At 69.0% G+C, this 56,791-nt stretch carries 49 protein-coding genes (2 of these 49 running past the window's edge); 16 read left to right on the top strand and 33 right to left on the bottom strand.

What is annotated here, in order from left to right:
- Nucleotides 1-501, bottom strand: partial view of a TetR/AcrR family transcriptional regulator gene (locus Q8S38_RS04885; RefSeq protein WP_305679380.1) — the 5' portion only. It extends 108 nt beyond the left edge of the window; only the first 501 of its 609 coding nucleotides appear in the window; its start codon is at nt 499-501; the stop codon falls past the left edge of the window.
- 117 nt (nt 502-618) lie between these two features.
- On the opposite strand from Q8S38_RS04885, the gene Q8S38_RS04880 reads away from it, so the two are divergent.
- The 3 genes from Q8S38_RS04880 (at nt 619) to Q8S38_RS04870 (ending at nt 5,438) form a co-directional block, all read left to right on the top strand.
- Nucleotides 619-1,704 (top strand): efflux RND transporter periplasmic adaptor subunit, encoded by a 1,086-nt coding sequence (locus Q8S38_RS04880; RefSeq protein ID WP_371125831.1) that lies wholly within the window; start codon nt 619-621, stop codon nt 1,702-1,704.
- Nucleotides 1,701-4,868 carry an efflux RND transporter permease subunit gene (locus Q8S38_RS04875; protein WP_305679292.1) on the top strand — a complete coding sequence of 1,056 codons (3,168 nt, stop codon included), beginning with the start codon at nt 1,701-1,703 and terminating at the stop codon, nt 4,866-4,868. Before Q8S38_RS04880 ends, Q8S38_RS04875 begins: the two co-directional genes overlap by 4 nt.
- Before the next feature lie 267 nt (nt 4,869-5,135).
- Complete coding sequence (locus Q8S38_RS04870) at nt 5,136-5,438, top strand: hypothetical protein (RefSeq protein WP_305679291.1); 303 nt, start codon at nt 5,136-5,138, stop codon at nt 5,436-5,438.
- A gap of 134 nt (nt 5,439-5,572) precedes the next feature.
- Here the strand turns inward: Q8S38_RS04870 and Q8S38_RS04865 are convergent, their stop codons facing one another.
- From Q8S38_RS04865 to Q8S38_RS04830, 8 genes are read right to left on the bottom strand one after another with little or no spacing between them, the layout of a single operon-like run.
- Nucleotides 5,573-7,387, bottom strand: coding sequence for an SLC13 family permease (locus Q8S38_RS04865; protein WP_305679290.1), 1,815 nt, complete (start codon nt 7,385-7,387; stop codon nt 5,573-5,575).
- 49 nt (nt 7,388-7,436) lie between these two features.
- Nucleotides 7,437-9,080, bottom strand: coding sequence for a complex I subunit 5 family protein (locus Q8S38_RS04860; RefSeq protein WP_305679289.1), 1,644 nt, complete (start codon nt 9,078-9,080; stop codon nt 7,437-7,439).
- Nucleotides 9,077-10,597 carry a complex I subunit 5 family protein gene (locus Q8S38_RS04855; RefSeq protein WP_305679288.1) on the bottom strand — a complete coding sequence of 507 codons (1,521 nt, stop codon included), beginning with the start codon at nt 10,595-10,597 and terminating at the stop codon, nt 9,077-9,079. The genes Q8S38_RS04860 and Q8S38_RS04855 overlap by 4 nt, the downstream gene beginning before the upstream one ends.
- Nucleotides 10,594-10,944, bottom strand: coding sequence for an NADH-quinone oxidoreductase subunit K (locus Q8S38_RS04850; RefSeq protein ID WP_305679287.1), 351 nt, complete (start codon nt 10,942-10,944; stop codon nt 10,594-10,596). Before Q8S38_RS04850 ends, Q8S38_RS04855 begins: the two co-directional genes overlap by 4 nt.
- Nucleotides 10,941-11,879: a hydrogenase subunit MbhD domain-containing protein gene (locus Q8S38_RS04845; RefSeq protein WP_305679286.1), complete on the bottom strand. Its 939-nt coding sequence runs from the start codon at nt 11,877-11,879 to the stop codon at nt 10,941-10,943. Before Q8S38_RS04845 ends, Q8S38_RS04850 begins: the two co-directional genes overlap by 4 nt.
- Nucleotides 11,876-12,166 carry a cation:proton antiporter gene (locus Q8S38_RS04840; RefSeq protein WP_305679285.1) on the bottom strand — a complete coding sequence of 97 codons (291 nt, stop codon included), beginning with the start codon at nt 12,164-12,166 and terminating at the stop codon, nt 11,876-11,878. The genes Q8S38_RS04845 and Q8S38_RS04840 overlap by 4 nt, the downstream gene beginning before the upstream one ends.
- Nucleotides 12,166-12,453: a monovalent cation/H+ antiporter complex subunit F gene (locus Q8S38_RS04835; protein WP_305679284.1), complete on the bottom strand. Its 288-nt coding sequence runs from the start codon at nt 12,451-12,453 to the stop codon at nt 12,166-12,168. Before Q8S38_RS04835 ends, Q8S38_RS04840 begins: the two co-directional genes overlap by 1 nt.
- Nucleotides 12,446-12,958: a Na+/H+ antiporter subunit E gene (locus Q8S38_RS04830; protein ID WP_305679283.1), complete on the bottom strand. Its 513-nt coding sequence runs from the start codon at nt 12,956-12,958 to the stop codon at nt 12,446-12,448. Before Q8S38_RS04830 ends, Q8S38_RS04835 begins: the two co-directional genes overlap by 8 nt.
- Before the next feature lie 373 nt (nt 12,959-13,331).
- On the opposite strand from Q8S38_RS04830, the gene Q8S38_RS04825 reads away from it, so the two are divergent.
- Nucleotides 13,332-15,065 carry a metallophosphoesterase family protein gene (locus tag Q8S38_RS04825; RefSeq protein ID WP_305679282.1) on the top strand — a complete coding sequence of 578 codons (1,734 nt, stop codon included), beginning with the start codon at nt 13,332-13,334 and terminating at the stop codon, nt 15,063-15,065.
- Between the two features lie 114 nt (nt 15,066-15,179).
- Here Q8S38_RS04825 and Q8S38_RS04820 read toward each other — a convergent pair whose 3' ends face one another.
- The 9 genes from Q8S38_RS04820 to Q8S38_RS04780 form a co-directional block, all read right to left on the bottom strand.
- Nucleotides 15,180-16,235, bottom strand: a complete 1,056-nt coding sequence (locus Q8S38_RS04820; RefSeq protein ID WP_305679281.1) for an AI-2E family transporter — start codon at nt 16,233-16,235, stop codon at nt 15,180-15,182.
- A 196-nt stretch (nt 16,236-16,431) separates the two neighbouring features.
- A complete protein-coding gene (locus Q8S38_RS04815; protein ID WP_305679378.1) occupies nt 16,432-17,418 on the bottom strand; it encodes a patatin-like phospholipase family protein in 987 nt (328 codons plus the stop codon).
- A gap of 124 nt (nt 17,419-17,542) precedes the next feature.
- On the bottom strand, nt 17,543-19,282 hold the full coding sequence (locus Q8S38_RS04810; protein WP_305679280.1) for a hypothetical protein: 1,740 nt from the start codon (nt 19,280-19,282) through the stop codon (nt 17,543-17,545).
- Nucleotides 19,279-19,797 carry a DUF1269 domain-containing protein gene (locus Q8S38_RS04805; protein ID WP_305679279.1) on the bottom strand — a complete coding sequence of 173 codons (519 nt, stop codon included), beginning with the start codon at nt 19,795-19,797 and terminating at the stop codon, nt 19,279-19,281. The genes Q8S38_RS04810 and Q8S38_RS04805 overlap by 4 nt, the downstream gene beginning before the upstream one ends.
- A gap of 63 nt (nt 19,798-19,860) precedes the next feature.
- Nucleotides 19,861-21,009, bottom strand: a complete 1,149-nt coding sequence (locus Q8S38_RS04800) for an efflux RND transporter periplasmic adaptor subunit (protein WP_305679278.1) — start codon at nt 21,007-21,009, stop codon at nt 19,861-19,863.
- Nucleotides 21,006-24,095, bottom strand: a complete 3,090-nt coding sequence (locus Q8S38_RS04795; protein ID WP_305679277.1) for an efflux RND transporter permease subunit — start codon at nt 24,093-24,095, stop codon at nt 21,006-21,008. Before Q8S38_RS04795 ends, Q8S38_RS04800 begins: the two co-directional genes overlap by 4 nt.
- Nucleotides 24,092-25,273, bottom strand: a complete 1,182-nt coding sequence (locus tag Q8S38_RS04790) for an efflux RND transporter periplasmic adaptor subunit (protein WP_305679276.1) — start codon at nt 25,271-25,273, stop codon at nt 24,092-24,094. The genes Q8S38_RS04795 and Q8S38_RS04790 overlap by 4 nt, the downstream gene beginning before the upstream one ends.
- Nucleotides 25,274-25,438: 165 nt before the next feature.
- Nucleotides 25,439-26,494 (bottom strand): AraC family transcriptional regulator, encoded by a 1,056-nt coding sequence (locus Q8S38_RS04785; protein WP_305679275.1) that lies wholly within the window; start codon nt 26,492-26,494, stop codon nt 25,439-25,441.
- Between the two features lie 260 nt (nt 26,495-26,754).
- Entirely contained in the window at nt 26,755-27,921 is a 1,167-nt protein-coding gene (locus Q8S38_RS04780) for an alpha/beta hydrolase (protein WP_305679274.1), read from the bottom strand.
- 430 nt (nt 27,922-28,351) lie between these two features.
- Here Q8S38_RS04780 and Q8S38_RS04775 point away from each other — a divergent pair, with 430 nt between their 5' ends.
- The 6 genes from Q8S38_RS04775 to Q8S38_RS04750 all read left to right on the top strand — a co-directional run bounded on the left by Q8S38_RS04775 (nt 28,352) and on the right by Q8S38_RS04750 (nt 35,072).
- Nucleotides 28,352-29,902, top strand: coding sequence for an AbgT family transporter (locus tag Q8S38_RS04775; protein ID WP_305679273.1), 1,551 nt, complete (start codon nt 28,352-28,354; stop codon nt 29,900-29,902).
- Nucleotides 29,903-29,964: 62 nt separating this feature from the next.
- Nucleotides 29,965-31,176 carry a M20/M25/M40 family metallo-hydrolase gene (locus tag Q8S38_RS04770; protein WP_305679272.1) on the top strand — a complete coding sequence of 404 codons (1,212 nt, stop codon included), beginning with the start codon at nt 29,965-29,967 and terminating at the stop codon, nt 31,174-31,176.
- 50 nt (nt 31,177-31,226) lie between these two features.
- Nucleotides 31,227-33,062, top strand: a complete 1,836-nt coding sequence (locus Q8S38_RS04765; RefSeq protein ID WP_305679271.1) for an SLC13 family permease — start codon at nt 31,227-31,229, stop codon at nt 33,060-33,062.
- 157 nt (nt 33,063-33,219) lie between these two features.
- On the top strand, nt 33,220-33,348 hold the full coding sequence (locus Q8S38_RS04760) for a hypothetical protein (RefSeq protein WP_305679270.1): 129 nt from the start codon (nt 33,220-33,222) through the stop codon (nt 33,346-33,348).
- 177 nt (nt 33,349-33,525) lie between these two features.
- Nucleotides 33,526-34,539 (top strand): helix-turn-helix domain-containing protein, encoded by a 1,014-nt coding sequence (locus tag Q8S38_RS04755; RefSeq protein ID WP_305679269.1) that lies wholly within the window; start codon nt 33,526-33,528, stop codon nt 34,537-34,539.
- Between the two features lie 197 nt (nt 34,540-34,736).
- Entirely contained in the window at nt 34,737-35,072 is a 336-nt protein-coding gene (locus Q8S38_RS04750; RefSeq protein WP_305679268.1) for a hypothetical protein, read from the top strand.
- A 188-nt stretch (nt 35,073-35,260) separates the two neighbouring features.
- Here Q8S38_RS04750 and Q8S38_RS04745 read toward each other — a convergent pair whose 3' ends face one another.
- The 4 genes from Q8S38_RS04745 to Q8S38_RS04730 all read right to left on the bottom strand — a co-directional run bounded on the left by Q8S38_RS04745 (nt 35,261) and on the right by Q8S38_RS04730 (nt 39,780).
- A complete protein-coding gene (locus tag Q8S38_RS04745) occupies nt 35,261-36,010 on the bottom strand; it encodes an amino acid ABC transporter ATP-binding protein (RefSeq protein ID WP_305679267.1) in 750 nt (249 codons plus the stop codon).
- A complete protein-coding gene (locus Q8S38_RS04740) occupies nt 36,007-37,380 on the bottom strand; it encodes an amino acid ABC transporter permease (RefSeq protein ID WP_305679266.1) in 1,374 nt (457 codons plus the stop codon). The genes Q8S38_RS04745 and Q8S38_RS04740 overlap by 4 nt, the downstream gene beginning before the upstream one ends.
- A 3-nt stretch (nt 37,381-37,383) precedes the next feature.
- A complete protein-coding gene (locus Q8S38_RS04735; RefSeq protein ID WP_305679265.1) occupies nt 37,384-38,583 on the bottom strand; it encodes an amino acid ABC transporter permease in 1,200 nt (399 codons plus the stop codon).
- A gap of 156 nt (nt 38,584-38,739) precedes the next feature.
- Nucleotides 38,740-39,780 (bottom strand): amino acid ABC transporter substrate-binding protein, encoded by a 1,041-nt coding sequence (locus Q8S38_RS04730; RefSeq protein WP_305679264.1) that lies wholly within the window; start codon nt 39,778-39,780, stop codon nt 38,740-38,742.
- A 208-nt stretch (nt 39,781-39,988) separates the two neighbouring features.
- Between Q8S38_RS04730 and Q8S38_RS04725 the strand changes: the two genes are divergently transcribed.
- Nucleotides 39,989-40,690 (top strand): SDR family oxidoreductase, encoded by a 702-nt coding sequence (locus Q8S38_RS04725; RefSeq protein ID WP_305679263.1) that lies wholly within the window; start codon nt 39,989-39,991, stop codon nt 40,688-40,690.
- An 18-nt stretch (nt 40,691-40,708) separates the two neighbouring features.
- Here the strand turns inward: Q8S38_RS04725 and Q8S38_RS04720 are convergent, their stop codons facing one another.
- The 5 genes from Q8S38_RS04720 to Q8S38_RS04700 all read right to left on the bottom strand — a co-directional run bounded on the left by Q8S38_RS04720 (nt 40,709) and on the right by Q8S38_RS04700 (nt 46,446).
- Nucleotides 40,709-41,224, bottom strand: coding sequence for a YHS domain-containing (seleno)protein (locus tag Q8S38_RS04720; protein ID WP_305679262.1), 516 nt, complete (start codon nt 41,222-41,224; stop codon nt 40,709-40,711).
- 18 nt (nt 41,225-41,242) lie between these two features.
- Entirely contained in the window at nt 41,243-42,628 is a 1,386-nt protein-coding gene (locus Q8S38_RS04715; RefSeq protein WP_305679261.1) for a tetratricopeptide repeat protein, read from the bottom strand.
- A gap of 76 nt (nt 42,629-42,704) precedes the next feature.
- Nucleotides 42,705-43,874, bottom strand: a complete 1,170-nt coding sequence (locus Q8S38_RS04710; RefSeq protein ID WP_305679260.1) for an OpgC family protein — start codon at nt 43,872-43,874, stop codon at nt 42,705-42,707.
- 20 nt (nt 43,875-43,894) lie between these two features.
- On the bottom strand, nt 43,895-45,529 hold the full coding sequence (locus Q8S38_RS04705; protein WP_305679259.1) for a thiamine pyrophosphate-binding protein: 1,635 nt from the start codon (nt 45,527-45,529) through the stop codon (nt 43,895-43,897).
- Nucleotides 45,530-45,594: 65 nt separating this feature from the next.
- Nucleotides 45,595-46,446, bottom strand: a complete 852-nt coding sequence (locus tag Q8S38_RS04700) for a CE1 family esterase (RefSeq protein WP_305679258.1) — start codon at nt 46,444-46,446, stop codon at nt 45,595-45,597.
- A 202-nt stretch (nt 46,447-46,648) separates the two neighbouring features.
- Here Q8S38_RS04700 and Q8S38_RS04695 point away from each other — a divergent pair, with 202 nt between their 5' ends.
- Nucleotides 46,649-47,221 carry a sigma-70 family RNA polymerase sigma factor gene (locus tag Q8S38_RS04695; protein WP_305679257.1) on the top strand — a complete coding sequence of 191 codons (573 nt, stop codon included), beginning with the start codon at nt 46,649-46,651 and terminating at the stop codon, nt 47,219-47,221.
- 85 nt (nt 47,222-47,306) lie between these two features.
- On the top strand, nt 47,307-47,948 hold the full coding sequence (locus tag Q8S38_RS04690; RefSeq protein WP_305679256.1) for a DUF1109 domain-containing protein: 642 nt from the start codon (nt 47,307-47,309) through the stop codon (nt 47,946-47,948).
- Between the two features lie 21 nt (nt 47,949-47,969).
- Here the strand turns inward: Q8S38_RS04690 and Q8S38_RS04685 are convergent, their stop codons facing one another.
- On the bottom strand, nt 47,970-48,752 hold the full coding sequence (locus Q8S38_RS04685) for a class I SAM-dependent methyltransferase (protein ID WP_305679255.1): 783 nt from the start codon (nt 48,750-48,752) through the stop codon (nt 47,970-47,972).
- Nucleotides 48,753-48,965: 213 nt separating this feature from the next.
- Here Q8S38_RS04685 and Q8S38_RS04680 point away from each other — a divergent pair, with 213 nt between their 5' ends.
- The 3 genes from Q8S38_RS04680 to Q8S38_RS04670 are packed head-to-tail and all read left to right on the top strand — an operon-like array spanning nt 48,966 to nt 51,977.
- Nucleotides 48,966-50,105 carry an ABC transporter substrate-binding protein gene (locus Q8S38_RS04680; protein WP_371125830.1) on the top strand — a complete coding sequence of 380 codons (1,140 nt, stop codon included), beginning with the start codon at nt 48,966-48,968 and terminating at the stop codon, nt 50,103-50,105.
- Between the two features lie 23 nt (nt 50,106-50,128).
- Nucleotides 50,129-51,193, top strand: a complete 1,065-nt coding sequence (locus tag Q8S38_RS04675) for a FecCD family ABC transporter permease (RefSeq protein WP_305679376.1) — start codon at nt 50,129-50,131, stop codon at nt 51,191-51,193.
- 7 nt (nt 51,194-51,200) lie between these two features.
- Complete coding sequence (locus Q8S38_RS04670) at nt 51,201-51,977, top strand: ABC transporter ATP-binding protein (RefSeq protein ID WP_305679254.1); 777 nt, start codon at nt 51,201-51,203, stop codon at nt 51,975-51,977.
- Between the two features lie 27 nt (nt 51,978-52,004).
- Here the strand turns inward: Q8S38_RS04670 and Q8S38_RS04665 are convergent, their stop codons facing one another.
- The 5 genes from Q8S38_RS04665 to Q8S38_RS04645 all read right to left on the bottom strand — a co-directional run.
- Complete coding sequence (locus Q8S38_RS04665; protein WP_305679253.1) at nt 52,005-52,406, bottom strand: DUF983 domain-containing protein; 402 nt, start codon at nt 52,404-52,406, stop codon at nt 52,005-52,007.
- 194 nt (nt 52,407-52,600) lie between these two features.
- Entirely contained in the window at nt 52,601-53,998 is a 1,398-nt protein-coding gene (lpdA, locus tag Q8S38_RS04660; RefSeq protein ID WP_305679252.1) for a dihydrolipoyl dehydrogenase, read from the bottom strand.
- A 174-nt stretch (nt 53,999-54,172) separates the two neighbouring features.
- On the bottom strand, nt 54,173-55,501 hold the full coding sequence (locus Q8S38_RS04655; RefSeq protein WP_305679251.1) for a dihydrolipoamide acetyltransferase family protein: 1,329 nt from the start codon (nt 55,499-55,501) through the stop codon (nt 54,173-54,175).
- Nucleotides 55,501-56,517: an alpha-ketoacid dehydrogenase subunit beta gene (locus Q8S38_RS04650; RefSeq protein WP_305679250.1), complete on the bottom strand. Its 1,017-nt coding sequence runs from the start codon at nt 56,515-56,517 to the stop codon at nt 55,501-55,503. Before Q8S38_RS04650 ends, Q8S38_RS04655 begins: the two co-directional genes overlap by 1 nt.
- Nucleotides 56,518-56,644: 127 nt before the next feature.
- Nucleotides 56,645-56,791, bottom strand: partial view of a 3-methyl-2-oxobutanoate dehydrogenase (2-methylpropanoyl-transferring) subunit alpha gene (locus tag Q8S38_RS04645; RefSeq protein WP_305679249.1) — the 3' end only. It continues 1,083 nt past the right edge of the window; only the last 147 of its 1,230 coding nucleotides appear in the window; the start codon falls outside the window, past its right edge — the gene reads right to left on this strand; it ends in the stop codon at nt 56,645-56,647.

Raw genomic sequence — 56,791 nt, 5'->3', positions numbered from 1 at the left:
GTCATTCACGATCCTCGACAGGAGCAACGCGCCGACCATGGTCGACAGCGTGACCATCGCCTCGTCTTCGCGCCCCTCGCCGAGCCATCCCGTGACCATGTCGAGATAGCCGAGCATCCCGGCCTCGAAGGCGGCCTTGACTTCGGGACCCTGCCGCGCCGCGTCGGAACCCAACGCCACAATCGGGCAGCCATCGGCGCGTTCGGCGGAGTGGCCCTGGCTGAGATAGAACTCGCACACCGCCCGCAAGCTGTCGTCCGGCCGCGCCGCCGCCGCCTTCGACCAGCGCTCGGAAACGCTCTCCAGCGCGCGACGCGTCGCAACAGTGACCAGCTCGTCCTTCGACGCAAACTGCTTGTAGAAGCCGCCCTGTGTCAGGCCGGCTCCGGCCATCAGGTCCTTCAGGCCGATCCCGTCGAAGCCATTCTCGCGAAACAGCCGGCTGGCCGTCTCGATCACCCGCTCCCTGTTCTCCGCCGCCTGTCGTCGAGACACCCGCATGCCGGACCTCACAATTAGATTGCGCTCGAACTCTATAAACGATATAGATGTCGAACGCAATCCATTTCGGTGTGGTTCATGTCTCGACAATCCAAGCTCGCTTTGGCGGCGGGCGCCATGACCCTCGCGGCCGCGGGTGTCGGCGGCGCGATCATGCTGGTCGGGCCGCGATCCGCAGCCTCCGTGAAGGTGGACCCGCGCCAGGATGCGCCGACCGTGCTCATCTCGGTCGCCAGTCCGGTGGTGCGCGCGGAGAGGCGCTTCACCGGCGTCATCGCGGCGCGGGTCCAGAGCAATCTCGGGTTCCGCGTTCCCGGCAAGATCGTCGAGCGGCTGGTCAATGTCGGGCAGGCGGTGAAAGCCGGGCAGCCGCTGCTGCGGATCGACGAAACGGATCTGCGATGGGCGCTGACCGCCAAGCGCAATGCCGCCGTGGCGGCACGCGCCGTCCTGACCCAGGCCACGGCGGACGAGGCGCGGTACGCGGTCCTGGTCAAGAACGGCTTCGCCGCCAGCCCCCAGCGCTACGAACAGGCCAAGGCGGCGCTGGACACCGCGACCGCCCAGGCCGCCGCAGCCGAGGCGGAGGCGAAGGTCGCCGAGAACGAACTCGGCTACGCCGTGCTCGTCGCGGATGCGGACGGCGTCGTCGTGGACACGTCGGGCGAGCCGGGCCAGGTCGTGGCCGCCGGGCAGGTCGTGATCCGGCTGGCCAAGGCCGGGCCGCGAGAGGCGGTGGTGGCGTTGCCCGAGACGATACGGCCGGTGATCGGCTCACCCGCGCAGGCAACGCTCTACGGTTCCTCCGGACGGAGCATCCCGGCCCGGCTGCGGCAGTTGTCGGACTCCGCCGATCCGCAAACACGGACCTATGAGGCCCGCTATGTCCTCGACGGCGATGCCAGCGCGGCACCGCTCGGCGCGACCGTCACGATCGGCATCGCGGCAAGCGGGCCGGCAGCCGACCTGGAGGTGCCTCTTGGGGCGGTCCTCGACGACGGCAGCAGAACCGGCGTCTGGCGCCTGGACGACACGGGGTCGCTCGTCACCTTCCAGCCGGTGCGTCTCGTTCGCGTGACCAGCGAGACGGCCATCGTCTCCGGGCTCGAGGCCGGCCGTCGGATCGTCTCGCTGGGAGCGCATCTGCTGCGCGAGGGCCAGCCGGTCAGGCCATTCTCCCCTGTCGAGGCGGCCCCGCGATGAGCTTCAATCTCTCAGCCATCGCCGTCCGCGAGCGGGCGGTGACCCTGTTCGCGATCATGCTGCTCATGGCCGCCGGGGCCTATGCTTTCGTCAAGCTCGGGCGTGCGGAGGACCCGAGCTTCACGATCAAGACCCTGACGGTCACAGCCGTCTGGCCGGGCGCGACGGCCCGCGAGATGCAGGATCTGGTCGCCGAGCCCCTGGAGAAGCGGCTCCAGGAACTGGCCTGGTATGACCGCGTCGAGACGACGACGCGGCCGGGCTTCGCGTATCTCACCGTCAACCTGAAGGATTCCACCCCGCCCGGGCGGGTGCAGGAGGAGTTCTACCAGGCCCGCAAGAAGCTCTCCGACGAGGCGCGGAACCTGCCGCCGGGCGTGCTCGGCCCCTTCGTCAACGACGAATACGCCGATGTCAGCTTCGCCCTCTACGCGCTCAAGGCGAAAGGCCTGCCGATGCGGGAGCTGGCCCGGCAGGCGGAGGTCATCCGGCAGGATCTCCTCCACGTCCCCGGCGTCAAGAAGGTCAACATCCTGGGCGAGCGTCCCGAGCAGATTTTCGTCGAGTTTTCCCATGAGCGACTGGCGACGCTCGGCATCTCGGCCCAGGACGTCGTCTCGGCCTTGCAGCGTCAGAACACCGTGACGCCGGCGGGCTCCGTCGAGACCAAAGGGCCGCGCGTCTTCATCCGCGTCGATGGCGCCTATGACAGCGTTCGCGCCATCGCCGACACGCCCCTCGTCGCCGGCGGGCGCACGCTGAAGCTTTCCGACATCGCCGATGTCCGGCGCGGCCATGAAGATCCGCCGGGCTTCATCATCCGGCACCATGGGGAGCCGAGCCTGATGCTCGCCGCCGTCATGCAGGACGGCTGGGACGGGCTCGCGCTCGGCAGGGCGCTCGAGGCCAGGACCGCCGCCATCGGGCAGGCGCTGCCGCTCGGCATCTCGCTGGAGAAGGTGACCGACCAGGCTGTCAACATCGCCTCGGCCGTGGACGAGTTCATGATGAAGTTCGCGATGGCGCTCGGCGTGGTGCTGCTCGTCAGCCTGCTCAGCCTCGGCTGGCGCGTCGGCATCGTCGTGGCGGCGGCGATCCCGCTGACGCTGGCCGTGGTGTTCTTCATCATGCTGGAGACCGGTCGCTTCTTCGACCGGATCACGCTGGGCGCGCTCATCCTCGCGCTCGGTCTCCTCGTCGACGACGCCATCATCGCCATCGAAGTCATGGTCGTGAAGATGGAAGAGGGCATGGATCGCATCAAGGCGGCGGCCTATGCCTGGAGCCATACGGCGGCCCCGATGCTGTCAGGCACGCTGGTGACCATCGCGGGCTTCCTGCCGGTCGGCTTTGCCTCCTCGACGGCGGGCGAATACGCCGGCAACATCTTCTGGGTCGTCGGCTTCGCCCTGATCGTCTCATGGATCGTCGCGGTGGTCTTCACGCCCTATCTCGGCGTCAAGATGCTGCCGGATATCAAACCCGTCGCCGGGGGACACGCGGCGATCTACGACACACCGAACTACCGTCGCCTGCGCAGGCTCATCACCTTCGCGGTCGACCGCAAGGTCCTGACCTGCACGGTCGTCGGCCTCGCCTTCGCCGTGTCCGTCGTCGGCATGGGCGGCCTGAAGCAGCAGTTCTTCCCGACGTCCGACCGACCGGAGGTGCTCGTCGAGGTCCGTCTCCCGGAAGGCACAAGCATCGAGACGACGACGGCCGCGGTCGCGAAGATCGAGCGCTGGCTCGACGAGCAGCCCGAAGCCAAGATCGTGACGAGCTATGTCGGCCAGGGCGCGCCGCGGTTTTTCCTGGCATTGTCGCCCGAGCTGCCGGACCCGGCCTTCGCGAAAATCGTCGTGCTGACGCCAGACGCCAGGACGCGCGAGACGCTGAAGCAGCGCCTTCGGCAGGCCATCTCGCAGGGGCTGGCGCCCGAGGCCTATGTCCGCGCGACGCAGTTCGTCTTCGGTCCTCCGTCGGTGTTCCCGGTCGAGTTTCGCGTGACGGGTCCCGATCCCGCGCAGCTCTATGCGATCTCGGAGAGGGCTCTGGAGATCATGCGCGGCGTGCCCGACGTCCGGGAGGCCAACCGCGACTGGGGCAACCGCACGCCCATTCTGCGTTTCGTGCCGGACCAGGACAGGCTCAATCTCATCGGGCTCTCCCCCGCCCAGGTGGGCCAGCAACTTCAGTTCCTGCTCACCGGCGTCACCGTCACGCAGGTTCGCGAGGGCATCCGGAATGTGCCCGTCGTCGCGCGCAGCGCCGGCCCCGAACGCCTCGATCCGACACGGCTCGCGGATTTCTCGCTGATCAGCCGCGAGGGGCGCCAGATACCGCTCGATCAAGTCGGGCATTCGGAGATCCGCTTCGAGGAGCCGATGCTGAAGCGCCGTGATCGCGTGCCCACGATCACGGTGCGCTCGGAGATCAACGAGGCGACCCAGCCGCCGGAAGTCTCCAAGCAGGTCCTCGCCGCGCTCCAGCCGCTGATCGCCTCGCTTCCGGCGGGCTACCGCATCGACATGGGCGGGTCGATCGAAGAGGCGGCCAAGGCCAATGACGCGCTGGCGAAGATCTTCCCGCTGATGATCGCCATCACCCTGATCGTGGTCATGCTCCAGGTCCGGTCGTTCTCGATGATGGCGATGGTGCTGTTCACGGCGCCGCTCGGCCTGATCGGCGTCGTTCCGACGCTGCTCGCCTTCAACCAGCCCTTCGGATTCAACGCGATCCTGGGCCTCATCGGCCTGGCCGGCATCCTGATGCGCAACACGCTGATCCTGACCGACCAGATCGAAGAGAACAGGGCCGCCGGGCTGGACGACTACCATGCGGTCATCGAGGCGACGGTGCAGCGGACGCGACCCGTCATCCTCACCGCGCTGGCCGCCGTCCTCGCCTTCATCCCTCTGACCAGCTCGGTGTTCTGGGGCTCGATGGCCTACACCCTGATCGGCGGGACCGCCGTCGGGACCGTGCTGATCCTGCTGTTCCTGCCGGCGCTCTACGCCGCCTGGTTCAGGATCTCGCCGACCCCGGCCGAGCGGAGGCATGCGGCGCAGCCGGGCCACGGCCCGTCGCCCGCAACGGTGCATGGCACGTCGCTCGAACGACCCGCCGACCATCAGGCGCGGCAGGAGCAACGAGCGATGGCATGATGCGGATGGGCGTTAAAGGATCGCTTCGTGACGGTATAGGTCACGGCCCACGCAGGTGATCCCGAGTTGGCGTCACTCGCTGGCTTCCCGATCCCGGTATGCTGCGCTTGGCGCAGCATCGCTGTAAGCCTGAGGCGCGACCAATACCGCAGTAGCGGCGGCCGTCTCCGGCGGGCGGCGCCGACCCACTGACCCGTTGCAGACTTTCGTTTCGCCGGTGACGGCAACATTCTCGTCGTCAGCAAGGACAAGTTCAGCTCGCAGGATATGGTCATCCGCTACGTCGTCACAGACAACGGCGACTCTTATGGCGTCGGCATTTCGACGATCGGGAGCGACGATCCCACCGAACTCTGGGAGAAGCTTCAGCCGGGCTGCCAGTATCATATCCGCTATGTCGATCAGAGCCGTTATCCCTATCCTCGCGCGAGGGGGATGAGCGGGCTTTCGATAGCCGGCGCCACAAAGCTGGATTGCCCGGGCCTGCGAACCGAACCGGCGAGACCGGCGCCGTCGGCCCAGGAGCTTCTCGACAAGATCATGGGCGGACAGAAAGCGCCTCCGCCCTAGAGCGCCCTGCTTTCACATGGACGCATGTCCTGCGCTTGGAAGGTGATTTGCGCATTCTTCCGGCCAGGCGAGGTGGAGCAGGTCGTCGAGCTTGAACTGAGGTTCGAGCCACGCCGTGATTCCGGGGCGGGCCCTCAAAACCGCCAGATCAGCGGCACGTAGAACACCGCCATGACGAAGAACCAGATCATCAGCGGCAGGCCAAGCTTCCAGTAATCGCCGAAGGCGTAGCCGCCCGGGCCCATCACCATCAGGTTGGTCGAGGTCGCGATCGGGGTCATGAAGGAGGCCGAGCCGGCGATGCACAGGCTCATCAGGATCGGCCGGGGCGAGACGCCCATGCTGGCTGCGGCGGCCATCGCGATCGGGATCACCAGCATGGTGGTGGCGGTGTTGCTCATGATCTGGCCGAGGCAGGCGGTGAGCAGGAACAGGCCGGCGAGGAAGACCGTCGGCCCGCCGCCACCGGTCAGCGCCACGAGCTGGCGCGCGACGAGATCGGCCGCACCCGACTGCACCATCGCGATCGAGAGCGGCATCATCGCGCCGATCAGGATGATCGTGGTCCAGTGGATGGCGCGATAGGCCTCCTCGACCGAGAGGATGCCGGCGCCGATCAGCGCCAACGCGCAGATGAGCGCGGCGACCGCGGGCGGCACGAAGCCGGTCGCCAGCAGCAGGACCAACGCCCCGAGCGCGGCCAGCGCGACGCCGGCGCCCGCCCCCATCGGCACGGCCTGGCGGCGCACGAGATCGGGCGAATTGACGACTAGCACATCGGCATCCGCCAGCCGCAGGTCGAGCGCCTTCCAGCTGCCCTTGAGCAGCACCGTGTCGCCGGCCCGCAGAAGCGGGTCCGCCGGATCGAGATCGACGCCGCCGCGCTGGACCGCGAGCACGATCAGATCGCCGCCTTCGGTGGTCATGCCGGGATGCACCGCCTTGCCGATGAAGGCCGAGCGCGGCGGGATCACGACCTCGGCCAGCCCCGTGCTGCGGTTGAGCAGCGCACCGGCCGCGTCACCGTCGTCAGTCTCGTCGCGCGGCGCGAGATGCGAGGCCGCGCAGAGCCGAGCCACCGCCCCCGCCTCGCCCTTGACCAGGAGGTAGTCGCCCTCGCGGATCGGCTGGTCCCCGCGCGCGATGCCCGATGGTCCGGCCTGAACGCTGACGAGGTCGATCGTACCCTCCTGCTGCGACAAGGCCAGTGCGGCCGGAAGCGTCCCAATCAGGTCGGAACTCGCCCGCACCCGCAGATGGAAGAAGCCGTCGGTGAGCCCGTAATGCTCGACCAGGGTCTGCGCGTGCTGGCTGAAATCGGCGGGCAGTCGCGCATTGCCCTGCGCCGGCAGCAGGCGCTTGCCGAGCAGCAGGATGATCAGCATCGTGCCCGCCAGCAGCGGCAGGCCGACGAGCGCGAATTCGGCGAAACCGAAGCCGGGCAGGCCGTTGTCCTCGAGCGCCTCGGAAACCAGGATGTTCTTGGGTGCGCCGGTCAGCAGGATGTTGGCGCCGGCATGGGCCGAGAAGGCGAGCGGCATCAGCAGCAGCGTCGGCGATTGCCGCAGCCGGATCGCCGCGAGCACCACGACCGGCATCAGCGCCGCGACCGCGCCGCCGCCGCTGATCAGCGCGGTGAGCGCGCCGGCGGCGGCCATGATGATGACGAGCAGGCGGTTCGTGCTCTCGCCGGCCTTCGCGATCAGGATCTGCCCGGCCCAGGCGGTGACGCCGGTCTTGTCCAGCGCGGCGCTCACGATGAACAGGCTGGCGACGAACATCACCGCGCGGTCGCCGAAGCCGGCCATCGCTTGTTCCAGCGTGACGACGCCCAGCGCCCAGAGCGACAGCGCCGCCCCGATCGCGACCACCACCACCGGCAGCCGGTTCCAGGCGAAGAACGCGATCGTCACCGCAACGACGAGGGCTGTGCTTTCGATCGCGTTCACGGAAGCGCGTCCAGGGCTTTGATGCGGGATTCCGGGCTGCCAGTCATCATCATGCCGCCATCAGGAAGCCGCCGCCAAGCCAGATGACGAGTGCCAGCAGCACGAGCCCGGCCGCGGGCCAGAGCCGCAGTTGCCCGTCGAGCCGTTCGATCGCGGCCGGCAGGCGGGCGAGACGCGGGGCCTGCCGCTCCGCCAGCACCAGAATGTCGCCCTCCGGCACGCGGTCGGCCAGCCCGGCGAAGCGGTTCGCGGCGATGAAGACCACGACGCCCAGCATCATCGGCCAGACGAGCTTCCAGAGTGAAGGGAGGCTCCAGGCGCTGGCGAGCGCGCCGCCCGACAGGGCGGGATAAAGCCACCAGGGGATGAGGAGCGATGCGGCGGCGATGGCGAGCCACGGCAGGGTTTCGCCCGGCGGGGCGCTCGATGGCGGATTGTCGGCCGTCTCGCTGACCATGACGGCGATGAAATGAAGCATCAGCATCGTGCTGCCGGCCGCCGCGAGCGAGACCGCGATGCTGAGCAGGCCGTAACCCAGCATCGGCTTGACCGCGAGCTTGGCGAGCGCGCCGCTGGTCAGGGGCAGGCCGGCGAGGCTGAACGCCAGAAGCGCCGTCAGCAGCAGCACGGGCCACCGGCGCGACCCGCCCGAGGCGAAGGCGACGCCGACGGCGAGGAACAGTCCGCCTTTCACCAGCGTGTGATGCACGCCGTAATAGGCCGCCAGACCCGGCGCAGACGCATCGCCCGCCGCCAGCCCGGCGCCGAGGATGGCCGCGACGAGGCCCATCTGGCTGACGGTCGAATAGGCCAGGATCGTCTTGGGGCGCCGCTGCGCCACGCCGAGCGCCGCGCCGCCATAGGCCGTCAGGATGCCTGCTATGGCGAGCACTGCGCCCCAGGCCGGCAGCGGGGCCTCGAACGGCAGGAAGCGGATCAGCCCGATGACGCCGGCCTTGACCAACACGCCGCTGAGCACCGCCGAGGCCGGCATCGGCGCGGCCGGATGGGCGAGCGGCAGCCAGACATGCAGCGGGATCAGCCCCATCTTGAGGGCGAAGCCCAGCATCAGCAGCGCGATGATTCCGTCGCGCATCGGCGAGCCCGGCAGCGCCGCCACCGCATCGCGGATCAGCGGGTTGGGATCGGGCTGTCCGGCCGCGAGCATGACGAAGGCGAAGAGCAGGAAGGCCTCGCCCAGCAGCGCCAGCACCATGTAGACGAGGCCGGCCCGCCTGGCTGCGTCGGTCTGCTCATGCGCGACCAGCCCATAGGCCGAGAGGCTCGCCAGCGTGAACAGCAGGTAGAATCCGGCGATGTCGGCGACGATGAGGACGCCGAGGCTGCCCGCCAGCGTCAGCAGCCACCAGACGCAGAACCCCGTCAGCCCCGGCTTGCCGCGCAGATAGGAGGCGGCATAGGCCCCCGCCGCGCTCCAGAGCAGCGCCGCGCCGCCGAGCAGGATCGCACCGGGCGGGTCGAGCGCCAGCGCCATCCGGAACGGCACCGGGAAGGCGATGGCCGTGCCGGCCGGCAGGAGCCCGGCCGCCAGCAGGGCCGGCATGGGCGCGAGCCAGAGCAGCCCCGGCATGCGTGTCCGGACGGCGCGCGACAGGCAGGCGGCCGCCAGCGCCAGCGGCGCGAGGAGCGCGGTGGCCAGCAGCAGGCCGGCGGCGCTGGTTGCGAAACTCATGGCGACACCGCCAGGGCGCTATCGGGCCTGCCGATCTGCAGCAGGCCGACGGGCTCGAGCGGCAGGAAGCCGAGCGCCACGGCCAGGATCGCCAGTACCAGCGGTATGAGCTCGAGCCGCAGCGGGATCGGCTTGCGCAGCAACAGCGGTTCGGCAGGCGTCGCGAGAGCCCTGTCCATGACGCGGAAGACATAACCGCCGGCAAGCAGCCCGCCGGCCAGAATCGTCAGGGCGAGCCAGAGATGCCCGCCGATGGCGGCGGCCGTCAGGAGCAGGCATTTCGCGATGAAGCCGCCGCTCGGCGGGATGCCCATCAGCGATAGACCCGCCAACCCGAAGGTCGTGGCCGTCAGCGGCAGGACACGCCCGAAGCCACCGAGATCGCGGATGCGGTCATGCCCGACGGCTTCAGCGACGATGCCCGCCGCCATGAACATCGCCGCCTTGGCCAGCGCATGCGAGGTCAGCTGCAGCGCCCCGCCGGTCCAGGCGATGGTGCCCCAGGGCGCGGTCCCGTCGCCAACTCCCGCGAGTGGAAAGACGATGAACAGATAGCCGATCTGCGCCACGGTCGAATAGGCGATCATCAGCTTCAGCCGCTCCTGCCGCAGCGCCATGACGCTGCAGAACAGGATCGAGGCCGCGCCGAGCACCGCCAGCACCTGCCCCGCGACGGCGGCCGCCCCCGGCGGGGCGATGTCCGCGACCAGCCGCAGGATCAGGAACACCGGCGCCTTGATCACCAGCGCCGAGAGAACCGCGCTGGCGGCAGCCGGCGCCCCGGCATGGGCCGGCGGCAGCCACAGATGCAGAGGAAACAGCGCTGCCTTGGCGAGCAGGCCGGGGATCATCAGCGCCAGCGCGATCGCCATCGCCGGGCCGTGATGGCTCGCGCTCGCGATCAGCCGGATGTCGAGCGTGCCATAGGCGCCGTAGAGCAGGCCGGCGCCGAGCAGATAGAGCATCGAGCCGAGCAGCGCGAACATCAGGTAGCGCAGGGCTGCGGCCATGGTCTCGCCGCGCCCGTCGAGGCAGACCAGCGGCACGGCGGCGAAGGTCAGGAGTTCGAGCGCGACATAGAGGTTGAACAGGTCCTGCGAGACGAAGACGAGGTTGAGACCGCTCCACAGCCCCATCAGCAAAATCCAGAAGCTCGTCGCCAGGCGCCCGTCGGCGGTTGCGAGGTCGAGCCCGAACAGCTCGCGCGCGAACAGACCCGTCGCCGCCATGACGACGGCGGTGACCGCCAGCATCATCACCGACAGCCCATCGGCGCGCAGCGCGATGCCGAGCGGCGGCTGCCAGTTGCCGAGCACATAGATCAGGGCGGTCTGGCTGCGCACCAGCTGGAGGCCGGTGGCGAGCGCCACAACGAGGCCGAGCGCCAGCGCGATCAGCGCCACCAGACGGGTGTGGCGCTGGCCAATCACGAGCATCACGAGTGCGGCCGCCGCGGGCAGCATGACGGCCAGCACCAGCAGCAGGCCACCCGGTGTCGCGGCATAGGCCGGCGTCATGCGTCGCTCCGCGGCGGCGTCGCCGGCGTCGTGGCGTCGAGCGATGCGCTCCCGGTCAGCGACGCCAGACGCCGCAGCAGCGCGACCGCCAGGGCGGTCGCGGCGAAGGCGACGACGATGCCGGTGATCACCATGGCCTGCGGCACCGGATCGCCGCCGAGCCCCATCGCCGCCCCGCGGCGCGCGACCGCCCCGAAGACGAGGAAGATGCCCGCGCCGAGGATGTTGAAGCCGATGATCCGGCGCAGCAGATCGGGATGGCTGACGATGCAGAACAGCCCGATGCCGACGAGCGCGGCGCCGCACAGGCCAAACAGCGACGCCGATGTCAGGGCCAGCGCGCTCATGATGCGGGCGCTTTGTCCGGCGGGCCGGCCACGAGCAGGGCGAGCGTGCCCGCGATCGACAGCGTCAGCGCCGCCTCGATGCCGACGATCAGCGGCTTGGCGATGGCCTCGGGATAGGACAGGAACCCTTGCGCGGCCGCGACGCCGAGGAAGCCGACCAGCACGAACAGCGCCGGCCCGCCCGCGAGCATCACCCGCAGCGCTCTCGCCTGCGTCGGTGGCGCCGGGCGCAGGCCGGCCAGCATCACGAGCAGCGCCATCGCGGCCAGGATCGTGCCGGCCTGGAAGGTGCCGCCGGGCAGATCCGCGCCGACCCAGACCTGATAGACCGCGATCAGCACGCCGAAGGGCGGCAGCACCCGCGCCAGAAAGACCAGCGGCTCCGGGATGATCGCCGGGCGCAGCTGCGAGGCCCCGCCCCAGGCGCCGTCGCGGCTCAGCGACCAGACGCCGACGAGCGCGAGGATCAGCACGATCTTCTCCAGCAGCGTGTCGATGGCGCGATAGGCCAGCAGCACGGCGGTGACGGGATTGCCGAGCCCCGTCGTCTCCAGCGACGCGACCGCCTGATGCGCGAGGCTCGGCGCTGGCCGGGGAAAGGCGAGCACGACCGCGCCCAGCGCCAGGGTGACGAGGCCGCAGGCGATCGCCGGGGCGAGCCAGCGCCGCGGCTCGGCCCGGGCCCTCGCCTCGGGAGGGATTTCGCGCGCGAGATGGGCGTGGGCGCGCAGCAGGAGCATGCCGGTCAGGCCGCCGCCGATCGCGGCCTCGGTCAGCGCGACATCGACCGAGGCCAGCCGCGCCCAGCCGATGCCGAGCAGCAGGCCGAAGGCGATGAAAGCCAGGATCGCGCCGCGGCTGTCGCGGGTGACGACGACATGCAGCGCCAGCGCGATCAACCCGGCGACCAGCGCGATGTCGAAGACGAGGCTCATGCCTGCGGCTTCCGGCGGGCGGCGATGCCGGCGATCAGCTGGCTCGCGGTCGCGGCCGAGAGCTGCGCCAGAAGCCAGATGCAGACGAGCTTGACCCCACCCATCAGGCTTGTCTGCAGCGGCAGCAGTCCGAGCACGATCAGGCCGAGACCCAGATTGTCGGCCTTGCTCAGCGCGTGCAGGCGACTGAGCGTATCGGGAAAGCGCAGCAGCCCCAGCGTTCCCGCCAGGAACAGGATGGCGCCGGCGACGACGCAGACCAGCGTGAAGACGTCAGAGAGCTCCATCACGCGGGCTCGTCCGGTTTCGCGGCGTCTCCGGGGGGCTCGCCCTCCCCCAGCGTGAAGGCCGCGCAGGAGAAGGCCGACAGCAGGACCAGCAGCAAGGCGACATCGGCCAGCGCCGGCTGCGCCGTGGCCGCGCCGAGCAGGAGCAGCGTGGCGGCGCCGCCGGTGCCCAGCAACTGCACCGCCATCAGCTTTTCGATCGCGATCGCGGAGCGCAGCACGATCGCCAGCCCGGCGGCGCTGGCCAGCAAGACGAAGAGGGCGATGAGGGTCAGGCTCTCAGGCACCGGAGCGATCTCCCGGCAGGATGCGCAGGAAGGCCGCCTCGTCGGCAGCGAGTTCGGCCGCGACGGGTGCGTCGCTGTCCAGGCAATGCACACGCATCTCGCCGCTCGCCGCGCAGGACACAGGCAGCTTGCCCGGCTGGAGGCTCATCACCGCGCAGAGCGCGCCCTGCGCCATTCCTGATCGCAGGCCGGCGCGGTAGGTCACGATGCCCGGCGTCATCGCGATGCGCCGGGCGAAGGCGCGCCTGGCGACGTCGAGCCCCGCCACAACCGCCTGCGGCAGGAAGCGCAGGACGAAACGCAGCAGTCCCGTCGGCGACAGCCGGCTCTCCGGCGGCCAGAGCGGGATGCTGGCCCAAGTCGCCGCCGCCGCCGCGATGAGGCCGACTGGCCAATCCTTGGAGGCCGCGCCGATCAGGACGAGCCAGAGCCCAAAGAAGAGCAGGCCTCGTCCCAGCAAGCTGGGCCATGAGAGGGTCTGGCGCGGTGATGCCGGCGCGGTCATGACGACAAGAACCTGTCGGCCGGCGCGCAGCGCTGCGATTCAGGCCTGCGCGAGCGGCGAGCCGAAGACGAGGCGCGAAGACAATTGGGCGCTCCACTGTACGAAGACGATTTTTGTCTTTGCGTCTTCATGGAAAAACGCGATCTCTTGCCTGATTGCGCAGTATCATCTTGCATTTCGCTCTGCCGTCAGGCTAGCATCCGGGGTTCGGGCGAGCATCTGCCGCCTGTCTCAGTTCTGTGCCCGCCGTCCCATTTTCGGGTGGGCCTTTTCGGGTCGCATCGATGGTTGCTGAGTGTCGTCTGGAAGCGCCCGCCCTCTTGCCGGGCAGCGGCACGGATCGTGCCAGGCCTTGCGCAGCGGCGCCCGGCCGATGCTGATCGAACCGCGCCGCGGCGACGCCGAGGACGACGCCAGCAGCACCAAGACGCATTCGCTGCTCGCCATCGCCGGGACGCTGCTGGGCGAGATCAACCTGCCCAAGCTCGCCCTGGCCTGGATCATCCTGGCGCTGGTGCCCGGTATTCTGCTCGGCGTCGCGCCGCTGGTGGTCACCGCCTGGTATGACGACGTAGCCGACCGTATCCTGGCGCTGGCCGGCATCGGGCCGTTCCTCCTGCTGGGACTTGTCGCCGCGATCGGCTGGTTTGGCCTGCGGCCGCTGCTGCGGGCCGTCGAGCGCAGCTTCTGGTCGCTGATCTCGCTGGCCGTCCAGCCCGGCTATGTGCTCGCCCGCGAGGGGCTGCGCCATCTCGCCGAGCGCTTTCTCTCCGTGGATGCGAGCGAGGACAGCCGCGCGCGGTTGCGGGGGCTGACAGCCTTCGCCGCGGGTGCCGGTGCTGCGCTCGTCGCGTTGGCGATCACGGCGTCCGTCTGGCCGGCGACGCGCTGGTCCGGCGAGGTCGCCGATCTCGCCTACCCCTTGCGGCTGGTGCGGCCGGCGCTGGCCAACACCATCGCCGTGATGAGCGTCTATTTCGCCGGGGCCGCGCTACTCTGGGGCATTGCCGACGGAACGATGAGCCAGCCGCGCGGGATCGGGAAATTCGACGAGGCCGCCTCATCCGACAGGATCTGGCGGGTGGCGCATCTGTCGGACATCCATGTCGTCGGCGAGCGCTATGGCTTTCGCATCGAGAGCGGCCGGGCCGGGCCGCGCGGCAATGATCGCCTGCACCTCGCACTGGAGCGGCTGGCCGCAATCCATGCCACCACGCCGCTCGATCTCGTGCTGATCACCGGCGACATGACCGATGCCGGCCGCTCGGCCGAATGGGGCGAGTTCCTCGACGCGCTCGCCCGCCATCCCGACCTCGCGGCGCTGACGCTGATCCTGCCCGGCAACCACGACGTCAACATCGTCGACCGGGCCAATCCGGCGCGGCTCGAATTGCCTGGCAGCCCCGGAAAACGCCTGCGCCAGATGCGGACGCTGTCGGTGACGGAAGCCGTGCAGGGCGCGCGCGTCCATGTCGTCGACAAGACGGCCGGCCAGATCGGCCAGACGCTCTCGGAGCGGCTGGCCCCGCATCGTGCCGCGATCGCGGCCTTCGCCGATGCGGGGGGCCTGCGCCTGTCGCGGGGGCTGTCGGCGATCTGGGAGGCGTCCTTCCCGATGGTGCTGCCGCCGGCCGAACCGGACGGGCTCGGCGTCGTGCTGCTGAACTCGAATGCGGAAACGCATTTCTCCTTCACCAACGCGCTCGGTCTCGTCGCGGAGGAGGACATGCAGGCGATGCTGGCGGCGGTGGCGCAATATCCCCGTGCCCGCTTCATCGTGGCGCTGCATCACCACCCGGTCGAGTATCCGCAGCAGGCCAAGGCCTTCTCCGAGCGGATCGGCACCGCGCTGATCAATGGCAGCCGCTTCGTGCGGCTGCTGAAGCCGCAGGCGCACCGGCTCGTCGCGATGCATGGCCACCGTCATATCGACTGGATCGGCCGATGCGGCCCGCTGCGCATCGTCTCGGCGCCCTCCCCGGTGATGGAGGCGACGAATGACGAGCCGACCGCCTTCTACATCCACCGGCTGGGTGCGCGCGCGGATGGCGGGCTGGCGCTGATGGCGCCGGAGCGGGTCGAGATCAGGCCCGCGCTCGGCGCTTGAAGCGATCCCTTCGTCATTGCGAGCGCAGCGAAGCAATCCAGAAGGGCTCGCTCGACGTCCTCTGGATTGCGTCGCTGCGCTCGCAATGACGAGGGGGCTGAGCGTAGGCGTCCCTCAAACCTTGACGACGTCGTTGGCCGGGATCGGTTCGGGCGCGCCCGAACCGAACAGCTCCGCCACCCAGAGGCTCGCCGGATGCTGGGCGCAGAAGGTCAAGAGCGCGATGGTGAGGGGCACGCCGATGAAGGCGCCGAACACGCCCCAGAGATAGGCCCAGAAGAACACCGAGAACAAAACCAGCGTCGGTGACATCGAGAGCGCGCTGCCGGCGACGCGGGGCTCGATATAGCTGCCGACGATGAACTGGATCAGGTTCAGGCAGGCGAAGACCGCGACCACCGCCTGCCAGGAGCCGAACTGTGTCATGGCGAACAGCGTCGGGAAGACGGTCGCCACCAGCGGTCCGAGGAATGGGATGTAGTTCAGCGAGAAGGCGATGAAGCCCCATTCCGCCGCCAGCGGCAGGCCCACGGCCGTGGCGAAGCCCCAGACCAGCACGCCGGTGATCAGGCTCATCACGGTCCGCACCAGCATGTAGCGATGCAGCTTGGCGGCGGTCTGCGTGCTGCCGCGCAGCAGCACGTCGCCGACAAGGCGGTTGCGCATGCCCTTGAGCTTGCGGCCGAAATCCTCGACCTCGAGCAGGCCGAGGATGACATAGACCAGCACCACCAGCCAGAAGCTCATCGTGGTGTTGAGACGGCCGCTGATCGTCTGCGCCATGCGCAACATCCAGGCGACGTTGAAGTTCTCCGCCCAGAGCCCGGTCACGGCGATGCCATGGCCTTCGAGCCAGAGAGCCGCCTGGTCGTAGAGCTGCTGGAACCGCGTGGCATCGGCCGCGATCCAGCGCCCGACGCGGCCGAAGGCCCAGACGATCAGCGAGCCGAAGGCGAAGAAGGCGAGCACCATCACCACGATGCTGATCGCCAGCGCCAGCATGCGCGGCAGGAAGCCCTGCAGGCTGCGCTGCAGCGGCCAGACCAGCGCGATGATGAACAGCGCGAACGCGACGGGTGCGAAGACGGAGCTGGCGACGGACAAGGCCGCGACCACGAGGATGATCGCGATCAGAACCTGCGCGCCCTGGTGAATCCTGCCGCTGGTCATTCGTGGTCCTGTCGGTTGCTGCCCGCGCGGAGCTTGGGCGAAAGAGCTGCGCCGTCATCCCGGACGCAGCGAAGCGAAGATCCAGGATCCATTCCGGAGCATTGATCGGAGAGGTTCGGGAATGGATCCCGGGTCTCCCTCCGGTCGCCCGGGATGACCGGCGCGGTTATCCCGAAGATCAAGCGGTTGAGGGGGGTCACACGCCCTGCGTCAGTTCGTCGAGATCGAGTGTCGAGCGCTGGCCGAGATCGTCCTTGTGCGCTCTGTAGAAGGCTTCCGCCGACTGCCGCCCCTCCGCCCGCAGCATGGTCAGGAACTCCCATTCCGCGTTGAGCTTCGAGGAATAGCCGAGCTCCGCCATCCTGTCGCTGGTGACCCGGTGGATCCGCATCCCGGCCCAGCGCGCGCCCTCGCGATCCCGGGGGTTGGCGCTGTTGCGCAGCAGCGCCATCATCCTGAGTTCCTTGAGCAGGACGCTGTTGAAGGAGACCTCGTTGAGGCGGTTGAGGATGTCGCGGGCGGTGGTCGGCGTGCCCGGCCGCTCGACCGGGTTGATCTGGACCAGGATGGTGTCGAGTGCATCGCTCTCCTGGATCAGCGGCGTCATCGTCGGGTTGCCGGAATAACCGCCGTCCCAATAGCCGTCGCCGTCGATCTCGATCGCCTGGAAGAGCGTCGGCAGGCAGGCCGAGGCGAGCAGCACCTGCGGCGTGATCTCGGCGTTGCGGAAGACCCGGCCGCGGCCGGTGCGGACATTGGTGGCGGTGACGAAGAGCTTGATCGGGCCAGCCGCCAGCGCCTCGAAATCGATCACCTCGGCCAGGATGTCGGCCAGCGGGTTCGCCCCGCCGGGATTGAGGCTGTAGGGCGAGACCACGCGGGACATCATGTCCATCGCGACGAAGAGCGGCGAGTTGTCGAGCGTCCAGCGCCCCAGCAGGACATCGAGCGGGCTGCGCTGGAACGGGCTGAAGCGGGCGGCGTCCGAGGTCTTGCGCCAGAAGGCCTCCAGCGCCTGCCGCGCGCCCTCGCGGCCGGCCTTGGCGAAGCCGGAGGCCAGCACGGCGGCGTTCATCGCGCCGGCCGATGTGCCGGAGATCGCGCTGATCGTCAGCCAGTCTTCCTCGAGGATGCGGTCGAGCACACCCCACGTGAAGGCGCCATGCGCGCCGCCGCCCTGCAGCGCCAGATCGATCACCAGCGGCTGTCGCGCCGCCCGGGCTCCCTCGGTCCCTGCCGCCGTCTTTGCTGCCGTCTTCGCCGTCCTGCTCACCCGCACCCCCTCGCCACCTTGCGTCCCGGCCCGATCATGGCGATTTCACCAGCCCGGAAAAGCCCGCCACCGCCAGCAGGCTCAGCGCCCAGCCGACGATCGCCTGAAGATAGAAATAGCTGATCGCGACCCGCCCGTGACGGCCCACCGGATCGGGCCGCCAGAAGGATTTCTGCCCGAGATCGAGCACGGGCAACAGCGTGTCGAGCGAATAGAACCACGGGTTGAACTCCGGATAGCTCGACGCCTCGCCCTGCTCGCGATAGCAGGCGAGCTGCGTCTGGCCCGGCGCGGCGCGCCCCTGCGTGGCTTGCGGCGGCGCGCCGAGCAGCCTTTGCTGGGTGCGTTCGACACCGCAGAGCGTCCATTCCGGCGCGCGCAGCACGACCGCGCTGTTGGGCTTGAAGGCGCCGGCCCGCTCCGCCATCCCGAAGATGCCGACGCCGACGAGCCAGAACAGGATCAGCCAGACGAAGGCGAGCAGCGGCTGGCGGCCATAGACCAGCGTGGCGGCGAGGAAGCCGTCGGTCAGCGTCAGCGCGGCGCGCCAGAGCGGGCTCTTCGCCCGCGCCCGCCGCGCGCGTCGCTGCAGCCGCTCCTTGACGATGAGGACGGCGCGGGCATCCTCGCCATGGCCCATCTCGCGAAAGACCGCGGCGAGCTGCTCATAGGGTTGGGGCCAGAAATCCTCGCCCCAGCGTTCGGGGGTCTGTCGCGAGAGCCAGTCGAGCCGGCTCGCCGCATCCACGGGCGCGGCGATGAAGGCGCCGTAGCGGCAGCGGTTGAGCAGCAGGTCACCGGCCGCCGGCCAGGACGCCACCTCGTCATGGATGGTGCCGATCGAGGCGCCGGTCATCGACAGCGCGCCCGCGACGGAGGCTTCGCCGCGCAGGAAGAAGGCGCCCTTGATGGCGCAGCGGCTGATGTCCAGCGCCATCGCGCCGGCATGGGTCAGCGCCGCGCCGCTGGCATCGAGATCGCCGCCGATCACCGAGGCCACGAGCCTGACCTCACCATCCGCCCGGGCCTTGCGCAGAACGACGCTGCCGCCGATCTCGGTTTCCGTGCCATCGACTGCGAGGCTTTCGACGCCCTCGATGACCACACCCGAGCAGTCTAGATCGGCCGCGATCCGCGCGCCGGCGATGGCGAGGCCGCCTCGCAGCGTCGCCCCTCTGAGCAGAAGGTTGCGCAGCTCGATCGCTCCGGCGTCGATCGCATGGCCGCCGGCGACGCGAAACGTCGCGCCGTCGCACTCGAAGTTTCCGCCGAAGCGCGACTGCGCCACGTTGATCTCGCCCGTTACCTGCGCGCCGCGCAGATAGACCCCTCCGCGCGCCTCCAGCCGTTCGGCCTCGAGACCGGGCAGAGACGAACCGTCCAGAAACAGGCGGTTGATGATCGCCGCGCGCAGGATCGGCGTCGCCTCGAAATGGCAGTCGATCAGGCCGATGTCGCGGAAGACATGGCAGGCTTCGAGATCGAGGGTATCGACGATCCAGGCGCCGGTGATGCGGACGCCCTTTTCATGCGGCCGGCAACCCGGTTCGCCGCCGAGCATGAGGAACCGCAGGAAGGCGGCTCTGACGACCCGGCTCGGGTCCGGCGCGGTGGGCCGGCTGCCGTCACCGAGGCGGTCATAGGTGCCGCTGAGCAGGCGGGCGACGACCTCCTCCTCGGCCGGCAGAAGCGGCTGGAAGTCGGCGAGCCTGGCGGTCGCGAGCGCCCATTGCGCCCGCTCCGCCATCGGGCCGCCCACCCCGGGCGCGATCATGTCGTTGCCGGCGTCACCGTCTCGCCGGGGGCCGCGGCGGCGAGCGCCTCGCGCAGTGCCGCTTCCTTGGTCTCGTCGAAGGAGGTGCTCATCAGCGTGCCGCCGCTGCCGCGCAGATCGGCCAGGACCTTGTCGGTCGTCATCTTGCGGATCAGCAGGAACAGCCCGGCCGTGCTCGGCTGCAGCGCGGCGGCCGCATCCTTCATGAACTGGTCGTTGATGCCGACATCGGTCAGCTTGCCGCCCAGCGCGCCGGAGGCCGCGCCCAGCGCCGTGCCCAGCAGCGGCGCCATGAAGATGAAGCCGATCAGCGTGCCCCAGAGCGCGCCCGAGGCCGCGCCGGTCGTCGTCAGGTTGATCAGCTGGTTGAGCTTGATCTGGCCGGCCTGGTCCTTGACCACGACGACGGCGTCGCCGAGCTCGATCAGATATTCGCGCTGCATCGCCAGGATCTTCTGGCGGACCTCCTCGGCCTTCTGCTCGGTCGGGAAGGCGATGAAGACCAGATCGCTCATGGGAGATGTCCTTCGGTTGAACGGGACGGTCGCCGCAGCGGCGGCGATCGCGTGATGGGCGCGTCAGCCCGGCGCCCTGGCGGCAGCGGTCGCCGCGCTGCGCGCGGGAGGCAGCGGCGCGACGCGCTGGCCCGGATGCAGCGCCTGCACGCCGGCCGCGACGATCATCTCGCCCGGGACGAGCCCCTGCGAGACGACGACGTGGTCCGGGTCGAAGCGCAGGATGTCGACCGGCCGCAGGCTGACCGTCGAGGTCTTGGGATCGACGATCCAGACGGCGGGCGAGGCGCCCGACCGGGTCAGCGCCTTGGCGGGGATCGACATGATCACGGAGGAGGTCGTCTCGACCGATCCCACCACGGTCGAGCCCAGCCGCATCGCCTCGGGGGGATCCTGCAGCCCGACCCGGACCTGGAAGGTGCGGGTGACCGGGTCGGCCTGCGGCGCGATCTCGCGGATGCGGCCGACCGCGCTGATGCCAGGCGCCTCCGCCAGCACGACGCTGACGAGGGGATCGCCGGTCTTGGACTCCAGCAGCCGCGCCGGCACGGCGAAGACCGCGTCGCGGCCATCCTCGCGGGCGATCTGCAGGATCGCCTGCCCGGGCTGCACGACCTCGCCGGGCTCGGCGCTGCGCACCGTCACGATGCCGGCGACGTCGGCGCGCAGATCGGTGAAGCCGAGCCTGTCCTGCGCCTGTTCGAGCTGCGCCTCGGCGTTCTCCAGCGCCGCCTGGGCGGTTTCCTGCGCCTTCTGGGCGGCATCGAAGCGCGGGCGGGTCGTGAAACCCTGGTCCATCAACCGCTCCTGGCGCTCGAAAGTGCTGCGCGCAGTGACCACCTCGCCCCGCGCCGCCTCCAGCGCGGCGCGGGCGGCCGCGACGGCATTGGTCTCGATCGTCCGGTCGAGCTTGGCGACGATCTGGCCAGGTGCAACGCGATCCCCGACATTGACCGGCCGCTCGGCCATGCGGCCGGCGATCCGGAAGGCGAGCGACACCGTCTTCTCGGCCTGGATCTCGCCGCTGAGTTCGACGCCCGCGGCGAGCTTGCTGGCCTGGACCTGGACGACCTGCACCGGCCGACCGGCGCTCGGGGCCGTTTTTTCGGCGCTGTCGCAGGCCGCAAGCGCCAGCAGCAGCGCGAGGGCGCCCAGGCGCGGCAGGGCGCGTGGCCGGCGGGGCGAGGGTGGAGTGCCAGGATGTCGGGTCATCGCGCAGGCGCTCCCACGGTCTCGGGTGCCACGCCCTTCGCCTGGTCGGCGGCGGGCGAGGCACCGCCGAACACGGTGACGTAGAGCACCGGCAGCAGGATCAGCGTCAGCACGGTGGCGACGAGCAGACCGCCCATGATCGCGAAGGCCATCGGGCCCCAGAACACGGTCGGCGCGATCGGGATCATGCCGAGCACCGTCGAGATCGCCGTCAGCATGATCGGCCGGAAGCGCGTCGAGGCCGCGTCCATCGCAGCCTGGGTGATGCTCTTGCCGTCGGCCCGCTCCGCCTCGATCTGGCCGATCAGGATGACCGCGTTCTTGGTGATGATGCCGATCAACGCGAGCACGCCGAGCAGGGCAACGAAGCCCAGCGGCTTGCCGGACAGCAGCAGCGCGCCGACGACGCCGATCATGCCGAGCGGCGCAATGCTGATGACGATCGCGAAGAGCTTGAAGCTGCGCAGCTCCGCCATCAGCACGGTGAACATGATCAGCAGCATCACCGGCACGACCGCGATCACCGAGGCCTGCGACGTCGCGCTCTCCTCGACCGTGCCGCCCGTGGCGATGCCATAGGCCGGCGGCAGCGTCTTGCGCAGCGCCTCGATGCCGGGCGCCAGCGCGCTGACGACGGTCTCGGGCAGCACGCCGGGCTTGATGTCGGCGGCGACCGTCAGCGTCGGCACGCGGTCGCGCCGCCAGATCAGCGGCGCGTCGAGATCGTAGCTGAAGGTCACGAATTGCGAGAGCGGCACGGAGCGCCCGCCCGGCAACGCCACCTGCATCGTGCGCAACGTGTCGAGCGAGATGCGGTCTGACCCTTGCGCACGCACGACGACGTCGACGAGATAGATGTCGTCGCGCAGCTGCGTCACCACGGTTCCCGAGACGACCGTGTTGACGATGCCCGCCAGCGCCGCCGAACTCAGGCCGAGACGCCGCGCCTCGTCCTGGTCGACGCGCAGGCGCAGTTCGCGCGAGGGCTCGATCCAGTCGAAATTGACCTGGTCGGTGCTCGGATTGGCGGCGACGACCTGCGCCAGCTTCATCGCGATGGTGCGGACCTCGGCGATGTCGGGGCCGGTGACGCGATACTGCACCGGCCAGCCGACCGGGGGGCCGAGTTCGAGCGGATAGACCCGCGCGATCAGGTTGGGGAATTCGGTGGCCAGCCTGGCCTCGAGCTTCTTCTGCAGCCGGTCGCGGGCGGCGACGTCCTTGGCGACGATGACCGCCTGGTTGAAGAAGTCGTTGGGAAGCTGCGCGTTCAGCGGCAGGTAGAAGCGGATCGCGCCGCGCCCGACATAGGTGCTCCAGCGCGCCACGTCGGGATCGTCCTTCAGCGCCGCGTCGAAGCGCTTCACCAGGGCCTCGCTGGCATAGATCGAGGCGTTCTGCGGCAGCGTCATGTCGACGAGCAATTCGGTCCGGTCCGAAGCCGGGAAGAACTGGCGGGGCACCAGCGGCAAGGCCAGGATCGAGGCCGCAAACAGCCCGATCGTCACCGCTATCGTCAGGAACCGCACCCGGATCGCGCCCGAGAGCAGGGACCGGAAGCCGCGTTCGACCGGTCCGGGTCCGGCGGCCTTGCCGGAGGCTTTCGGCGCCGTGAGCAACGCCATGCCGAGAACGGGCGCGAAGATCACCGCGACGAACCAGGACACGACCAGCGCGATGCTGACCACCGCGAAGAGCGAGAAGGTGTATTCGCCGGCCGAGCTAGCGGCGAAGCCGATCGGCACGAAGCCGGCGATCGTCACCAGCGTGCCGGCAAACATCGCGACCGCGTATTTCTCGAAGGCGAAGGTCGCCGCCTTGGCTTTCGGGTCGCCCGCCGCCAGCCGGGTCACCATCGCATCCGTCGTCGTCATCGCGTCGTCGACGAGCAGGGCGAGCGCGATGATCAGCGCGCCCAGCGAAATCCGCTGCATATCGATGTTGACGACGTTCATGATGGCGAAGACGACGGCGAGCGTCAGCGGGATCGACAGCGCCACGACGAGACCCGGCCGCACGCCGAGGCTGATGAAACTGATCACGAGGATGATCGCCACCGCCTGCCAGAGCGAAGACATGAAGTCGGCGATCGCCTCGTCGACCGTGACCGACTGATCCGCGACCAGTTGCGGCTCGATGCCGACCGGGAGATCGGCCGTGATCGCGGCCATCGCCTTCTTGATGTTGGCGCCGAGCGCCAGGATGTCGCCGCCCTCGCGCATGGCGATGCCGAGCCCGATCGAGGCCTGGCCGTTGACGCGGAACATCGGCTGCGGCGGATCGGCGAAGCCGCGCTTCACCGTCGCGATGTCGGCCAGCCGCACCATCCGGTCGCCGACGGGGAAATTGACGTTGAGCAGATCGGCTTCCGACTGGAAGGCGCCCGACACCCGCAGCGAGAACTTCTCGTCCTGCGTCTGCACCACGCCGGCCGGCCGCACGACGTTCTGCGCCTGCAGCGCGCCGAGCAAGGCCGTGCGGTCGATGCCGAAATTGGCGAGTTCGCGCACCGAGAACTCGATGAAGATACGCTCGTCCTGCGCGCCGATGACCTCGATCTTCGAGACGTCGGGGACGAGCAGCAGCCGCGAGCGGGCCGCCTCGACATGGTCGCGCAATTCGCGGCCGGTGAAGCCGTCGGCGGTGAAGCCGTAGATGATGCCGAAGGTGTCCCCGAAGCGGTCGTTGAAGAAGGGTCCCACCGTGCCGGCCGGCAGGGTGTGGCGGACATCGGCGACGAGGTTGCGGACCTTGAACCACGTCTCCTGGACGGCATGGGCCGGGACGTCCTGCTTCAGATTGACGAAGATCGTCGTCCGGCCCGGCGTGGTGAAGCTGCGCACGAAATCCAGCCCCGGCGTCTCCTCGATCTGGCGCTCGAGCCGCTCGGTAACCTGGCTGAGCGTGTCCTCGATCGTCGCGCCGGGCCAGGCGGCGACGACCACCATCGACTTGATGACGAAGGCCGGATCCTCGTTGCGGCCGAGCTTGACGAAGGCGAGCACCCCGGCGGCGACCGCCACGATCATGAGGTAAATCACGACCGAGCGGCTCTTCAGGGCCCATTCCGACAGGTTGAAACTCATCGTGCCTCGGCTCCGGACAAACGCACGCGCTGCCCTTCCTTCAGGAGGTTGGCGCCGGCGGTGACGACGATGTCGCCCAGCGCCAGCCCCTTGCCCACCAGCGCAGTGGCGGGGTCGCGCGAGACGAGCTCGAGCTTGCGCAGCGAAACGGTGAGCGCGGTCGGGTCCACGACCCAGACGCCTGTCGCCGGCCCCTGGCCGGTCAGAGCGGTCGCCGGGATCGCAATGCCCGACGCCTCACCGCCGCGGACCGCGCCGGACACCGCGGTGCCGAGCCGGAAGGACGCCGGCGGATTGGCGAGCCCCACCCGGACGCGGAAGGTCCGCGTCACCGGGTCGGCCTGCGGCGCGACCTCGCGGACATGGCCGCGCACGCTGACGGTGGGATCGCTGGCGAGCGAGACATGGATGTTGGCGTCGGCGGGGATGGCGCGGATCGAATCGGCTGGCACTTCGAACACCGCATCGCGCCCGTCGCGCCGCGCCAGCTGCACGATCATCCGGCCCGCCGCGACGACCTCGGCCGGCTCGGCGCCGACGCGTGTGACGACGCCCGGCGCATCGGCCTTGAGCGTGGTGAAGGCGACGATGTCCTCGGCCGTCCTGACGCGGGCGCGGGCCGCCTCGACCTGGGCGCGCGCGGCGGTGCGGCCCTGCTCGGCGGCCTCGAAATCGGCCTGGGTGGTGACGCCGCGCGCCAGCAGATGCTCCTGCCGCTGGTACTGGTTCTCCGCCTTGCGCAGCGCGCCCTCGCTGGCGGTCAGCGCCGCGCGCGCCGCGCGCAGGTCGTTGAGTTCGTTTTCCGGATCGAGCCGCGCGACGACCTGGCCCTCGGTCACGGTCGCGCCGATGCCGACGAGGCGCTCGGCCACCCGCCCGCCGATGCGGAAGGAGAGGGAGGCCTGGTCCTGCGCCTCGATATGCCCGCTGAAGCCGAGATCGGCGATCTGGCGCGGCGCCTCGACCGTGGTGGTGCGCACCGTGCGGATGGGCGGCGCGGGTGCGGTCTCGGCCTCGCGCTGGCAGCCGCCGGCCCCGACGAGCAGGACGGCGAGCAGAGCCGGGGCGGTGAGCCGGGGCGCGCCGGCCGCGCGCCGAGGCTCATCCGCGCCGCGTCGGCCAAGGCCTTCGCCGGAGCCAGACCACCCGTCCCGCCGCTTCAAGTCTGGCCACTTCAAGGCTTGCCCAGTCCGATCTCGCATCAGTCGTTCACTCGCCTCGCGACTGTCCGTTGCGCGCCGCCGACGAGGGTTCTCGCCCTGCTGCGCCCGGCGGGCGTCATCGCGCCCCGTTGTCCGGCGTCCAGCCGAAGGCTAGCAACACCGCCTCCGGGCCGGATCAGCTCAGAATCCCAAATCTGGTCTGTTCATCCCATTCTCCCGCCGGGGTTCGCAGGCGATGCACGGGACCCGCTCGGGGCACGGCGCGAGCGGGATGCCGACAGCGGCAGAGCCCGAATGCTGGCGGGCGAGCTGCTCGCGCTCGCGCAGTTCCGTCGGGCTGCAGCCATATTCCCGGCGAAAGGCCCGGCTGAAGGTCGAGTGATCGCGAAAGCCGGCCTCGTTGGCGATGGCGTGAACGGACAGCGGCTCGCCGGGCGCCATGAGATCGCGCCGGGCCTGTTTCAGCCGCTCGCGGTTGATGAAATGGGCGACGCCGCCATCGCCGTCGAGCAGGCGGTAGAGCTTCGAACGCGACATCGCGAGCAGGCGCCCGAGCTGCGGCGGCCCGAAATCGGGCGAGGCCATGTGCCGTTGCACCATCAGGCGAGCCCGCTCGACCATGCCCGAGGCGAGCGAAGGCGGGGCCAGCGCGCCATGGCCCCCGCCGGGCTTGTCCTGCACCTGCCGGTCCAGGACCTCCCTGTCCTCGACCGGCCGTTCCGGAGCCGAGACTTCATGGGCCGGTATGATGCACGCCTCGACCAGGGCCCGCGTCGCGATCGCCAGCCGTTTCGCCTGTTCGCCTTGCACATGGCAGGACTGCTCGACGAGTTGCTGCAGAAAGCCCACCAGCAGCGCACCGGGTCCCGTTTCGGTTTCGCAGAACCGCAAGGCCGTTGCCGCGCCGGGAAAAGCGCCTTCGAGCCATTCCCGGGGCATGAGCAGCGACAGCAGCTCGGCATCCTCGCCGAGGCGATGCGAGGACCGCTCCAGGGCCGCCCGCGCCGCGCCGGCGCGGGGCGAGACGATCAGGGTCGGCCACGCCCCGCCGCTCTTGCTCCGCAGCAGGGCGACGCAGCCCTGGCGCCGCGTCGATGGCGAGGCCAGCGGCCCTTCCGTCGACGAGCCGGCGTGCCGGATTTCGCGGATCAGCGTGAGATCACCGAAGGTCCATTGGGTGAAGACGGCTGGCTCACGGAGCGTCCGGGTCCTGGCGGGCTGGACGGCCCGCTCCAAGGAGCTCTCGATCCATGTCGCCCGCGGATAGGCGGGATGGTCCGGCGGGACCGCGACCGATGCGATGAAAGATCCTGCTGCGCAGGGGGGCCGAGCGCTTGCGGACGTTGCCATGGTCGCCTCCGTGTTGCGGATCGTCGGGTCGGCTGTGTCTTTCCGAGTGTCTGGCTTCGACTGTCATCCGGCCTGCCTTCCGGACCTTGATCTGGCTCAATATTGTCAAGATTGCCTGACACATGCAATCGACCCTGCGTCATCTCCTAGCGTGTCGTGGCCGCATCGAAGACGCGGATCGGGGCGGTGATCAACAGGCCGGCGGCGGAGCCGACCGTCTCCAGCGCCGTTCCGGTGCCCGTCACGTCCGAATCGGTGATGACCTGTCCCTCGATCAGGCGGTTACCGATCAGCCGGACGATTTCGGGGCTCGAGGCGTAGGTGTCGTGGTTGACCCGGTCCCCGGCCTTGATCGCGCTGATGTCGACGACGGTGATGCCCTTGAGGTCGCCGAGCTGCGTCAGGTAGTCTTCGCGGGACAGGTCGATCGCTCCCAGCCGGGTCGCGCCGCGCGCGAGAAACTGCGAGAGCTGCAGCGCGCGGTCGTTCTGCGAGGCGAAGATCGTGATGTTGGGGCGCCGCGGACCCATATCCTCAATCTGACGCCGGAAGACTCCGACATCGAGATCCGGCGACGCCAGGATAAGGTTGTTGATCTTGGCGGGGACGCCGCCGCTCTTGAGCGCGACCTGCTTGAGCGCCTCGACGGCGAGCCAGGCTCCCATCGAATGGGCCAGGACGACGACCTCGCCGACAGCCGGGCTTTTCGTCGCCATCATCAGGACCTCGGCGAGATCGGAGCGCGAATAGGAGGCATTGTCGAGGTCGAGCCGGTAGTCGAGCAGGCGCCCGCGCGACGGCCATGAGAACAGGATCGGCGCAGCATTGGCGTCCGAATCGTGGGCGAGCTGCGCGAAACGGAAGACGGCCCGGTCGAAGGGCGTGTTGAAGCCGTGCACGAAGATGAAGGCGCGGCGCTTGCGACCGCCGGCCGAGGCGAACCAGCGCGGCAGATCGGATTTCTGCAGCGAGGTCGCCGCGCTGACCGTGAAGTCCGTCTCCGGATTGCCGGGCACCGACCGCGGAACCTGAATCGTGCCGGGCTCCCGGTTCCGCGGGATCGAGACGACGATGTTGCTGAAGGAGACGCCCATGCCCCGCTCGCCATCATAGAGCACGCCGGGCTCGTCCGAGACCGCCCGCGTCGTCGCGGTGAGCATGTCGAGCTTGTCGGTGTTCGGTATGGGAGCGACGGTCTGGAGCAGTCCGCGCGGTGCGGAGGCGCAGGCCGCCAGCAACAGGCCGGTGGCGAGGATCGCGGCGATGCGTGCCCCCCGGCCGCGGACAGCGATGCGTGCCGATGCCGGCCTCATGGCCGCCCCCCGTCGCCGGCCTGTCCCGGGACGCAGCGTCGCGTCGTCGGTTGCTGTTCCGGCATGAGGCAAGACTCCGAACTCTTCATCGACCGGGCGGAACGTCCCGCCGGACACGTTGCGTGCATCCGGGACGGTTCCGGCCAGGCTGGCCGGGCTCGCAATCCGCTTGTGACGCTGCGGTATTGAAGCGACGTAACGGTTCGAAGACAAGCCTCGCCGCCCTGCTTTCGTCACGATGCGGTGGACCGACCACAGTCTCGCCCGCTTCTCGCCATTTTGGGACAGCGGGCCCAAGCTTTGGGATTCTGGGCCGATGCCCTGACGGCGCATCCCACTAAGTTCGGCGGCAGGTTTCCGCTAGGGTCATCGTCCCGGCGGTTCGTTCGTTTTCGCCGGGAGCCGATCCCGGCGCCGGGGGTAGGCCGATATGGCGATCGAAAGCACCGCACCCAAGACCACGATGCAGCGCTTCCTCGACGGGGTCGAGAAGGTCGGCAACATGGTGCCGCATCCGGTGGTGATCTTCCTGATCCTGATCGGCATCGTCATCGTGCTGTCGGCCGTGTTCAGCCTGTTCGGCGCGCAGGTGTCCTACGAGCGCATCAACCCCGAGACCCACAAGATCGAGATCGCCTCGACGGCGATCCGGAGCCTTCTCAACGCCGAGGGCATCCGGTTCATCTACTCGTCGCTGGTCCCGAACTTCATGGCCTTCACCGCGGTGGGCCTGATGATCGCCGCCATGATCGGCGCCGGCGTGGCGGAAGAATCCGGCCTGGTCACCGCGCTCATCCGCAAGCTGGTGATCATCTCGCCGCCCGCGGCGCTGACCTACATCCTGGCTTTCGTCGCCATCACCGCCAGCATCGCGGCCGATGCCGGCTATCTCGTGCTGATCCCGCTCGCCGGCATCGCCTATCTGGCCGTCGGGCGAAACCCGATGGCGGGCCTCGCGCTCGGCTTCGCGGGCGTGGCCGGCGCGTTCACGGTCAACATGCTGATCAAGCCGCTGGACGCCGTGCTCGTCGAGTTCACCAACGACGCCGCCCGTCTCGTCGATCCGGCCCGCACCATCGGCCTGGCCTCGAACGTCTGGTTCTCGTTCGCGTCGGTCGTCGTTCTGACGATGACCATCGCGTTCATCACGGACAAGGTCGTCGGCCCGAGACTTGGAGCTTACGATCCCAAGAAGGCCGCGGAGGGAACGACGACGGATCAGGCGGCGCTGTTGTCGGAAGCTGAATCCCGCGGCCTGCGCTTCGCCGGCTTCGGGCTGCTCGGGCTGATCGCGGTGTTCCTGCTGTTGACCGTTCCCGCCGGCGCGCCCCTGCGCAACCCGACGACCGGCGAACTGATCGGCAATTCACCGTTCATGAACGGGCTGATCGCCCTGATCATGCTGATTTTCCTGACCAGCGGCTGGTGCTACGGCATCGGGGCCGGGACGGTGCGCACGCTGACGGAGGTCATCGCGGCCATCGAGAAATCGATCAAGGGCCTCGGCGGCACGATCTTCCTGTTCTTCATTCTCAGCCAGTTCGTCGCCTATTTCACCTACACGAACATGGGCACGGTCATGGCGCTCAGCCTCGCCGGGGTGCTGCAGTCGGCCAATATCGGCGCGCTTCCGCTCTTGCTCGGCTTCATCGTCGTCGTCGCCATCATCGATCTGCTGCTGACCGGGGCCATCGCCAAATGGGCGATCTTCGCGCCCGTCTTCGTGCCGCTGCTGATGAAGCTCGGCGTCGAGCCCGAAGCGGTGCTCTCGGCCTACCGCATCGGCGACAGCCCGATGAACATGATCACGCCGCTCAACGCCTATTTCGCGCTCGTGGTCGGCCTGATGCAGAAATACGACCGCAACGCCGGTGTCGGCACCGTGGTGGCGCTGATGCTGCCCTATCTGGCCGGCATGTTCCTGGTGTGGACCGCCCTGTTCGTGATCTGGAAAACGCTGGGATTGCCCTGGGGCCTGTGAGCCGTCGTGTCGAACCCTCGAAGCAAGCCAGGCCCGGTCGTCACAACGGGCCCTCAACTTGGATGGATGTCATGAGCAACGCCACCATTCCCCTCGATGTCGAGGCGGCGATCGACCATCTGATGAACTTCCTCTCGGTCGAGGGCGTGACGGGCGAGGAGGCTGCGATCGCCGCCGCCGTCAGCGCGGCGCTGATCAAGATCGGCGTGCCGGCCTCGGCGATCCGCTACGACGACGTCAACAGCCGCATCCCGCTGCCGACGCAGACCGGCAACCTGATCGTCGAGCTGCCCGGCACGAAGCCGGGGCCCCGCCTGCTGTTCTCGACCCATCTCGACACCGTGCCGCTCTGCGCCGGTGCCAAGCCACGGCGCGAGGGCGACCGCATCGTCTCCGATGGTACGACGGCACTCGGCGGCGACGCCCGCACCGGCGTCGCGCTGCTCGTCGTGGTCGCGGAGACGCTGATCAAGAACAAGCTGCCCCATCCGCCGATCACGCTGCTGTTCACGGTGCGCGAGGAAAGCGGCCTGCATGGCGCCCGCGAGCTGAACCCCGCGGACCTCAAGAGCCCGGCGATGTGCATCAATGTCGACGGGCAGTTGGCCTCGGAGCTGATCATAGGCGCGGTCGGCCAGGAGAACTGGGAGGTCGAGATCACCGGCCGCGCCTCCCATGCCGGCGTCGCGCCCGACAAGGGCATCTCGGCGACGATGGTCGGCGCCATCGGCCTGACGGAAGCCCGCGCCGCCGGCTGGTTCGGCAAGGTGGTCAAGGGCGAGGCCTTCGGCAGCAGCAATATCGGCATCTTCGGCGGCCGGGACGGCAAGCCGGCCGGCGATGCCACGAACGTCGTCACCGACTATGCCTTCCTCAAGGGCGAGGCGCGCAGCCCCGAGCTGAGCTTCGCCACCCAGATCGTCGACGGGTTCGAGGCGGCCTTCGCCAAGGCCAAGGCCGCCGTCACCGACCATGAAGGCGCGACCGCCGAAGTCGTCTTCAAGCGTGCGGCGGCCTACCCGCCCTTCAAACTGGGCCAGGACAGTCCGGTGGTGAAGCGCGCCACCAGGGCGCTCGGGATGCTCGGTATGGAGCCGACCTACATCTTCTCCAATGGCGGCCTCGACGCCAATTGGCTCGACAAGGCGGGCGTCCCGACGATCACCATCGGCGCCGGCCAGGCCGAGATCCACACGATCAAGGAGTTCGTGAAGCTCGACGAATACGAGAAGGGCTGCCGGCTCGGCATCCTGATGGCGACGCTCGAAGACTGAAGGACCGCTCGGGCGGTCGCCCGGTCGAAGGCCCAACGAGGAGCTGACGCGTGAGCCCCATTGCCTATACCGCCCTGATCATCGCCGCGGCCGTCGTCCTGTTCGTCACGAACAGGGTGCCGGTCGTGCTGGTGGCGATGGGAACGGCGCTGTCGCTGTGGGCGACCGGCGTCCTGACCCTGCCTCAGGCGCTGGGCGGGCTCGGCGACCCGGCCGTGATCTTCATCGCCGCGCTGTTCGTCGTCTCTTCGGGGCTGGAGGTCACCGGCGTCACCGCCTGGGCCGGCCAGCTCCTGATCAAGGGAGCGGGCGAGGACAGCCGCACGCGCCTCCTCCTGCTCACCATGGGCCTCGTGGCGCTGCTGACGGCGCTGATCAGCGTCAACGGCGCGGTGGCGGCCCTGCTGCCGGTCGTCGTGGTCATCGCGGTCCGGCTGAAGCGCAACTCCTCGCAATTGCTGATGCCGCTGGTCTTCGCCGCCCATGCCGGCTCGATGCTGGCGCTGACCGGCACGCCCGTGAACGTGCTCGTCTCGGAAGCGGCGTCCGATGCGGGCGTCGGCGGCTTCGGCTTTTTCGAATTCGCGCTGGTCGGCATTCCGCTGCTCGCCGGCTCCATGGCGATCATGATCCTGTTCGGCCAGAAGCTGCTGCCGGAGCGCAACGGCGCGACGATGCCGGCCGATTTCAGCCGCCATGCCAAGACGCTGGTCGAGCAGTATGGGCTCGCCAGCGGCATCTATCAGCTGCGCGTGCGCGCGACCTGCCCCTATGTCGGGCAGCCGGCAGCGGCGATCGATCTGTCCGCCTATCCCGGCCTCCAGCTCGTCGCGATCCAGGAGGGCGAGAGCGCAAGCCCGCTGCGTCGCCAGGCGATCGCGGAGGGCGACCATCTCCTCCTGCGAGGCGATGCCGAAGCGGCCGCGACCTTCGCCGCGACGCTCCACCTCGCCTTCCGCGACGAAAGCGCCACGACCGGCGCCGGCGAGGAGACGCTGTTCAACAAGCGCTCCGGGCTCGCCGAGGTGGTCATCCCGCCGCGCTCGGGCCTGATCGGCGAGAGCGTCTTTCCGGGCATGGTGACCGAGAGCGGCGACCTGATCATCCTCGCCGTGCAGCGCTCCGGCAACGAGATCGCCGCCAGCGCGACGGGCGAGGCCGGCGGCATCGTGCTGGAGGCCGGCGACACCATGCTGCTGCAGGGCACCTGGAAGGCGCTGGACACCCATCTCGACGATCCCGACGTGCTGGTCGTCAGTTCACCTGAACTCGTCCGTCGCCAGGCGGTGCCGATGGGCCCCGGCGCCAAGCAGGCGGTGATCATCCTGTTCGGCATGGTCCTGCTGCTGGCCACCGGCATCGTGCCGCCCGCAGTGGCGGGCCTGCTTGCCGCTGGCGCAATCATCCTCAGCGGCATCATGAGCGTGGAGCAGTCCTACCGTGCGATCAGCTGGACCACGGTCATTCTCGTGGGTGCGATGATGCCGCTCTCGACGGCCATGGTCGAGACCGGCGCCGCCAAGCTCCTGGCCGAGCGGCTCGTGCTGATGGTCGGCGATGCGGGGCCGATGGCGCTGCTGGCGGGCCTGTTCATCCTGACGGCGGTGATGGGGCAGCTGATCAGCAACACCGCGACCGCGCTGATCGTGATCCCGATCGGCGTCGCCGCGGCCGCCAGCATGGGCATCTCGCCCAAGCCCGTGCTGATGAGCACGGCGGTCGCGGCGGCCGGGGCCTTCCTGACCCCGATCGCGACCCCGACCAACCTGATGGTGATGGGGCCGGGCGGCTACGCGTTCAGCGATTACTGGAAGCTCGGCCTGCCCCTGCTGATCTGGTTCTTCATCGTCTCCGTTTTCATCGTGCCGCTGATCTGGCGCTTCTGACAGGGCGATCGTCGACCCGCCCTGTTTTTTGGGAAAGGACACGACAATGTGGGTTCGTGCAGGGCTTCTCACCACATGGCTTCTCGCCGCGGGGCTGGGCTTGGGGTGTCTGTCGGCGGGTGATGCCGTCGCTGCGCCCGTGGCCTCGATGCCAGGCGTGACCACGGAAAGCGGCGTCGAGCAGGCCAACTGGCATCGCCGTCGCTGCTGGTGGGAGACGCGCCGTTTCCGCGACTCGCGCGGTCGCTGGCAGACACGCCGGGTCCAGGTCTGCCGCCGCTGGTGATCGGCCACCGGGCCGCGCTCGCAACACAGGGCCTCCCGCCTGCGCGCAGGCGCCCGTTGCCGTAGATGTCGCCGAGATTTCGGGCCGCACGACCCCTGCGTTCGCGGCACGATGCCGCGCATGTCACTTCTGCGGCCGCCGTGTTACCCTTCGGCATTCGATATGCCGGGGGGCCTCATGATTCCAGTCCGCTTCACCACGACCGACCTGCCCATCCGGGAGCAGTTCGATGCGTGGCAGGGCTGGTTCGACGGCGTCTTCAGCATCGCGCTGAACGAGAGCGAGGTCGGCTTCGAAGCCAGCAGCATCGTCTGGACGCTCGATGAATTCGGGCTGAGCAAGGTCAAGGCACCGGCGCTGACGGCGGTGCGCGACACCGCCTTGCTGCGCTCGAACCCGATCGACCATTGGGTGATCACGCTGGGCCAACGCCGGACGATCGGCTCGGGCGGGGCCGGGCTCACCCTCGATGTGCCGGGCTCAGTGCCCTATGTGGCGTCGCTCGGCCGCGAACTCGTCAGCCAGCGCTCCAGCGACGAGCGGCTGCAGCTCTATCTGCCGCGCGACAGCTTCCGCGAGCTGGCGCCGCTGCTGGACGCGGCGCAGGCGCAGGCGCTGGACACGCCGCTCGGCCGGCTGCTGGGCGACTATATCGGGTTGCTGCAACGCAGCTTCGGGGAACTCGACGCCGCCGACATGCCGCGGCTGACGAACGCCCTGCGCGCCATGGTGCTGGCCTGCACCGGCCCCTCCGCCGACCGCCTCGACCTCGCCTCGAGCCAGATCAACCTGACGCGACGCGAGAAGGTCCGGCAGTTCATCGATCTGAACCTGCGCAATGCCGCCCTCGACGCGACGCTGCTGTGCCGCGAAGTCGGCATGTCGCGCACGCAGCTCTACCGGCTGTTCCAGGACGATGGCGGGGTGGCCCGCTATATCCGGCACCGGCGCCTGCTGCGCGGCTATGCCGACCTGTCCGACACGGCCAATGGCGCCAGCATCAATGCCATCGCCGATGCGCTGTGCTTCGAGGACGCCTCCAGCTTCAGCCGCGCCTTCAAGCAGGAATTCGGCCTGAACCCGCGCGATGTGCGCGCGGCGGCGGCTGCCGGCCTGCTGCTGCGCGTCAAGCGGCGCGAGCCCGGCGCGGAACAACCCCGCACCCTGCGCGAGTGCCTGCTGCAATTCTGACGCGGCTCGACGCCTCAGCCCAAACTGTCGGCGGCGATGGCAGCGCAACAGCCGAGATTCGCGACCACCGCTGCGCTGATGAGCGCAAAACGGTTGCAGAGAAGGGTGGCTGGCCCGATTTTCCGAGGAGTCGGGAACGATTCGCGAAACCCGACGTTGATCTCGAGCCGCGTCATGCGGCGCAAAAAGGATTTGCCATGAACAGGTCGTCGTTCCTTGCCCGCATCGTCGGCCTTGCTGCTCTCGCAGGCATCGGTCTGGCCACGCCCGCCGCCGCCGCTTCTCCCGAGGCGCTGCCGGCCGCGACCGCGCTTCAGCTCGACGAGCAGGACGTCGCCTTCACGATGACCGCAGCCAAGCAGCGCCGGCTGTACATGATGCAGGAAACCACGCGCCAGCAGCGCTACGGACGCAACGGTTACGGGCGCGGTCCAGTCTATGGGCGCGGCCCGGGCTATGGCCCGCGTCCCGGCTACGGCCCCCGCCCCGGTTACGGCCCGCGGCCCGGCTATCGCCGTTACGACCGTTTCTGATCGCTTCTGATTGCTTTTGACCGCTTCCCCGTCGCGACGGGGAACAACGGGATGTCCTCCTCCCCGCCGCAGCGCCTGACGCGCATCGGCGGGGATTTCTTTTGGCCTGGCCCTTGCGCGGGGCAGGGCTTTCTCGGGGTCAGACCGCGCGCCGTTCCGGGCGCCCCCGGGGAATCTGAGAGCTGGATTCAGAGAACCTGACTCAGGAACAACCGCGTCCGGTCAAAGCGCGGGCTGGCGAAGAAGATCTCGGGCGGCGCCTCCTCGACGATCTCGCCCTGGTCCATGAAGATCACCCGGTCGGCGACCTTGCGGGCGAAGCCCATCTCATGGGTGACGACGAGCATCGTGATGCCGCTCTCGGCGAGCTCGACCATCGTGTCGAGGACCTCGTTGATCATCTCGGGATCGAGCGATGAGGTCGGCTCGTCGAACAGCATGATTTTCGGCCGGACGCAGAGGGCGCGCGCGATGGCGACGCGCTGCTGCTGCCCGCCGGAGAGCTGGAGCGGATATTTGCGGGCCTGCTCGGGGATGCGGACGCGGGCCAGGAACTCCATGGCGAGATCCTCGGCCTCCTGCTTGGGCATCTGTCGCACCCATGTCAGCGCGAAGGTGCAGTTCTCCAGCACGGTCAGATGCGGGAACAGGTTGACCGACTGGAAGACCATGCCGATCTCGCGGCGGATGGCGTCGTTCTCGCGCAGGTCCCGGCCATAGGCGCGGCCATGGATGCGGATCGTGCCCTCCTGATGCCGCTCCAGCTGGTTGATGCAGCGGATCATCGTCGACTTGCCCGAGCCCGAGGGGCCGCAGACGACGATGCGCTCGCCCTCGCGCACCCGCAGGTCGATGTCCTTGAGCGCATGGAAGGCGCCGAACCATTTGTTCACGCCGACGAGCTCGACCGGAAGCTCGCCCGAAACCGCATCGGTCATCGGCGCTCTCCCGCCGAGAGGCGCTGCTCGAGGTTGAGGCTGTATTGCGACATGGTGAAACAGACCACGAAGTAGATCATCGTGATGAAGAAGAACGGCTCAAGGAAGAGCCCGAGCCAGCGCGTATCCTCGGCGACGGCGCGCGACATGCTCAGCAGATCGAACAGGCCGATGATCGAGACCAGCGTCGTGTCCTTGAACAGGCCGATGAAGTTGCCGACGATCGTCGGGATCATGATCTTCAGCGCCTGCGGCATGATCACCAGGCCCGTCGCCTGCCAGAAGCCGAGGCCCATGGCGGAGGCCGCCTCATACTGGCCGCGGGGAATGGCCTGCAGGCCGCCGCGGATGACCTCCGCCATATAGGCCGAAGCGAACAGGCAGACGGCGACGATCGCCCGCAGCAGCTGGTTGACCTCGACGCCGACGGGCAAAAACAGCGGCAGCATGGTGTTGAACATGAACAGGATGGTGATCAGCGGCACCGAGCGGAACAACTCGATGAAGACGGTGCAGAGCAGGCTGATCAGCGGCATGCGCGAGCGCCGCCCCAGCGCCAGCACGATGCCGGCCGGCAGCGAGAAGGCGATGCCGATGCCCGAGATCACCAGGGTCAGGAACAGACCGCCCCAGACCCGGGTCGGAACGAAGGAGAGCGACAGCGCCTGCACGGCGATGAACGCGACGACATAGAGCGCCAGGAGCGCCGCGAGCTGCCCGTTGCGCCGCGCCGCGTCGCTGCCACCGCCGGCGCCGAGAGCGGCCACCGCGAAGCGGCTGAAACTCAGCCCGCTGACGGTTTCGGTCGCCGCCGTCAGCAGCGCCCAGAGAAAACCGGCGAGCCCGAGCGCGATCAGCGCGCTCCAGATCACGCCCTTCTCCCCGCCAAGAAAAAAATACGACACCAGCAGCGGAAACAGCAGCACCAGCGACAGGCCGATCAGGGCCTTGGACTGGACGCGGGGCAGCCAGAGCGGAAGGGCCCAGAGCACGAGGACCAGCCCGGCGAGATTGATCCGCCAGACCTGGTCCTTCGGGTAGAGCCCGTAGATGAGGTTGGGGATCCAGGCGATGACGCCCGGCCAGCAGGCGCCAGAGCGGCCGACCTTGTCGAGGCATTCGCGCCGGTTGGCGGCCTCCCAGACGGCATTGCCGACCGCCCAGGTCAGGATCGTGTCGAAGAAGGCGTAGACGATCCAGATGCCCAGCACGGTGACCAGCGCGTTGGGAATGCTGGAGAACATGTTCTGGCGGACCCAGCCCTGCACGCCGAGCGTGCTGGCGGGTGCGGCGCGCGGCGGCCTGGGCCGGAAGATCTCGGCGGGCGGCTGGCCGGCCAGGGGGGTGTCGCGGCTGACGACCTCGCTCATCGCTCAGCGCTCCCTGATCAGGATGGAGCGGTTGTAGCGGTTCATCGCCAGCGACACCGCCAGGCTGACCAGGCAGTAGAACCCCATCGTCATGGCCACGATCGGAATGGCCCGGCCGGACTGGTTGAGCGAGGTGTTCATGAACACGCTGACGAGATCGGGGAAACCGATCGCGATCGCCAGGGACGAGTTCTTGGTGACGTTGAGATACTGGCTGATCAGCGGCGGAATGATCACCCGCAGCGCCTGCGGCAGGATGATCGAGCGCATCGTCCGGCCGGGCGGCACGCCCAGCGCTCGCGCCGCTTCGGTCTGGCCATGGCTGACCGACTGGATGCCGGAGCGCACGTTCTCGCCGATGAAGCAGGAGGTGTAGATCGAGAGCGCGATGATCAGCGCGCAGAAGGAGGGCGGGATGTTGATGCCGCCGACGAAATTGAAGCCGCGCAGTTGCGGCATGTCCCATGACACCGGTGCGCCCGCCACGAGGGTCGCCAGCAGCGGCGGCCCGATCAGCAGAGCCAGGACCGGCAGCAGGACCGGCCGGATGCGGCCGGTGTTTTCGCGTTCCCGGCGGACGAAGCGGGCCCAGACCACCGCACCGACGAGGCCCAGCCCCAGCGCCGCCAGCACGACACCGAAGCCGTCGGCGATCACGGGCGCGGGCATGTAGAGCCCGCGGTTGTTGAGAAAGAACGCATCGAGCCAGCCGGCGCTGTCGCGCGGCCGCGGCAGAAGCGTGAAGACGCCGAAATACCAGGCGATGATCTGGAGGAGCAGCGGTGTGTTGCGCAGCACCTCGATGTACCAGCGCGCCACGTTGCGGATGACCCAGTTGTTCGACAGCCGCGCCAGCCCGACAAACAGGCCCAGGATCGTCGACAGCACGATCGCGACGACCGCGACCAGCATGGTGTTGGCGATGCCGACCATGAAGACGCGCAGATAGGTGTCGCCCTCGCGATAGGGGATCAGGGTGAAGCCGATGCCGAACCCCGCGGAGACGCCGAGAAAATCGAACCCCGCCGACATGTCGCGCTGCGACATGTTCTCGATCGTGTTGCTGACGAGGTACCAGAACAGCAGCACGACGGCAGCGAGCGTCACCGCCTGATAGACGACCGAGCGGACCGTGGCGTTGTTGAACAGGGCGATCAGACGCGCGCCTGCGCCTGGCGGGGCCGGACTGTCGAGAAGGGCCATGGGGACCTCGCGCCGTTGGGCTCATGCGGCCGCTGACGGGCCGTCGCTGGCAGCCGTGACGATGGCGGTGGCGAAATGACCGGAAGCCACTCCCGTTCCCGCGGCGCGGGAACGGGAGTGGCCGTCAGGACCAGCGCGACCGGGCGAACGCCGGGATCACCGGAACGGCATCGGGTAGAGGATGCCGCCCTTGCTCCAGAGCGCGTTCAGCGAACCGTCGCGGGGAATGTTGACCGGCGTCTTGACGCCGACGCTGCGCTCGTAACTCTCGGCGTAATTGCCGACATGCCTGAGCACACGGACCATGAAATCCTTGGGCAGGCCCATGCCCTCGCCGATATTGCCCTCGACGCCGAGCAGGCGGCGGATGTTGGGATTGGCCGACTTCGTCATTTCGGCGACGTTGGCGGAGGTGACGCCGAGTTCCTCGGCCTCGATCATGCCAAACAGCGTCCAGCGCACGATGTCGCCCCAGTTGGCGTCGCCATGGCGCACGACGGGGCCGAGCGGCTCCTTCGAGATGGTCTCGGGCAGGAGCATGTGGTCATCGGGCTTGGCCAGCGACGACCGGCGCGAGGCGAGGCTCGATTTGTCGTTGGTGTAGGCGTCGCAGCCGCCCGACAGATAGGTCTCGACGAGGACGTTGATGTTCTCGTTGGTGACCGGCTTGAAGGTCATGTTGTTGGCGCGGAAATAGTCGGCGAGGTTGAGTTCGGTCGTCGTGCCGGTCAGCACGCAGACGGTGGCGCCGTTGAGTTCCTTGGCCGATTTGATGTTCGAGGCCTTGGGCACCATGAAGCCCTGGCCGTCGTAGAAATTGACGCCCGCGAATTCGAGGCCGAGCTGCGTGTCGCGCACCGCCGTCCAGGTCGTCGTGCGCGAGAGCACGTCGGATTCGCCGTTGGCGAGCGCGGTGAAGCGCACGGCCGAGGTCACCGACTGGTATTGGACCTTCTTGGGGTCGTCGAAGATCGCCGCCGCGAGTCCGCGGCAGATATCGACGTCCATGCCCGACCAGGTCCCGTCGGCGGCCAGCGAATAGAATCCCGGCGTGGAGGGGCCGACCTGACAGTTGAGGGCGCCCCTCGCCTTGATCTGCGCGAGCGTGGCCTGCGCTGAGGCTTCCGCGGAGAGCCCTATGGTAACGGTTGCAACGCCCAAAAGGGCAAGCAGGCTCCTCAAACTTGGCTTCTTCATCGGTCTCGTCCCCTCTTTTTGATTTGTGCAGGCCAGTTCGGGTGGTCGCATGGTCAGGCAAGGCCTATGCCAATCGCCGGATTGTCTCGGATCCGGGCGCAGGCGCGTCTCGTGGCGACGGCGGGCGGTGCCGGACGAGAGCCGCCCTATCGCACCGGCCTTCCGGCCGTTTAGAACAAGCGTGTTCGACAAAACGGAGCCAATCAACATGACAAAAAAAGTGGCAGTCGTCACGGCCGGTGGCAGCGGCATGGGCGCGGCGACGGCGCGCCGTCTTGCCGCGGATGGCTATGAGGTCGCGATCCTGTCCTCCTCGGGCAAGGGCGAGGCGCTGGCCAGGGAGTTGGGCGGGCTCGGCGTCACCGGCTCGAATCTGTCGGGCGACGACGTCAAGCGCTTGGTCGACCTGACCATGGAACGCTGGGGCCGCGTCGATGCGCTGGTCAACAGCGCCGGCCATGGACCGCGCGCGCCGATCCTGGAGATTCCCGACGAGGACTGGCAGCGCGGGCTCGACGTCTATTTCCTCAGCGCCGTGCGGGCGATCCGGCTGGTGACACCGATCATGCAGGCGCAGAAGGCGGGAGCGATCGTCAACATCTCGACTGCCTGGGCCTTCGAGCCCGATGCGATGTTCCCGACCTCGGCGGTGGCGCGGGCAGGTCTCGCCGCCTTCACCAAGATCTTCGTCGACAAATATGCGCCCGACAACATCCGGATGAACAATGTCCAGCCCGGCTGGATCGACAGCCTGCCGGCGACCGACGAACGCCGCCAGCGCGTGCCGATGGGGCGCTATGGCACGAGCGCCGAGATCGCCGGCACGATCGCCTTCCTGCTGTCGCCCGATGCCGGCTACATCACCGGCCAGAACATCCGCGTCGATGGCGGGATCACCCGGTCGATCTGACGGGCCGGTCAGCCGGTCCTAACGGATGTCGCGGGCCGTCAGCCGCGGCCAGTTCTTCTCCGAGCGGGCGAGGTATTTGGCGGTATCGCCTGACCAGGTCTCCCGCACGCCGAGATCGTAGTTCAGGTAGAGCCGGCCCTCGACGATCGACCAGGCTTCGGGCTCGATCTTGACGAGATAGCCGCGCGAGGTGCCATAGGCGCAAAAGCCGCCATAGGCCGGCTTGTAGCGCTCGGGATCGGCCAGGAAGAGGGCCTTGTTGGCGGCGCTGGCGAAGTGCCAGGTCGCGCCGCCATTCATTACCGCGTGCTCGGCCGAGCCACGGCGCGGGCCGCCCTCGCGGAAATAGGCGACGGGGTCGTAGCCGCGGATCGCGACGCCCGCCGGCGAGCCCAGCGTGTTGACGGGGCGGCCGGCCGCAGCCAGCACCGCGCCCGGCAGGGCGAAGGCGGCGGCGATGACCAGCAGGCCGCGGCGGGTAAGCGCAGGCGCGCCGGGGCGGCCCAAGGCCTCGTTGGACGTCTCATTCGGCATGGTGAGATCTCCGGCGCTTCAATGCGCGATGGCGAGCGGGGTCGCGGCGACGGCCAGCGCTGCGGCGAGGCCCGTGCGGTTCGTTGCCAGGCGGGCGAGACGGCGGCTGGCAAAGGGATTGTGCCCGCCGCGCCGGGCGAGGCGCTCGCGCAGGACCTGCGAGGCGCGATCATGCGCGCCCGACCGGATCAGGCTCTCGATATAGGCCTGCTCGAACAGGTCGCGCTGGGCATGGCTGCCGCCGATGGCGACCAGGCCGCCCCGCGCCGCGCCGAGCAGGCGGGCAGCCTCGGCATAGTCGCGCTCATGGAAGGCGATCAGGCCGAAGGCGGCAAGCGAGCCGCTGCGGGCGGCGGCGCGCCGCTCGCCGCTTTGATGGCCCCTTGTGTCGTCGACGAGGCTGCGGGCGATCTCGGCGGCCGCGCCCCGACGCCCGGCGCCGAGCAGGGCGAGCGCATAATGCAGATCGGCGAAGACGAGCCTGCCGTCGCCGACGCGACCCTCGGCCTTGGCCGCAAGTTCCTCCCAGCGCGTGCCGACATCGACCCCGGCATAGCCGAGCCGGGCGAGCAGCGCCGCGCCATTGGCGATGTCGCGGTAATCGTCGGTCTGCTCACCCCGGATGCCCTCGTCATAGAGGCGCAGCACCTCGGCGGTCTCGCCGCGCTCCAGCCGGAACAAGGCGAGATGCCAGGTGATGTGAAAACGGAAGTTGTTGGCATGGGACCAGTTGCGCGCGTCGCCAAGCCAGGCGACGCCCTCCTCGGTCCGGCCGGTCATCTCCAGCACATGGGCGACCGCATGGCGTCCCCAGGCGTCGCGGGGAGCGAGTTCGACTGCGCGACGACCGGCAGACTCCGCCTCGCGGTAGAAGCCGCGCTCCTCCAGCGCGAAAGCGTAACAGCCCGAGACATAGCCAGCGAAGGGGTGAGCCACCGAAAACCGCGGCATGAGGCGGCGCAGGGACGCCAGCATCTCGCCCTGGTCCCCGAGCATGAAGCGGATGCCATGCGAGAGCTTGAGCGCCAGCACATCCTGGGGGTGATCGCCTAGCACGGCCTCGAGCGTCTGCGCCGCCCGGCGCGGCTTGTCCGCGAGCCAGAGCGCGAGCGCATCGACGAATTTCGCCTCCCGCGTCGTGACCGGGCACTCCGTCATGGCGCGGCGGGCGGTCGCCAGGCAATCGCGCGCAGCGCCCGTCAGTTCCGGCCGCGCCAGCGTCAGCAGCATCAGGCCCTTGGCGGCATGGGCGAGCGCGAAGCCGGGATCGGCCGCGAGCGTGCCCGCGAGATGCTGCGGGGTCGAAGCGGCATGGGCGAGCATCGCCTCGAGCGTGTCGTTCCAGGCCAGCCTTGCCGCATCGTTGGCGACGCTGATCGCGTCGCCCGAGAGATCGTGGAACATGCGTTCAAACTCCATCGCGCCGGCATCGAAGGCTTCGGCTTGCGAGTGACTTCGCAACGGCGCGATCAACCGCCGTTCAACTCGCTTCACGCAGCCGTGAAGCGGCGGGGACAGGCGCATCGGCGGGCGGCCTGGGCGCCACCGGATGCCCCGCGCCCGACCAGGGCGAACGCTTGAACCAGGCGACGACGCAGGCAACGCTGAGGATCGCGCCGAAGCCGGCGAGGTTTAGCAAAGCGACCACGGCGCCGCCCTGCCCGGCCATGTCGGCCGCCGTGCCGGCCAGCCGCGCCAGCACGATGCTCGCCAGGAACGCCGCCAGCGATTGGCGCCCGATCAGGATCAGCAGATGCCCGACCCCGCTGTCGAGCCGTGCCCGCCAGGGCTCGATCAGGCTCAGCACGAGATAGGCCAGCGCCAGAAAATGCAGGATGCGCAGGGGGTGGAGCTGGCTTTTCTCCGTTTCGCCGGGGAGCACCAGATCGCGCAGGCCCTGCCCGGACGGCCAGTGCGCCAGCAGGCCCCAGAAGGAGAAGGGCACCGAGACGGCAACGATAATCGCCGCGGCGATCACCCACCGCCGCTGGCGCAGGGGCGGCACAGGCAGCCATTTCATCGCGATGAAGAAGCCGATGAAAAAGATCGCCTGCCAGGCGAAGGGGTTGAGGAACCAGCCGGCGCCGTTCCAGGGGTTGCCGGTGAGATTGAGCCCCTCCGTCCAGACCAGCGCATAGAGCAGCGCCGCCATCAGGAAGGGCAGCGCCGGATGCCAGAGCCGCAGCGCCATCGCCACCGGGATCAGCGCGAGGATGACGAGGTAAATCGGCAGGATGTCGAGGTAATCGGGCTGCCAGGTCAGCGTCACCAGCCCCAGCAGAGCGCGCTCGGGATCGGCGACGAGCGGGCCGAACTGCGCCGCCAGATCGGCCCGGCCAAAGAGGCTGTCGATGAGGGCTGCCAGCGCGATGAGCGCCACGACGAGGCTGATATGGGCCCAGTAGACCTGCCAGAGTCGATAGAGGATGCGCGCCGTGCCGAGCCACCAGCCACGCCGCACGAAGGTGCTGCCAAAGGCGAGCGCGCTGGCAAAACCCGAGCAGAACACAAAGAGTTCGGCGCCCGAGGAGAAGCCGAAGCGCGCCGGAATCCAGGCGTTCCAGCTGTTGGCCGGCACATGCGCGATAAAGATGATCAGCATGGTCAGCCCGCGAAAGACGTCGAGCCGTTCGTCGCGGGGCCTCTTCACTTTGGGCGCCGGCTCGCCCATCAGAACGCCCCCTCATAGGCAGCCGCATCGATGCGGCAGGCGAGCACGCTGAAGCCCGGGCGGGCGAAGGCGTCCTTGGCCTCCCGCGCCAGCGTCGCGGCATCCGAGATCGTCGCGCCGTGGCCGCCCATCGCCTGCGCCACCGCAGCGAAATCGCTGGCGCCGAAATCGACCCCGGCGCGGGCCAGCCCCATCTGCTTCTGCTTCAGCGCGATCAGTCCGAGGCTCTGATCGACCAGGACGACGACCACCACCGGCAGCGCGAGATCGCGCAGGGTCGCCAGTTCGCCGAGCACCATTTCGAGGCCGGCATCGCCGACGAAGCACAGCGTCGGCTGCCCGCTGCCCAGGGCGGCGCCCGTTGCCAGCGGCAGGGCGCAGCCCATGGTGCACAGGCCGGTCGATTGCAGCAGCCGGCGCGGTCCGTCGCAGGACCAGACCTGCGAGAGCAGGATGCGGTGCGCGCCGGAATCGGCCGTCGCGATCGTGGCGTGCGGAGCCACCGCGCGCAGGGTGTCGAAGACCGCATGGGGCCCCCAGGCCGAGGGCGCGGCGAAGGTGGCGCGAAGATCAGCGCGGGTCCTGGCCGGCTCCCGGTCAGGCCATGTCGCCGCGGGCGGGAGGCCCTCGCCGAGGCGCTCCAGGATGGACCCGACCTGGCCTTCGAGCAGCAGCGTCGCGCTGTGCATGCCATGCGGCAGGGCCTGCGCGACGATGTCGATCACCGGCTTGTCCGCCGGCCAGGGGTGACGCCAGCCCTGGCGCATTTCGATGGGGTCGTAGCCGGCGAGCACGATCAGATCGGCGGCCTCGATCAGCGGGCGGACCAGCGCATCGGCTTTCGGGGACAGGCCGACGCCGCCGATGACGCGCGGATCATCCTCGCGGACCAAGCCCTTACCCTTGTAGGTTGTCAGGAGCGGCGCGCCGGTTCGGTCGAGGAAGCGGCGCAGCGCATCCGCCGCGTTCTCGTTGACCAGATCGAGCCCGGCCAGCACCAGCGGCCGGCGCGCCGCGGCCAGCATCGCGCGGGCGACTTCGAGATCGGCTGGGATCGACGCGGCCGGCGCCATGGCGGCCGCTGCGGGCGATGGCTTGGCGCGCGCTTCTGCCACCGCGATCGGCAGATCGATATGCACCGGCCCGGGCCGGCCGGAGCGCGCGATGGCGAGCGCCTTGTCGATGACGAGCGCCTCCGTCCCCGGCGCCGCGCGGAAGCTCGCCTTGACGATCGGGCGCAGCAGCGCCTGATGGTCGAAGACCTGGTGGGTGTAGCTCTCGGCCAGAGCCTGATCGACGCAGCCGGTGATGAAGAGCAGCGGCACCCGGTCCTGCTGGGCATGGGCGATCGCGGTCACGGCGTTGCTGACGCCCGGTCCCAGCGTCGCGACCAGAATGGGCACGGCGCCGGTGACATGCCAGAGCCCTTCCGCCATGAAGCCGGCGGCATTTTCGTGCCGGGCGAGCTCGAAGCGGATGCCGGCGCGCCCGAGCGCATCGACCAGCGCCAGCACCTCGCCGCCGGGAATGCCGAAGGCATGGGTCGCGCCGGCCGCCTTCAACCGGGACGCGATCACGTCGGCGCCGGTGGGCTCGGCGACGAGGCCCGCGGGCAAGGGCGTCTGGATGGTCATGCAGGCGGTCTCCCTGGCCGGCGCGGCGGCTTTGCTCAGGACAATCGCGCCGCCGGCCCCAAAGGTTACCGCTTCACGGAAAGGTGATCCGTTGCCCGTCGCTCCGGCCCCATCGTCCGCAGCCAAGCCCGCTCGATCCAGGCAGGATCGACCCCGTGCCCGCCCTCGTGCAGGCAGAGTTCGAGCGGGGCATCGCCCGGCGCGGCGAGCGCGCGGCAGGACAGGCCCGATGGCTGCGTCGGAATGTCGGCGACCGTCACGGCCGGGGCCGTCGGCGCGAGAATGGCCAGGCTCCTGAAGACGTCGCCCTGGCGAAAGCCGTTGCGCAGGGCGCGGCCGGCGAGCGGCACGGTCATGTCGGCCGTCCCGTGCATATGGATCAGCGGGGGGCGTGGCGAGGCGCAGGAGGCCGGCAGCGGCTCCCAGAAGGCGCCGGCGACCGGGGCGAAGGCCTTGAAGCGGTCAGGCATGCGGCAGGCGAGATACCAGACCATCGAGCCGCCCTGCGAGAAGCCGCTGGCCATGATCCGGCTGGAATCGACGGGAAAACGGCTGGAGACATCGTCGAGAACCTGCGCGACGAAGGCGAATTCGTCGCGGTGGCGGCCGGGCGATCCGGGATAGGACCAGGTCTTGCCGGCGCCGTCGGGCGCAATCAGCGCGACGCCGAGGCGCGAGGCCAGCGCCTGCAGCCCGGCATCGGCCAGCGTCTCCTCGGCCGAGCCCTGCCAGCCATGGAAGAACATGATCGCGCCGCGCTTCTCACCGTCCGCCGGGGGCGGCTCCGGCAGGATCAGGCGGTAGCGACCATCCGCGACGGTGCAACCCCGCTCCGCCGGACAGGCGTCGCGTGGCTGGGCGCTCGCCCCCGACGTCCAGGCAGCCAGGGCGAGCGCGGTCAGCAGGAGGCGCGTCATCGAACCGGACCTCATCAGCGGACCCCTGCCCTCGCGTCGGCCACATCAGGCGCATGGCCTGACCGAGAGGACGCCGAGCCCGACCTTCTCACGCTAAAGCCGATCTCCGTCGCCCGCGAGCCGCGCTCGCCGGCTTGTGAGCGGACTTGCGCCGTGGCAGAGGGCAACACGCTCTCTGTCCGCTCGCTGGAACGCCCCATCCGTGTCGCTCGACGATCTCGAAGCCGCGCTGCGCCCCGCCTTCCTGGCGGGCCTGGCGGGAGACGCCGCCGCCTATCGCCGCTTCCTCGACCTGATCGGCGGGCGGCTGCGCGGTTACTTGCGCGGACATCTGGCGCGGGCCGGCCTCGCCGGCGCCGACGAAGCGGAGGACGTGCTGCAGGAAACCTTGCTGGCGCTGCACCTGTCGCGCCACACCTATGACCCGGCGATCCCCGTCTCGGCCTGGGCGCATGCGATCGCGCGCTACAAGCTGATCGACCATCTGCGCCGCTCCGGCCGCCATCGCGGACATCTGCCGATCGACGACGAGGCGCCGATCCCGGTGGCGCCGACCGGGCCAGCGATCTACGCCAAGCTCGACATCGAGCGCGCGCTGGCGGGTCTGCCCGAACGGACGCGCGGCCTGATCGACCGCGTCAAGCTCCAGGGCGGCAGCCTGGCCGAGGCGGCCAAGGCGGCCGGCATGACCGAGACGGCCGCCAAGGTCGCGCTGCATCGTGGCCTGAAAGCCATGGCGAAGATCCTCACCCGGCGCGGCACGCGGCCGCCCTGAGATGCCCACCGATAAGCCGCGTAACTTTTTCGCGCGCGTTTGCGAACTTCCGTGATGCGACCAACCCCGTCCGTTCGAGCTTGCCATGAAAACCGATGATCTCGTCGCCCTGCTGGCGACCGATGCCGGGCCTGTCGACACCGCCGGCCTGACCCGCGGCACGGCCCTGATCGCGCTCGCGGGGCTGGTGCTGACGTCGGCGGCGCTGGTCGTGATGCTCGGGCTGCGGGCCGATCTCGCCGCCGTGCTGGCGACGCCTCCCGTGCTCGCGAAATTCGCCCTCGGCGGGGCCGTGGCCGGCTTTGCGCTGGTCGCCTTCCAGCGCAGCCTGCGGCCCGGACGCGCCGCATCGGGCGTGCTGGCGCTCGTGTTGCTGCCGCTTGCGGCGATGTTCGCCTGGGCGCTCGCGACCTTGACGGGGCGCCCCACCGGCGACTGGACGGGGCTCGTCTTCGGCAAGACCTGGGGCGCCTGCGTCGTCTTCGTGACGCTCTACGCCATGCTGCCCTTCGTGGCCCTGCTCGCCTTCGCGCGGCGCGGCGCGCCTGTGAATCCGCGTCTGTCGGGGCTCGCAGCCGGGATCGGAGCGGCGGGGCTGGCGACCATCGCCTATGCGCTGCACTGCCCGGAGGATGCCGTGCCCTTCATCGCCGCCTGGTATCCGCTGGCGATGGCTATCGCGGCGGGCCTGGGCGCCCTGGCGGGGCCGCGCCTGCTGCGCTGGTAGCAGCCGACCGGCGCGCTGGTCTCAGCCCTTGCGGGCCGAGACGATGAAGCGGTCCTGGCTCGCCCGTTCGAGGCGCTGATGCAGCGGCATGAAGCGGCCCTGCGCGCGGTGGATGGCGCGCAGGTCGCGGTCGATCACCACGTCGATGAAGCCGGCTTCCCGCAAGAGGCGCGCGACCTCCTCGGGCCGGCAGCCTTTCGCGAAATAGACGCGCGAGACGATCTCGTCATGCGCAGCTTTGTAGGGCGCGGGGGGCTTGGGGGCGGCCAAGCGGCGGGCCAGCGCCGCCAGCAACCGCAGCGCCCGGCCGTTGCCGGGGCGCGGATTTGTCATGTCGACATCGACGATGGCGACGCGGCCGCCGGGCTTGAGCACGCGATGCCATTCGCGGAAGGCGGCCGGCGGATCGGGCAGTGTCCAGACCAGATGGCGGGTCGCCACGGCGTCGTAGCTCTCGGAGGCCTCCAGCGTGTCCTCGGCGTCGCCGGCATAAAGCCGGATCGGCTTGCCGACCGTCTTGGCCCGGGCGCGGGCGAGCATTGCCTCCGAGAGATCGAGCCCGGTGACGGCATAGCCGAGATCAGCCAGCAGGAGCGAGATGACGCCGGTGCCGCTGGCGAGGTCGAGCGCCCTCGCCGCCGCCGCAGGGCGACCGAGATGGCGGGCGAACAGCGCGAGCCAGGCCTGCCGCTCCGCCACCGAGAAGATCTCGTGGCCGGGCATGGTGTCGAAGGTTTCCGAGCGCATCGACCAGAAGTCGCGGATCTCGTCCTTGAGGCTGAGATTGTGGTGCAGGGTTGTCATGGCTGGCGGCTTCGTCCGCTGATGCGATGCCAGGGGAGAACCACGAAAACGAGCCCGGGCGCAAGTCACACCGGCGCATATCTGGTGTCGATCGCACGAATACTATCGAATACGACGCGTCGCGTTTTTGTTTATAATAATTCCAGAAGATAAATCTTGACCGGGCCGGGAGACGGACCTAGGAGCCGGCGACTTCTCCCGGAGGTCTCCCCCATGTCTTTCCTGCGCGCCTTTCTGCGGCCGGCCGCCATCACAGCGGCGCTGTTCGTCGCCACCGCCCCCGCCTTCGCCGACAAGGTCTCCGTCACCGACGTGCTCGGCCGCACAGTCTCGGTCGAGGCGCCGGTCCAGCGCGTCATCCTCGGCGAGGGCCGGCAGATGTATTTCGTCGCCGCACTCGACCGGGACGGTCCGTTCAAGCGCGTCGTCGGCTGGCGCGACGACCTCTCCAAGGCCGATCCCGACAGCTACAAGCAGTATCTGGCGCGCTATCCGCAGATCGCCAAGTTGCCGAGCTTCGGCGGCATGAAGGAAGGCGCCTTCGACATCGAGCAGGCGATCGCGCTGAAGCCCGACGTGCTGTTCCTCAATGTCGAGGCCAAGGTCGCCAGCGACGAGGCGAGCCTGGTCGACAAGCTCGCCGCGGTGGGCATCCCCGTGGTCTATGTCGATTTCCGCGAGAAGCCGTTCCAGAATACCGAGCCGTCGATGCGCCTGATCGGCAAGCTCTTCGGCAAAGAGACCATCGCCGAGGACTTCATCGCCTTCCGCGCCGGCGAGATCGCCCGCGTGACCGAGACACTCGCCAAGGTCCAGGGGCTGAAGCGCCCGCTGGTGATGATGGAGCGAGCCGGCGGCTATTCCGATGATTGCTGCATGTCGTTCGGCAGTGAGAATTTCGGCAAGATGGTCGAGATCGCCGGGGGCAAGAACTTCGCCTCCGACCTGATCCCCGGCACCTTCGGCACCGTCAATCCGGAAGCCGTCGTCGCCGCCAATCCCGACGTCGTGATCATCACCGGCGGCAACTGGGGCGCCTATGTGCCCGGCGGCGCCTGGGTCGGGCTCGGGCCCGGCACCGACATGGTCGAGGCGCGCCGCAAGCTCGCCAACCTCGCCAAGCGGCCGGCCTTCAGCCAGACCAAGGCGGTCAAGGACGGGCGCGTCCACGCGATCTGGCACCAGTTCTACAACAGCCCCTATCAGTTCGTGGCGATCCAGGAGATCGCGACCTGGCTGCATCCCGAGCTGTTCAAGGACCTCGACGCCAACGCCACGCTGAAGACGCTGCATGAGCGCTTCCTGCCCCTGCCCTATGAGCCGGGCTACTGGGTCACGGTCGCCGGCAAGTGACAGCGCAGGTCAGCCAGACGCCGGTGGCCACGACAGCCGCCCGCCCGGCACTGCCAGGCCAACTCGCCTATCGTGCGCTGACGCTGCGGCGGCGGCTGATCCTGCTCGGGATGTTTGGCCTGCTGCTGGCGAGCCTCGTCGTCGACATGATGCTGGGGCCGGCGCGCTACAGCGTCGGGCAGGTGCTGGCGACGCTGCTGAACCCCTCCGAGGCGCCGGCTGCGCTGCGCGTCGTGATCTGGGACATCCGGCTTCCGGTCGCGCTGATGGCGGTCGTCACGGGGGCCTCGCTGGCGATCGCCGGCGCGCAGATGCAGACGATCCTGAACAACCCGCTCGCCAGCCCCTTCACGCTGGGCATTTCGGCGGCGGCGAGCTTTGGCGCGGCGCTGGCGCTGGTTTTCGGCGTCGGGCTGCTGCCGGTCGCGGCCGACTACATCGTGCCGATCAACGCCTTCGTCATGGCGATGGGCGCCGCCATGCTGATCCATGTGCTCAGCCAGTCGCGCGGCGTCACCACCGAGACGGTGATCCTGCTCGGGATCGCGCTGGTCTTCACCTTCAATGCGCTGCTGGCGCTGCTGCAGTTCTTCGCCTCCGAGCAGGCGCTGGGCGCGGTCGTGTTCTGGACGATGGGCTCGCTGACCAAGGCGAGCTGGCAGAAGCTCGCCATCACCACCGCGGTGCTGGCCTTCACGCTGCCCTTCTTCCTGCGCCGCGCCTGGGCGCTGACGACGCTGCGGCTGGGCGACGACAAGGCGGCGAGCTTCGGCATCAATGTCCGCCGGCTGCGGCTGGAGATCATGCTGCTGGTCAGCCTGCTCGCCGCCGTGCCGGTCTCCTTCGTCGGCACGATCGGCTTCATCGGGCTCGTCGGGCCCCATATCGCGCGCATGGTGATCGGCGAGGACCAGCGCTTCTTCGTGCCGGCCTCGGCGCTGGCGGGGGCGGCGATCCTCTCGGCCTCCTCGGTGGTGTCGAAGTCGCTGATCCCCGGCCTGATCTTCCCGATCAGCATCGTGACCGCGCTGATCGGCGTGCCGTTCTTCTTCAGCCTGATCATGGCGAGCCGGAAGCGGTCATGGTGATGTCAGCATGATCCATCTCGCTCTCAAAGATGTCGGCGTCTCCTATGGAACGCGCCTTGTTCTCAGCGGCGTCGACGCGGCCGATCTGCATGGTGGCGAGGTCGTCGCGCTGATCGGCGCCAATGCGGCCGGCAAATCGAGCCTGTTCCGGCGCATCGCCGGGCTGGCGGGCGGCGAGGGCAGCGTGACCATGGGCGGCGAGAGCCGGATCGCCGGCCGTGCCGCGCCGCGCTGCTGCTACCTGCCTCAGGACACGGCGGTGAATGCGGTGCTCAGCGTCTATGAATCGATCCTGCTCGCTCTGAAGCAGGGCGGCTCCTGGTCGGTCAGCGACGCCGAACTCCAGCAGATCGACGGCGTGCTGCGCGACCTCGAAATCGAGGATCTCGCCTTCCGGCCGCTGAGCGAGCTCTCGGGCGGCCAGCGCCAGCTCGTCTCGATCGCGCAGACGCTGGCGCGCGAGCCCGATATCCTCCTGCTCGACGAGCCGACCAGCGCGCTCGACCTGCACAGGCAGTTCGAGGTGCTGAGCCTGGTGCGCCGGCTGGCGCGCGAGCGCGGCATGCTGGTGCTGGTCTCGATCCACGACCTCAACCAGGCGCTGCGCTTCGCCGACCGGGTGATGGTGCTGGCGCAGGCGCGCCTCATCGCGATGGGCGATCCGCGTGCGATCGTGACCCCGGCCCTGCTCGACCAGGTCTATGGCGTGCGCGCCCGCGTCGAGACGCTGGCGGGTGGCGAGCCCTATGTGCTGGTCGAGGGATCGAGCCGTCAGGCCGGCTAAATCAAGCGAGCGACTTAGCCGGAGCGTTCACCCCTGCGGCGGGCCCCGCTCGTCGGGACGGGCGAGACGCCCTTCCTCGGCCTTGTGGAAATACTGCGCCGCGACCAGCCAGCCCTTGAGCGGCTGCAAAGGTGGAATGCAGGTCAGCAGGATCAGCGGCAGCGTCGTGACCAGATGCACCCAAGTTGGGGGATTGTAGGTCAGTTCGAGCCAGAGCGGGAAGGCGGCCGCCGGCACGCAGACGAACATCATCACGAAGAAGGCAGGCCCGTCCGCCGGGTCTGCGAAGGAATAATCCAGCCCACAGACCTCGCAGGAGGGGCGGATCTTCAAGAAGCCCTTGAAGATATGGCCCTTGCCGCAGCGGGGACAGCGGCCGCGCAGGCCGGTCTGGAGCGGCGACAGAGGCGGCCACGACTCGGCGGACATCGAATTCTCCTCATACAGATGCCGCAAAAATGGGCATGGGCCCGACATGGGCGCCACCATCCCCAAAGGCAATCGCCTCGCACGCATCGCCGGACTGCATCGGCGAGGCGCCACGCGGTCTTGCCGGAAACAACGTCAAATTGCCGTGCGCGATCCCCTGAAGCGGGGGGACGGGACGGTTTGCCGCAGCCGGCTCAGATGTGGATGGCGTGGCCGAGTGCCTTGAGCGCCGCCTCCTGGAAGCCTTCGCCCAATGTCGGATGGGCGTGGATCGTGCCGGCGACATCCTCCAGCGTCGCGCCCATCTCGATCGCCAGGCCGAAGGCGGTCGAGAGTTCCGAGACGCCGCAGCCAACGGCGTGGATGCCGAGCACCAGCCCGTTCTGCGCTTGGGCGACGATCCTGACGAAGCCCTGCTCGCCATCGCGGGTCATGGCGCGGCCATTGGCAGCGAAGGGGAACTGGCCGACCCGGACCTCGTGCCCGGCGCGGGCCGCCTCGTCGGGCGAGAGGCCGACCGAGACGATCTCGGGATCGGTAAAGCAGACGGCGGGGATGGCGCGCTTGTCCCAGGCGCGTGGCAGGCCGGCTGCGATCTCGGCCACCATCTCGCCCTGCGCCATGGCGCGATGCGCCAGCATCGGCTCGCCGGTGACGTCGCCGATCGCGAAGATGCCGCGCATCGAGGTCTCGCAGCGGTCGTTGATGCGGATGAAGCGCCCATCCATGTCCAGTACAAGCTCCTCCAGCCCGATCCCGGACGTGACGGGGGCGCGGCCAACGGTGACGAGGATCTTGTCGGCTGCGATGCGGCGCTCCTGCCCGTCGGCCGTCTCGACCAGCAGCGCATCGCCCGAAAGCGCAACGCCGCGCGCCTTGGCGCCGAGCAGGACCTCGACGCCGAGGGCGGTCAGCCGCTTGGCAACGGGTGCCGTCAGCTCCGCATCGTAGAGCGGCAGGATGCGGCCTTGCGCTTCGACGATGGTGACCCGGCTGCCGAGCTTGGCGAAGGCGATGCCGAGTTCGAGCCCGATATAGCCGCCGCCGACGACGGCGAGACGCTGCGGGACTTCCGCAAGGGACAGCGCCTCGGTCGAGGAGATTACGGGTCCGCCGAAGGGCAGGAAGGGCAGTTCGACCGGCCCGGAGCCGGTGGCGATGACAATGCGCTCGGCGCGGATCACCTTCGGGCCCGTTTCCGTGTCGACCACGACCGTCTTGCCATCGCGGAAGCGGGCGCGGCCCTGGACGATCTTGACCTTTGCCTTGCGCAACAGGCCGCCAACGCCGTTGTTGAGGCGGCCGACGATGCCGTCCTTCCAGGCGACGGCCTTGGCGAAGTCGAGCGCAGGCGCACCGGCGGTCAACCCGAAGGGCGTCTTGCCGGCGGCGGCGTGGGCGGCCTTCTCATACTCCTCCGCGACATGGATCATCGCCTTGGAGGGGATGCAGCCGACATTGAGGCAGGTGCCGCCGAGCTTGCCGGCCTCGACGATGACGGTGTCGAGGCCGAGCTGCCCGGCGCGGATGGCGCAGACATAGCCGCCGGGCCCGGCGCCGATGACGAGGAGCTTGCAGGTGATCTCGGTCATGATGCGGCTCCGCCGGGAAAGGGGACAGCTTTCCATTGCAAACGCGCCGTCGTCCCGGGCGACCGGAAGGAGACCCGGGACCCATTCCGGAACGGTTCAGGCATGGATCCCGGATCTCCGCTCCGCTGCGTCCGGGATGCCCCGGTGACGTTGATCAGCACAAATCCCACCGCATCACCCATCGATGAACAGCGTCGCCGGGTTCTCCAGCAGCTCCTTGAGCCGCTGCACGAAGACGGCCGCGTCCCAGCCGTCGACGACACGGTGGTCGAAACTGGAGGAGAGGTTCATCATCTTGCGCGGCACGAAGGTGGTGCCGTCCCAGACCGGGCGGACCATCATCTTGTTGACGCCGACGATGGCGACCTCCGGATGGTTGATCACCGGCGTCGTGGCGATGCCGCCCATGGCGCCCAGCGAGGTGATGGTGATGGTCGAGCCGGTGAGCTCGTCGCGGGTGGCGGTGCCCTGCCGGGCGCGCTCGGCGATGCGGTTGAGCTCCAGCGCGCAGCCGAAGATGTCGCGCGCCTCGGCATGCTTCACCACGGGGACCATCAGCCCGCCCGGCGTCTGCGTGGCGATGCCGAGATGGATGCCGGCATGCTGGCGCACGATGCCGGCCTCGTCGTCATAGAGCGCGTTCAGGTTGGGCTGCTCGGCCAGAGCCTTGGCCATGGCACGCATCAGGAAAGGCAGCAGCGTCAGCTTCGGGCGCTCGGGCGTCGGCTTCTTGTTGAGGACGGCGCGCAGATCCTCCAGCGCCGAAACGTCCACCTCCTCGACGATGGTGATGTGCGGAATACGCGCCTTCGACAGCGCCATCTTCTCGGCGATCTTGCGCCGGAGGCCGACGACCTTGATCTCGCTGATGCCGGTCTTCTCGGCGAGGCCGGGCTTGCGCTCGGCTTCGGGCCCGCGCAGCAGGAAGGCGTCGAGATCCTCGTGCAGGATGCGCCCGGCCGGCCCGGTGCCAGCGAGCTGTCGCAGGTCGAGGCCGGCCTCGCGGGCCTTGAGTCGCACAGCCGGAGAAGCAAGAGGCCGTTCTCCGGGCGCGCGCCGCGGCAGGGCCGGGGCGGGAGCGGAGGCGCCCGAGAGCGTCTTGGTGGGCCTCGGCACGGTCATGGCGCGGGGCGGTTCGTCAGCCGTCGGAGGCTTCGCGGGAGGGACGACCGGCACCGGTGCGGAAGCCGGGGCGTGTTCACTGGCCTCGGCGTCCGCCGGCGCAGCGTCCTCAGCCGGCGCGTCCTCCGCTCCGGCCTCGCCCGCAACCTTCAGCTTCACCAGCGCCGAGCCGATCGCGACCGTGTCGCCGATCTCGGCGCCGATCCAGGTGACCTTGCCGTCGACCGGGGCCGGGATCTCGACGGTCGCCTTGTCGGTCATCACCGCGGCGAGCAGATCGTCCTCGCGGATGATGTCGCCGACCTTGACGTGCCACTCGACCAGCTCGGCCTCGGCGATGCCTTCCCCGACATCGGGGAGCTTGATGATGCGCTCGGCCATCAGCGGCTCTCCATGATCTCGCGCAGCGCCTGGCCGACGCGGGCGGGGCCGGGGAAATAGGCCCATTCCTGGGCATGCGGATAAGGCGTGTCCCAGCCGGCGACGCGGCGCACCGGCGCTTCGAGATGGTAGAAGCAGTTTTCCTGGACCAGCGCGGCGAGTTCGGCGCCGAAGCCCGAGGTCAGTGTCGCCTCATGCAGGACCATGCAGCGGCCGGTCTTGGCGACAGAGGCGGTGATGGTGTCGAGATCGAGCGGGACGAGGGTCCGCAGATCGATCACCTCGGCATCGATGCCGGTCTCCTGTGCCACCGCTTCCGCGACATGGACCATGGTACCGTAGGTGATGATGGTGACGGCCGATCCTTCTCGGCGGATCGCGGCCTTGCCGAGCGGCAGGGCAAAATGCCCCTCGGGCACCTCGCCGAGTTCATGCTTCGACCAGGGCGTGACCGGCCTGTCGTGATGGCCGTCGAAGGGGCCGTTATAGAGGCGCTTGGGCTCGAGGAAGATCACCGGGTCGGGATCCTCGATCGCGGCGATCAGCAGGCCCTTGGCGTCATAGGGGTTGGACGGCACCACGGTCTTAAGGCCGGCGACATGGGTGAAGAGGGCCTCGGGGCTCTGGCTATGGGTCTGGCCGCCGAAAATGCCGCCGCCGGTTGGCATGCGGATCACAATCGGGCAGGTGAAGTCGCCATTCGAGCGGTAGCGCAGCCGCGCCGCCTCCGAGACGATCTGGTCATAGGCCGGGTACATGTAGTCGGCGAACTGAATCTCGATGCAGGGCCGCAGGCCGTAGGCCGCCATGCCGATCGCCGTGCCGACGATGCCGGCCTCGCTGATGGGCGCATCGAAGCAGCGGTTGACGCCGTATTTCTGCTGCAACCCATGGGTGCAGCGGAAGACGCCGCCGAAGAAGCCGACATCCTCGCCATAGACCACGACATTCTCGTCGCGGCCCATCGAGACGTCCATGGCGGAGCGGATCGACTCGATCATCGTCATGCGGGGCATGAGATGCTCCTCCCGTCATTGCGAGCGAAGCGAAGCAATCCAGCCGGCCCGCTCGACGTCCCCCTGGATTGCTTCGTCGCTGCGCTCCTCGCAATGACGGCGTGATGCTCGCGTGCCGAGGCCATCCTCACACCCCCAGCTGCTGGCGCTGGCGGCGCAGATGCGGCGGCAGCTCGGCATAGACGCCCTCGAACATGTCGCGCGCCGAGGGCTTGCCGCCGGAATGCAGCGTGCCGAAGCTCTCGGCCTCCTTCTGCGCGGCGATCACCGTCTC

The organism is Allobosea sp. (assembly GCF_030695125.1).
GTDB lineage: Bacteria > Pseudomonadota > Alphaproteobacteria > Rhizobiales > Beijerinckiaceae > Allobosea.
This window is presented reverse-complemented; position numbering and strand designations above follow the sequence as displayed.

What these genes read in the sequence shown, in the direction of transcription:
- Q8S38_RS04800 (WP_305679278.1), bottom strand. Translation starts at nt 21,009, where the DNA reads ATGACCCGACATCCTGGCACTCCACCCTCGCCCCGCCGGCCACGCGCC.
- Q8S38_RS04770 (WP_305679272.1), top strand. Translation starts at nt 29,965, where the DNA reads ATGGATGTCATGAGCAACGCCACCATTCCCCTCGATGTCGAGGCGGCG.
- Q8S38_RS04750 (WP_305679268.1), top strand. Translation starts at nt 34,737, where the DNA reads ATGAACAGGTCGTCGTTCCTTGCCCGCATCGTCGGCCTTGCTGCTCTC.
- lpdA (WP_305679252.1), bottom strand. Translation starts at nt 53,998, where the DNA reads ATGACCGAGATCACCTGCAAGCTCCTCGTCATCGGCGCCGGGCCCGGC.
- Q8S38_RS04745 (WP_305679267.1), bottom strand. Translation starts at nt 36,010, where the DNA reads ATGACCGATGCGGTTTCGGGCGAGCTTCCGGTCGAGCTCGTCGGCGTG.
- Q8S38_RS04680 (WP_371125830.1), top strand. Translation starts at nt 48,966, where the DNA reads ATGTCTTTCCTGCGCGCCTTTCTGCGGCCGGCCGCCATCACAGCGGCG.
- Q8S38_RS04655 (WP_305679251.1), bottom strand. Translation starts at nt 55,501, where the DNA reads ATGGCCGAGCGCATCATCAAGCTCCCCGATGTCGGGGAAGGCATCGCC.
- Q8S38_RS04775 (WP_305679273.1), top strand. Translation starts at nt 28,352, where the DNA reads ATGGCGATCGAAAGCACCGCACCCAAGACCACGATGCAGCGCTTCCTC.
- Q8S38_RS04715 (WP_305679261.1), bottom strand. Translation starts at nt 42,628, where the DNA reads ATGTTCCACGATCTCTCGGGCGACGCGATCAGCGTCGCCAACGATGCG.
- Q8S38_RS04700 (WP_305679258.1), bottom strand. Translation starts at nt 46,446, where the DNA reads ATGACGCGCCTCCTGCTGACCGCGCTCGCCCTGGCTGCCTGGACGTCG.
- Q8S38_RS04725 (WP_305679263.1), top strand. Translation starts at nt 39,989, where the DNA reads ATGACAAAAAAAGTGGCAGTCGTCACGGCCGGTGGCAGCGGCATGGGC.
- Q8S38_RS04685 (WP_305679255.1), bottom strand. Translation starts at nt 48,752, where the DNA reads ATGACAACCCTGCACCACAATCTCAGCCTCAAGGACGAGATCCGCGAC.
- Q8S38_RS04730 (WP_305679264.1), bottom strand. Translation starts at nt 39,780, where the DNA reads ATGAAGAAGCCAAGTTTGAGGAGCCTGCTTGCCCTTTTGGGCGTTGCA.
- Q8S38_RS04880 (WP_371125831.1), top strand. Translation starts at nt 619, where the DNA reads ATGACCCTCGCGGCCGCGGGTGTCGGCGGCGCGATCATGCTGGTCGGG.
- Q8S38_RS04825 (WP_305679282.1), top strand. Translation starts at nt 13,332, where the DNA reads ATGCTGATCGAACCGCGCCGCGGCGACGCCGAGGACGACGCCAGCAGC.
- Q8S38_RS04805 (WP_305679279.1), bottom strand. Translation starts at nt 19,797, where the DNA reads ATGAGCGATCTGGTCTTCATCGCCTTCCCGACCGAGCAGAAGGCCGAG.
- Q8S38_RS04690 (WP_305679256.1), top strand. Translation starts at nt 47,307, where the DNA reads ATGAAAACCGATGATCTCGTCGCCCTGCTGGCGACCGATGCCGGGCCT.
- Q8S38_RS04650 (WP_305679250.1), bottom strand. Translation starts at nt 56,517, where the DNA reads ATGCCCCGCATGACGATGATCGAGTCGATCCGCTCCGCCATGGACGTC.
- Q8S38_RS04755 (WP_305679269.1), top strand. Translation starts at nt 33,526, where the DNA reads ATGATTCCAGTCCGCTTCACCACGACCGACCTGCCCATCCGGGAGCAG.
- Q8S38_RS04720 (WP_305679262.1), bottom strand. Translation starts at nt 41,224, where the DNA reads ATGCCGAATGAGACGTCCAACGAGGCCTTGGGCCGCCCCGGCGCGCCT.
- Q8S38_RS04850 (WP_305679287.1), bottom strand. Translation starts at nt 10,944, where the DNA reads ATGAGCGCGCTGGCCCTGACATCGGCGTCGCTGTTTGGCCTGTGCGGC.
- Q8S38_RS04830 (WP_305679283.1), bottom strand. Translation starts at nt 12,958, where the DNA reads ATGACCGCGCCGGCATCACCGCGCCAGACCCTCTCATGGCCCAGCTTG.
- Q8S38_RS04845 (WP_305679286.1), bottom strand. Translation starts at nt 11,879, where the DNA reads ATGAGCCTCGTCTTCGACATCGCGCTGGTCGCCGGGTTGATCGCGCTG.
- Q8S38_RS04740 (WP_305679266.1), bottom strand. Translation starts at nt 37,380, where the DNA reads ATGAGCGAGGTCGTCAGCCGCGACACCCCCCTGGCCGGCCAGCCGCCC.
- Q8S38_RS04870 (WP_305679291.1), top strand. Translation starts at nt 5,136, where the DNA reads ATGGTCATCCGCTACGTCGTCACAGACAACGGCGACTCTTATGGCGTC.
- Q8S38_RS04665 (WP_305679253.1), bottom strand. Translation starts at nt 52,406, where the DNA reads ATGTCCGCCGAGTCGTGGCCGCCTCTGTCGCCGCTCCAGACCGGCCTG.
- Q8S38_RS04705 (WP_305679259.1), bottom strand. Translation starts at nt 45,529, where the DNA reads ATGACCATCCAGACGCCCTTGCCCGCGGGCCTCGTCGCCGAGCCCACC.
- Q8S38_RS04820 (WP_305679281.1), bottom strand. Translation starts at nt 16,235, where the DNA reads ATGACCAGCGGCAGGATTCACCAGGGCGCGCAGGTTCTGATCGCGATC.
- Q8S38_RS04860 (WP_305679289.1), bottom strand. Translation starts at nt 9,080, where the DNA reads ATGAGTTTCGCAACCAGCGCCGCCGGCCTGCTGCTGGCCACCGCGCTC.
- Q8S38_RS04840 (WP_305679285.1), bottom strand. Translation starts at nt 12,166, where the DNA reads ATGGAGCTCTCTGACGTCTTCACGCTGGTCTGCGTCGTCGCCGGCGCC.
- Q8S38_RS04875 (WP_305679292.1), top strand. Translation starts at nt 1,701, where the DNA reads ATGAGCTTCAATCTCTCAGCCATCGCCGTCCGCGAGCGGGCGGTGACC.
- Q8S38_RS04795 (WP_305679277.1), bottom strand. Translation starts at nt 24,095, where the DNA reads ATGAGTTTCAACCTGTCGGAATGGGCCCTGAAGAGCCGCTCGGTCGTG.
- Q8S38_RS04670 (WP_305679254.1), top strand. Translation starts at nt 51,201, where the DNA reads ATGATCCATCTCGCTCTCAAAGATGTCGGCGTCTCCTATGGAACGCGC.
- Q8S38_RS04735 (WP_305679265.1), bottom strand. Translation starts at nt 38,583, where the DNA reads ATGGCCCTTCTCGACAGTCCGGCCCCGCCAGGCGCAGGCGCGCGTCTG.
- Q8S38_RS04855 (WP_305679288.1), bottom strand. Translation starts at nt 10,597, where the DNA reads ATGACGCCGGCCTATGCCGCGACACCGGGTGGCCTGCTGCTGGTGCTG.
- Q8S38_RS04780 (WP_305679274.1), bottom strand. Translation starts at nt 27,921, where the DNA reads ATGAGGCCGGCATCGGCACGCATCGCTGTCCGCGGCCGGGGGGCACGC.
- Q8S38_RS04810 (WP_305679280.1), bottom strand. Translation starts at nt 19,282, where the DNA reads ATGATCGCGCCCGGGGTGGGCGGCCCGATGGCGGAGCGGGCGCAATGG.